This window comes from Lactiplantibacillus xiangfangensis, assembly GCF_001438845.1.
GTDB classification, from domain to species: Bacteria; Bacillota; Bacilli; order Lactobacillales; family Lactobacillaceae; genus Lactiplantibacillus; species Lactiplantibacillus xiangfangensis.
The window spans coordinates 8,092-65,762 of the sequence record NZ_JQCL01000089.1 but is presented as its reverse complement, the minus strand read 5'-3'; the positions used below and the strand labels follow the sequence as shown (position 1 = coordinate 65,762).

General features: G+C 46.7%; 59 protein-coding genes (1 of these 59 running past the window's edge). 28 read left to right on the top strand and 31 right to left on the bottom strand.

All coding sequences use genetic code 11. From position 1 onward, the window contains the following. The 12 genes from purN to IV64_RS11560 all read right to left on the bottom strand — a co-directional run. Positions 1 to 240, bottom strand: the 5' end (the start) of a protein-coding gene (gene purN, locus IV64_RS11615) for a phosphoribosylglycinamide formyltransferase (protein WP_057707411.1). Its footprint begins 339 nt before the window's first position; only the first 240 of its 579 coding nucleotides appear in the window; its start codon is at positions 238 to 240; its stop codon lies beyond the left edge, outside the window. Continuing rightward, complete coding sequence (gene purM / locus IV64_RS11610) at positions 233 to 1,258, bottom strand: phosphoribosylformylglycinamidine cyclo-ligase (protein WP_057707418.1); 1,026 nt, start codon at positions 1,256 to 1,258, stop codon at positions 233 to 235. The genes purN and purM overlap by 8 nt, the downstream gene beginning before the upstream one ends. Before the next feature lie 4 nt (positions 1,259 to 1,262). Further along, on the bottom strand, positions 1,263 to 2,705 hold the full coding sequence (gene purF / locus IV64_RS11605; RefSeq protein WP_057707417.1) for an amidophosphoribosyltransferase: 1,443 nt from the start codon (positions 2,703 to 2,705) through the stop codon (positions 1,263 to 1,265). Continuing rightward, positions 2,690 to 4,909: a phosphoribosylformylglycinamidine synthase subunit PurL gene (purL, locus tag IV64_RS11600; RefSeq protein WP_057707410.1), complete on the bottom strand. Its 2,220-nt coding sequence runs from the start codon at positions 4,907 to 4,909 to the stop codon at positions 2,690 to 2,692. The genes purF and purL overlap by 16 nt, the downstream gene beginning before the upstream one ends. After that, the gene (purQ, locus tag IV64_RS11595) at positions 4,902 to 5,579 is read right to left on the bottom strand and encodes a phosphoribosylformylglycinamidine synthase subunit PurQ (RefSeq protein WP_057707409.1); all 678 of its coding nucleotides are present in this window, start codon (positions 5,577 to 5,579) and stop codon (positions 4,902 to 4,904) included. The genes purL and purQ overlap by 8 nt, the downstream gene beginning before the upstream one ends. A 3-nt stretch (positions 5,580 to 5,582) precedes the next feature. Continuing rightward, a complete protein-coding gene (purS, locus tag IV64_RS11590; protein WP_057707408.1) occupies positions 5,583 to 5,837 on the bottom strand; it encodes a phosphoribosylformylglycinamidine synthase subunit PurS in 255 nt (84 codons plus the stop codon). Next, positions 5,837 to 6,574, bottom strand: coding sequence for a phosphoribosylaminoimidazolesuccinocarboxamide synthase (purC, locus tag IV64_RS11585; protein WP_057707407.1), 738 nt, complete (start codon positions 6,572 to 6,574; stop codon positions 5,837 to 5,839). The genes purS and purC overlap by 1 nt, the downstream gene beginning before the upstream one ends. Before the next feature lie 2 nt (positions 6,575 to 6,576). After that, a complete protein-coding gene (gene purK / locus IV64_RS11580; RefSeq protein WP_057707406.1) occupies positions 6,577 to 7,707 on the bottom strand; it encodes a 5-(carboxyamino)imidazole ribonucleotide synthase in 1,131 nt (376 codons plus the stop codon). After that, the gene (purE, locus tag IV64_RS11575) at positions 7,691 to 8,173 is read right to left on the bottom strand and encodes a 5-(carboxyamino)imidazole ribonucleotide mutase (protein ID WP_057707405.1); all 483 of its coding nucleotides are present in this window, start codon (positions 8,171 to 8,173) and stop codon (positions 7,691 to 7,693) included. Before purE ends, purK begins: the two co-directional genes overlap by 17 nt. Before the next feature lie 339 nt (positions 8,174 to 8,512). Further along, the gene (locus tag IV64_RS11570) at positions 8,513 to 9,787 is read right to left on the bottom strand and encodes an NAD(P)H-dependent oxidoreductase (protein WP_057707404.1); all 1,275 of its coding nucleotides are present in this window, start codon (positions 9,785 to 9,787) and stop codon (positions 8,513 to 8,515) included. A gap of 15 nt (positions 9,788 to 9,802) precedes the next feature. After that, a complete protein-coding gene (locus IV64_RS11565; protein WP_057707403.1) occupies positions 9,803 to 10,411 on the bottom strand; it encodes an NADPH-dependent FMN reductase in 609 nt (202 codons plus the stop codon). A gap of 199 nt (positions 10,412 to 10,610) precedes the next feature. After that, positions 10,611 to 11,402, bottom strand: a complete 792-nt coding sequence (locus tag IV64_RS11560) for a tyrosine-protein phosphatase (protein ID WP_057707402.1) — start codon at positions 11,400 to 11,402, stop codon at positions 10,611 to 10,613. Positions 11,403 to 11,579: 177 nt separating this feature from the next. On the opposite strand from IV64_RS11560, the gene IV64_RS11555 reads away from it, so the two are divergent. Continuing rightward, positions 11,580 to 12,215 (top strand): carbonic anhydrase family protein, encoded by a 636-nt coding sequence (locus IV64_RS11555; RefSeq protein WP_057707401.1) that lies wholly within the window; start codon positions 11,580 to 11,582, stop codon positions 12,213 to 12,215. A gap of 21 nt (positions 12,216 to 12,236) precedes the next feature. Next, the gene (locus tag IV64_RS11550) at positions 12,237 to 13,046 is read left to right on the top strand and encodes an alpha/beta hydrolase (protein WP_057707400.1); all 810 of its coding nucleotides are present in this window, start codon (positions 12,237 to 12,239) and stop codon (positions 13,044 to 13,046) included. Positions 13,047 to 13,603: 557 nt separating this feature from the next. Here the strand turns inward: IV64_RS11550 and IV64_RS11545 are convergent. After that, positions 13,604 to 14,578, bottom strand: a complete 975-nt coding sequence (locus tag IV64_RS11545; RefSeq protein ID WP_057707399.1) for an asparaginase — start codon at positions 14,576 to 14,578, stop codon at positions 13,604 to 13,606. Positions 14,579 to 14,867: 289 nt separating this feature from the next. Here IV64_RS11545 and IV64_RS11540 point away from each other — a divergent pair, with 289 nt between their 5' ends. From IV64_RS11540 to IV64_RS11515, 6 genes are read left to right on the top strand one after another with little or no spacing between them, the layout of a single operon-like run. Continuing rightward, on the top strand, positions 14,868 to 15,623 hold the full coding sequence (locus IV64_RS11540) for an ABC transporter ATP-binding protein (protein WP_057707398.1): 756 nt from the start codon (positions 14,868 to 14,870) through the stop codon (positions 15,621 to 15,623). Between the two features lie 30 nt (positions 15,624 to 15,653). Then, the gene (locus IV64_RS11535) at positions 15,654 to 17,444 is read left to right on the top strand and encodes an FtsX-like permease family protein (protein ID WP_057707397.1); all 1,791 of its coding nucleotides are present in this window, start codon (positions 15,654 to 15,656) and stop codon (positions 17,442 to 17,444) included. Positions 17,445 to 17,466: 22 nt separating this feature from the next. Further along, a complete protein-coding gene (locus tag IV64_RS11530) occupies positions 17,467 to 17,745 on the top strand; it encodes a hypothetical protein (RefSeq protein ID WP_057707396.1) in 279 nt (92 codons plus the stop codon). 31 nt (positions 17,746 to 17,776) lie between these two features. After that, the gene (locus tag IV64_RS11525) at positions 17,777 to 18,148 is read left to right on the top strand and encodes a GntR family transcriptional regulator (protein ID WP_057707395.1); all 372 of its coding nucleotides are present in this window, start codon (positions 17,777 to 17,779) and stop codon (positions 18,146 to 18,148) included. After that, positions 18,145 to 19,023 carry an ATP-binding cassette domain-containing protein gene (locus IV64_RS11520; RefSeq protein ID WP_057707394.1) on the top strand — a complete coding sequence of 293 codons (879 nt, stop codon included), beginning with the start codon at positions 18,145 to 18,147 and terminating at the stop codon, positions 19,021 to 19,023. Before IV64_RS11525 ends, IV64_RS11520 begins: the two co-directional genes overlap by 4 nt. Then, positions 19,013 to 19,822: a hypothetical protein gene (locus IV64_RS11515; RefSeq protein ID WP_057707393.1), complete on the top strand. Its 810-nt coding sequence runs from the start codon at positions 19,013 to 19,015 to the stop codon at positions 19,820 to 19,822. Before IV64_RS11520 ends, IV64_RS11515 begins: the two co-directional genes overlap by 11 nt. 117 nt (positions 19,823 to 19,939) lie before the next feature. Here the strand turns inward: IV64_RS11515 and IV64_RS11510 are convergent, their stop codons facing one another. Continuing rightward, on the bottom strand, positions 19,940 to 20,410 hold the full coding sequence (locus IV64_RS11510) for a universal stress protein (protein ID WP_057707392.1): 471 nt from the start codon (positions 20,408 to 20,410) through the stop codon (positions 19,940 to 19,942). 209 nt (positions 20,411 to 20,619) lie between these two features. Here IV64_RS11510 and IV64_RS11505 point away from each other — a divergent pair, with 209 nt between their 5' ends. From IV64_RS11505 to IV64_RS11490, 4 genes are all read left to right on the top strand, one after another. Beyond that, entirely contained in the window at positions 20,620 to 20,853 is a 234-nt protein-coding gene (locus IV64_RS11505) for a hypothetical protein (protein ID WP_057707391.1), read from the top strand. Between the two features lie 77 nt (positions 20,854 to 20,930). Beyond that, complete coding sequence (locus tag IV64_RS11500) at positions 20,931 to 21,347, top strand: GtrA family protein (protein ID WP_057707390.1); 417 nt, start codon at positions 20,931 to 20,933, stop codon at positions 21,345 to 21,347. A gap of 118 nt (positions 21,348 to 21,465) precedes the next feature. Then, entirely contained in the window at positions 21,466 to 21,792 is a 327-nt protein-coding gene (locus IV64_RS11495; RefSeq protein ID WP_057707389.1) for a hypothetical protein, read from the top strand. Between the two features lie 128 nt (positions 21,793 to 21,920). Continuing rightward, positions 21,921 to 22,103, top strand: coding sequence for a hypothetical protein (locus IV64_RS11490; protein WP_057707388.1), 183 nt, complete (start codon positions 21,921 to 21,923; stop codon positions 22,101 to 22,103). Positions 22,104 to 22,202: 99 nt separating this feature from the next. Here the strand turns inward: IV64_RS11490 and IV64_RS11485 are convergent, their stop codons facing one another. The 3 genes from IV64_RS11485 to IV64_RS11475 form a co-directional block, all read right to left on the bottom strand. Continuing rightward, the gene (locus IV64_RS11485) at positions 22,203 to 23,399 is read right to left on the bottom strand and encodes a MalY/PatB family protein (protein WP_057707387.1); all 1,197 of its coding nucleotides are present in this window, start codon (positions 23,397 to 23,399) and stop codon (positions 22,203 to 22,205) included. Between the two features lie 210 nt (positions 23,400 to 23,609). Next, positions 23,610 to 24,122: an NUDIX hydrolase gene (locus IV64_RS11480; RefSeq protein ID WP_057707386.1), complete on the bottom strand. Its 513-nt coding sequence runs from the start codon at positions 24,120 to 24,122 to the stop codon at positions 23,610 to 23,612. Positions 24,123 to 24,385: 263 nt separating this feature from the next. Continuing rightward, complete coding sequence (locus IV64_RS11475; protein ID WP_057707385.1) at positions 24,386 to 25,030, bottom strand: LVIS_2131 family protein; 645 nt, start codon at positions 25,028 to 25,030, stop codon at positions 24,386 to 24,388. A 198-nt stretch (positions 25,031 to 25,228) separates the two neighbouring features. On the opposite strand from IV64_RS11475, the gene IV64_RS11470 reads away from it, so the two are divergent. Both IV64_RS11470 and IV64_RS11465 read left to right on the top strand, forming a co-directional pair. Further along, a complete protein-coding gene (locus IV64_RS11470) occupies positions 25,229 to 25,546 on the top strand; it encodes a hypothetical protein (protein ID WP_057707384.1) in 318 nt (105 codons plus the stop codon). A gap of 203 nt (positions 25,547 to 25,749) precedes the next feature. Next, on the top strand, positions 25,750 to 26,895 hold the full coding sequence (locus IV64_RS11465) for an ArgE/DapE family deacylase (RefSeq protein ID WP_057707383.1): 1,146 nt from the start codon (positions 25,750 to 25,752) through the stop codon (positions 26,893 to 26,895). A gap of 468 nt (positions 26,896 to 27,363) precedes the next feature. On the opposite strand, the gene IV64_RS11460 is transcribed toward IV64_RS11465, so the two are convergent. Next, entirely contained in the window at positions 27,364 to 29,082 is a 1,719-nt protein-coding gene (locus IV64_RS11460) for a glycoside hydrolase family 13 protein (RefSeq protein ID WP_057707382.1), read from the bottom strand. A gap of 153 nt (positions 29,083 to 29,235) precedes the next feature. Between IV64_RS11460 and thrC the strand changes: the two genes are divergently transcribed. From thrC to IV64_RS11430, 6 genes are all read left to right on the top strand, one after another. Continuing rightward, entirely contained in the window at positions 29,236 to 30,729 is a 1,494-nt protein-coding gene (gene thrC, locus IV64_RS11455) for a threonine synthase (protein ID WP_057707381.1), read from the top strand. A 15-nt stretch (positions 30,730 to 30,744) separates the two neighbouring features. Continuing rightward, positions 30,745 to 31,545, top strand: a complete 801-nt coding sequence (locus tag IV64_RS11450) for a Cof-type HAD-IIB family hydrolase (protein ID WP_057707380.1) — start codon at positions 30,745 to 30,747, stop codon at positions 31,543 to 31,545. 264 nt (positions 31,546 to 31,809) lie between these two features. Then, positions 31,810 to 32,679, top strand: a complete 870-nt coding sequence (locus tag IV64_RS11445; protein ID WP_057707379.1) for a hypothetical protein — start codon at positions 31,810 to 31,812, stop codon at positions 32,677 to 32,679. A gap of 44 nt (positions 32,680 to 32,723) precedes the next feature. Next, positions 32,724 to 35,048, top strand: a complete 2,325-nt coding sequence (locus tag IV64_RS11440) for a bifunctional glycosyltransferase/CDP-glycerol:glycerophosphate glycerophosphotransferase (protein ID WP_057707378.1) — start codon at positions 32,724 to 32,726, stop codon at positions 35,046 to 35,048. Positions 35,049 to 35,141: 93 nt separating this feature from the next. Further along, positions 35,142 to 35,774, top strand: a complete 633-nt coding sequence (locus IV64_RS11435; protein ID WP_057707377.1) for a pentapeptide repeat-containing protein — start codon at positions 35,142 to 35,144, stop codon at positions 35,772 to 35,774. Between the two features lie 77 nt (positions 35,775 to 35,851). After that, on the top strand, positions 35,852 to 36,361 hold the full coding sequence (locus tag IV64_RS11430; protein WP_057707376.1) for a hypothetical protein: 510 nt from the start codon (positions 35,852 to 35,854) through the stop codon (positions 36,359 to 36,361). A gap of 199 nt (positions 36,362 to 36,560) precedes the next feature. On the opposite strand, the gene IV64_RS11425 is transcribed toward IV64_RS11430, so the two are convergent. The 4 genes from IV64_RS11425 to IV64_RS11410 are packed head-to-tail and all read right to left on the bottom strand — an operon-like array spanning position 36,561 to position 38,489. Further along, complete coding sequence (locus IV64_RS11425; protein ID WP_057707375.1) at positions 36,561 to 37,136, bottom strand: NUDIX hydrolase; 576 nt, start codon at positions 37,134 to 37,136, stop codon at positions 36,561 to 36,563. A 22-nt stretch (positions 37,137 to 37,158) separates the two neighbouring features. Beyond that, positions 37,159 to 37,518, bottom strand: a complete 360-nt coding sequence (locus tag IV64_RS11420; protein WP_057707374.1) for an HIT family protein — start codon at positions 37,516 to 37,518, stop codon at positions 37,159 to 37,161. A gap of 12 nt (positions 37,519 to 37,530) precedes the next feature. Beyond that, on the bottom strand, positions 37,531 to 38,268 hold the full coding sequence (locus IV64_RS11415) for a 3-oxoacyl-ACP reductase (RefSeq protein WP_057707373.1): 738 nt from the start codon (positions 38,266 to 38,268) through the stop codon (positions 37,531 to 37,533). Continuing rightward, positions 38,268 to 38,489 (bottom strand): DUF2829 domain-containing protein, encoded by a 222-nt coding sequence (locus IV64_RS11410; protein ID WP_057707372.1) that lies wholly within the window; start codon positions 38,487 to 38,489, stop codon positions 38,268 to 38,270. Before IV64_RS11410 ends, IV64_RS11415 begins: the two co-directional genes overlap by 1 nt. Positions 38,490 to 38,659: 170 nt before the next feature. On the opposite strand from IV64_RS11410, the gene IV64_RS11405 reads away from it, so the two are divergent. Together IV64_RS11405 and IV64_RS11400 are read left to right on the top strand one after the other, a co-directional pair. Then, positions 38,660 to 39,751 carry a DUF871 domain-containing protein gene (locus tag IV64_RS11405; RefSeq protein ID WP_057707371.1) on the top strand — a complete coding sequence of 364 codons (1,092 nt, stop codon included), beginning with the start codon at positions 38,660 to 38,662 and terminating at the stop codon, positions 39,749 to 39,751. Between the two features lie 22 nt (positions 39,752 to 39,773). Further along, positions 39,774 to 40,955: a GNAT family N-acetyltransferase gene (locus IV64_RS11400; protein ID WP_057707370.1), complete on the top strand. Its 1,182-nt coding sequence runs from the start codon at positions 39,774 to 39,776 to the stop codon at positions 40,953 to 40,955. 88 nt (positions 40,956 to 41,043) lie between these two features. Here the strand turns inward: IV64_RS11400 and IV64_RS11395 are convergent, their stop codons facing one another. Then, positions 41,044 to 41,553, bottom strand: a complete 510-nt coding sequence (locus IV64_RS11395) for a 3H domain-containing protein (RefSeq protein ID WP_057707369.1) — start codon at positions 41,551 to 41,553, stop codon at positions 41,044 to 41,046. Positions 41,554 to 41,708: 155 nt separating this feature from the next. Here IV64_RS11395 and IV64_RS11390 point away from each other — a divergent pair, with 155 nt between their 5' ends. Then, positions 41,709 to 43,139 carry a nicotinate phosphoribosyltransferase gene (locus tag IV64_RS11390; protein ID WP_057707368.1) on the top strand — a complete coding sequence of 477 codons (1,431 nt, stop codon included), beginning with the start codon at positions 41,709 to 41,711 and terminating at the stop codon, positions 43,137 to 43,139. A 76-nt stretch (positions 43,140 to 43,215) separates the two neighbouring features. On the opposite strand, the gene IV64_RS11385 is transcribed toward IV64_RS11390, so the two are convergent. From IV64_RS11385 to IV64_RS11365, 5 genes are all read right to left on the bottom strand, one after another. Then, a complete protein-coding gene (locus tag IV64_RS11385; protein ID WP_057707367.1) occupies positions 43,216 to 44,520 on the bottom strand; it encodes a D-serine ammonia-lyase in 1,305 nt (434 codons plus the stop codon). 481 nt (positions 44,521 to 45,001) lie between these two features. Then, positions 45,002 to 46,444 carry a 6-phospho-beta-glucosidase gene (locus tag IV64_RS11380; protein WP_057707366.1) on the bottom strand — a complete coding sequence of 481 codons (1,443 nt, stop codon included), beginning with the start codon at positions 46,442 to 46,444 and terminating at the stop codon, positions 45,002 to 45,004. A gap of 18 nt (positions 46,445 to 46,462) precedes the next feature. Further along, a complete protein-coding gene (locus IV64_RS11375; protein WP_057707365.1) occupies positions 46,463 to 47,902 on the bottom strand; it encodes a 6-phospho-beta-glucosidase in 1,440 nt (479 codons plus the stop codon). Between the two features lie 154 nt (positions 47,903 to 48,056). Continuing rightward, a complete protein-coding gene (locus IV64_RS11370; protein ID WP_057707364.1) occupies positions 48,057 to 48,410 on the bottom strand; it encodes a PTS lactose/cellobiose transporter subunit IIA in 354 nt (117 codons plus the stop codon). A gap of 105 nt (positions 48,411 to 48,515) precedes the next feature. After that, positions 48,516 to 48,833, bottom strand: a complete 318-nt coding sequence (locus IV64_RS11365; RefSeq protein ID WP_057707363.1) for a PTS sugar transporter subunit IIB — start codon at positions 48,831 to 48,833, stop codon at positions 48,516 to 48,518. A gap of 181 nt (positions 48,834 to 49,014) precedes the next feature. Here IV64_RS11365 and IV64_RS11360 point away from each other — a divergent pair, with 181 nt between their 5' ends. The 3 genes from IV64_RS11360 to IV64_RS11350 all read left to right on the top strand — a co-directional run bounded on the left by IV64_RS11360 (position 49,015) and on the right by IV64_RS11350 (position 52,220). Next, complete coding sequence (locus tag IV64_RS11360; RefSeq protein ID WP_057707362.1) at positions 49,015 to 49,722, top strand: GntR family transcriptional regulator; 708 nt, start codon at positions 49,015 to 49,017, stop codon at positions 49,720 to 49,722. A gap of 238 nt (positions 49,723 to 49,960) precedes the next feature. Next, entirely contained in the window at positions 49,961 to 50,695 is a 735-nt protein-coding gene (locus IV64_RS11355) for a glycosyltransferase family 2 protein (protein ID WP_057707361.1), read from the top strand. An 853-nt stretch (positions 50,696 to 51,548) separates the two neighbouring features. Beyond that, the gene (locus IV64_RS11350) at positions 51,549 to 52,220 is read left to right on the top strand and encodes a histidine phosphatase family protein (protein ID WP_057707360.1); all 672 of its coding nucleotides are present in this window, start codon (positions 51,549 to 51,551) and stop codon (positions 52,218 to 52,220) included. On the opposite strand, the gene IV64_RS11345 is transcribed toward IV64_RS11350, so the two are convergent. From IV64_RS11345 to IV64_RS11335, 3 genes are all read right to left on the bottom strand, one after another. Beyond that, positions 52,198 to 52,689, bottom strand: a complete 492-nt coding sequence (locus tag IV64_RS11345) for a hypothetical protein (protein WP_057707359.1) — start codon at positions 52,687 to 52,689, stop codon at positions 52,198 to 52,200. The genes IV64_RS11350 and IV64_RS11345 overlap by 23 nt on opposite strands. A 243-nt stretch (positions 52,690 to 52,932) precedes the next feature. Further along, entirely contained in the window at positions 52,933 to 53,316 is a 384-nt protein-coding gene (locus tag IV64_RS11340; protein ID WP_057707358.1) for a hypothetical protein, read from the bottom strand. A gap of 563 nt (positions 53,317 to 53,879) precedes the next feature. After that, on the bottom strand, positions 53,880 to 54,704 hold the full coding sequence (locus tag IV64_RS11335; protein WP_057707357.1) for an HAD family hydrolase: 825 nt from the start codon (positions 54,702 to 54,704) through the stop codon (positions 53,880 to 53,882). Positions 54,705 to 55,234: 530 nt separating this feature from the next. Here IV64_RS11335 and IV64_RS11330 point away from each other — a divergent pair. Both IV64_RS11330 and IV64_RS11325 read left to right on the top strand, forming a co-directional pair. Continuing rightward, positions 55,235 to 56,224 carry a ketopantoate reductase family protein gene (locus IV64_RS11330; protein WP_057707356.1) on the top strand — a complete coding sequence of 330 codons (990 nt, stop codon included), beginning with the start codon at positions 55,235 to 55,237 and terminating at the stop codon, positions 56,222 to 56,224. A gap of 84 nt (positions 56,225 to 56,308) precedes the next feature. Further along, positions 56,309 to 57,256, top strand: coding sequence for a DMT family transporter (locus tag IV64_RS11325; protein ID WP_057707355.1), 948 nt, complete (start codon positions 56,309 to 56,311; stop codon positions 57,254 to 57,256). The last annotated feature ends 415 nt before the right edge of the window (positions 57,257 to 57,671 follow it).

The window sequence follows — 57,671 nt, the reverse complement described above, 5'->3', positions numbered from 1 at the left end:
GTGCGCCTGCAGAGCAGTTAAAATAATGTCTTCCGCCGCCGCTTTATTCTGGTAGTCACGAAAATTCACAATCAAGACGGGTACGTTGACTGCCTGCGCTTTTTGGATGACCGGCGCATCGGGTTGATCACAGACTAGCAACGCTACCGTGACTGGTAATTGGCGAGTCGCAATGGCTTGGTGTAACGCGTCAAAGTTAGTTCCCGTCCCTGAAGCAAAAATCGCAATTCTTTTAGTCATGTGCCGCCCCCTGGAAAACTACGGGATCCGTCCCTGTTGCCACGGTCCCTACTTGGTAAGCGGGCTGATCATTCGCTGCAAGACTAGCGGTAACGGCGTCAACGTTTTCCGGATGAACGATCAAGACCATACCTAATCCCAAGTTAAACGTTGACCGAACGTCGCTTGCAGTCAATTGTCCGAGTCGGGCCAAAAGTGGCATGATTGGCGGTACTGGCCAACTACCCTCGTCAAACGTAGCACTTAAGCCTTGTGGTAAAGCCCGCGCCACGTTTTCAATCAAACCGCCGCCCGTAATATGGGCAATGCTAGCCACCGTTTGCCCTTTCAGAAGTGGCGCTACAGCGTCAACGTAAATTTTCGTTGGACGCAAGAGTTCCGTTTGTAAGTCGTGACCCAGTTCGTCAAAGACGTGATCCAAAGCAAACTGGTGTTGTTTGAATAAAATGTCTCGCACAAGACTGAAACCATTGGAATGCAGTCCGTTAGAAGGCAGGCCAATCAGTACGTCGCCCGCCTGCACATTTTCAGGTTTGAGGAGGGCTTTGCGATCAGCAATTCCAACCGCAAACCCAGCTAGGTCATAGTGTTCATCGCCATACATGTCGGGCATTTCTGCCGTTTCCCCACCAATCAATTGGGTATGAGCCTGCTGACACCCCGCAACCACACCCGCGAGGATATCCTTCACACGCGCTTGGTCCGTGTGCCCCAGCCCTAAATAGTCGAGGAAAAACTGCGGTAATGCGCCTTGTGCTAAGATGTCGTTCACGCACATGGCCACTAGGTCAATCCCAATCGTCGTATGTTGATTGGCCGCAATGGCAACCAGTAACTTCGTGCCAACGCCATCCGTTCCCGCAACTAAGACGGGATCGTTAGCCACACTGGCCGCACTAAGTGGAAACAAACCGCCAAAGGCACCCAGTTGTGCGTTACCGCTCATTTTCTTGACCGTTTTTAAAACTTCGTAGCCGGCATTGATGTCGACACCCGCTTTTTTATACGCATCACTCACTGGATCACCCCTTATTCGCTTGTAATTGTTTAATTTCTTCGTCGTATTCAGTTTGATAATCGTATAACGGGGTTGGGTAATCGCCGTTGAAATAAGCCATACATAGCCCGCCATACGGTGCATCTACCTTCAAACCGACCGCGTCGATCACCCCTTGTTCACTCAAGAATCCGAGTGAATCGGCGCCAAACGTCTGACACATCTCTGGTAACGTCTCCTGCGCCGCAATCAATTCCCTGGTCGTTTGAATATCGATACCATAAAAACAAGGGTAGCGAAGTGGTGGTGACGCAATCCGCAGGTGAACGGACTTGGCGCCCGCATCCTTCAAGAGTTTGACGATGCGCTTACTAGTCGTTCCCCGCACGATCGAATCATCGATCAGAACAACCCGTTTACCATCGACCACCCCTTTAACGGCGGAGAGCTTCATCCGCACCCCTTGCTCCCGCAAAGCTTGGGTCGGTTGAATAAACGTCCGTGACGAGTATTGATTTTTAATCAAGCCCATTTCATAAGGCAACCCGCTAGCTTCAGCGTAACCGGTCGCTGCGGATAATGATGAATTAGGCACACCGACCACGATGTCCGCGTCCACTGGCTGTTCTTTAGCGAGCTGGGCCCCCATCCGTTTACGGGCAGAATGCACGTTTACCCCGTGGATGTTGGAATCTGGACGAGCGAAGTAAATATACTCCATGGAACAAATTGCGAGTTGCGTATCCGTGGTGTAATGATCGATCGTTAGTCCATTGTCATCGATCGTCAGTAACTGTCCCGGTTGAACGTCTTGGATGAACGTTGCGCCAATGGCATCCAGCGCACACGTCTCACTAGAAACCACGTATCCGCCCGTAGGTAACTGTCCGACCACTAGCGGGCGTAAACCATTCGGATCAAGCGCCGCAAACAAGCGGTCGTTTGTCAGGAGTAAGTAGGCAAAGCCACCGTGAATCTGACGTAAGGCATCTTTGATTTGCTCCGTTAAAGTTGCCGCGGGACTCCGGCGAATCAAATGCATTAAGATCTCGCTGTCGGAACTAGCGTGAAAGATTGCGCCGTGCATTTCTAATCGCCGCCGTAACGTAATCGCATTTGTCAGGTTACCGTTATGTGCTAACGCAAACTGGCAATCACTAAAGTTGAACCCGAGTGGCTGAATGTTCTCAAGACCATGGTTTCCGGCCGTCGCGTACCGGACGTGCCCAACCGCAGCGGTCCCGTTCAACCGTTCTAACCGGCGGGGATCCCGGAAAACGTCAGCTAGCAATCCCAAACCACGTTCTGACTTCAGGGTTCCGTTGTCGTTAGCCGTGATTCCGGCGCCTTCCTGTCCACGATGTTGTAGGGCGTGAAGACCAAAATAAGTCAGCTGGGCTGCATCTGGTGACCCCCAAACGCCGAACACGCCACACTCTTCATTTAAACTCTTTACTTCAGTAGGCATGGTAAAGACCCTTCCCAAAGTTGTTTTGCAAAACTGACTGGCAAATCAAAGGTTTGATCACTCGTCTGAACAAATAGCCGGTCATCTGCCGTCGTTTGCCCCAAATAAGTGGCGTATGGTTCCATTAAACTTTCAAAGTCCGCACGGTGTTCCGGCGTGACCGAAATCACAAAGCGGGACTGCGTTTCAGAGAAGAAATCTGCGGCGGGAATCTCGCTGGTTAGCTTGACCCCAACGCCGTTACCAAAGCAAGATTCGGCAATCGTCGTAATCAGACCACCCTCAGAAACATCGTGAGCACTGGCGACTAAGCCTTTTTGAATGGCACGTAATAGTAAACGCTGGTTTTGATTTTCAGTGACGAGGTCAAAGTCGAATAATTCGCCGGCAATGTCACCCGTCAACATCTTCTGTAATTCACTACCGTTGAAGTCCGCACCAGTTTCACCGAGGACATAAACGGCGTCGCCAGCGTGTTTAAAGTCTTGCGTCGTAATGTCTTTTTGATGCTTAATCAGGCCGACCATCCCAATCATCGGTGTCGGATAAATTGGTTCACCGTTGGATTCATTATTCAACGAAACGTTTCCTGAAATAACGGGCGTATTGAACAACTGGCAAGCACGGGCAATTCCCATGGCCGATTCATCGAGGTCATAGAACTGGTCGGGCTTTTCTGGATTTCCATAATTCAAGCAATCAGTAATTCCTAATGGCAAACCGCCGGAAGCAACGATATTACGGGCCGCTTCCGCAACGGCGATTTCCCCACCGACCCGTGGGTTCAAGTAAAGGTAGCGCCCATTAACGTCGGTCGTCACGGCTAACGCCTTATCCGTGTGGCGAATACGAATGACCCCAGCATCCGATCCCGGTTTCACAACGGTATTCGTCTGTACCTGTGAGTCGTAAGTTTCGTATAAAGATTTTTTAGATGCAATCGTCGGTTGTTGTAACATCTTCTTCAGCGTCCCAGTGGCATCCACAATGCGTGGCATGAACTGGTGATGGCTCTGATGATTCAAGCGGACGGGGCGTTTTTTCTCCCGCTGGTATACGGGCGCCTTCGTTGCCAACGCATCGACTGGAACGTCCGCAACCAGCTTACCGTGATGGAACAACTGGTATTGATGCCCATCCGTCACTTTTCCAATCGTAACTGCGTCCAAGCCGTACTTTTCAAAGACTTGATAAATTTCAGCTTCGGCACCGGCTTTAACACATAACAGCATCCGTTCCTGTGACTCGGATAACATCAGTTCAAACGGTGTCATCCCTGCTTCTCGTTGCGGTACTAAATCAAGATTCAATTCCAAACCGCTACCAGCTTTAGAAGCCATTTCAGCGGATGACGATACTAGTCCGGCAGCACCCATGTCTTGAATCCCAACCAAGACATCCCGATGGTCATGGATTACTTCTAAGCAAGCTTCCATCAATAGTTTTTCCATAAACGGATCGCCAACTTGGACAGCGGAACGTTGCGTGTCCTTAGCATCATTAAATTCAGCGGAGGCAAACGACGCTCCGTTAATGCCGTCACGACCAGTCTTGGCACCGACATAGATAACGCTATTACCGAGGCCCGTTGCCTGCCCTTTTTGAATATCTTTTTGATTTAAAATTCCCACGCACATGGCGTTTACCAACGGATTTTTATCATAGCTTGCGTCAAAGACGGTATCGCCACCAATGGTTGGAATTCCGATACAGTTCCCGTAACCACCAATCCCAGCAACCACTTGTGAGATCAAATACTTGGTATGAGCATCGTCGGGTTCACCAAACCGTAAACTATCAAGTAATGCAATGGGACGCGCACCCATTGAGAAGATGTCGCGAATAATTCCACCAACCCCGGTTGCAGCCCCTTCATAAGGCTCCACGGCTGACGGATGATTATGACTTTCCGCTTTAAAAACGACGGCCTGGCCGTCACCGATATCAATAATTCCGGCACCTTCACCAGGGCCCTCTAAGACTTGTTCACCCTGCGTCCAAAACTTCTTCAAGACGGGCTTGGAATTCTTGTAGGAACAATGTTCGCTCCACATGCCAGAAAACAACCCGGCTTCCGTATAGTTTGGTAACCGGCCAAGAACGTCATCCGTTAATAACTGGTATTCCGCATCCGTTAAGCCCCAATCACGGTACGCCTTGGTATCACGTAGTTGCGTGGGCGTTAATTCAGTTTGCTTAAGCATGGGTGACCTCCTTGTTAGCGGCAATTAGTGATTGGAAAATACCTAGTCCATCAGTTGAACCCAGAATGGCTTCCACGGCCCGTTCTGGATGGGGCATCATGCCGAGTACGTTGCCAGCTTGGTTCATCACCCCCGCAATATTAGCGGTGCTGCCGTTCGGATTATCAACGTATTCAAAGACAATCTGCTGGTGTTCTTGTAACGTCGTCAACGTTTCATCGTCGCAATAATAGTTGCCTTCGCCGTGTGCAATTGGCAACTGAATATGGGCTTGTGAGGCGTAGGCACTAGAAAATTGGGTCTGGTTGTTTTTAACGATCAGTTCACTCGTTTTACAGATAAATTTCGAAGACCGATTCGCTTGGAGTGCGCCTGGCAATAGGCCCGCTTCAGTTAAGATTTGAAAGCCGTTGCAGATTCCCATCACGGGTTTTCCAGCAGCGGCAAACGCTTTAACCGCAGTCATGACCGGGGCAAAGCGCGCAATCGCACCGCTCCGTAAATAGTCACCGTACGAAAAACCACCGGGTAAAATAACTGCGTCGTAACCAGTCAAAGTCGTTGTATCAGCAGAAACTAGGTCCGCTTCCATCTTTAAAATATCCCGTAACGCGTTGACCATGTCGTAGTCGCAGTTGGAACCGGGAAATACAGGTACGGCAAATTTCATGGCTTATAATGCCTCCATCTCGGTAATTTCGTAGCGGTAAGTTTCCATATTAACGTTTGCTAACAACTGATCACACATTTCGTCAACTTCCGTGGCTACCGGCCGCTTGTCGGCGTGCATCTTAACTTCAAAGTACTTGCCTAATTCAACTTCATCCACATTGGTGTAGCCTAGCCGGTGCAAGGCATCGTGGACGGCTTCGCCCTTAGGATCAAGAATGGATTGCTTGTAGGTCACATAAATTTTTACTAAATACATTATTGTTGGCCCCCTTCAACGGTCGCTAAACGCTTCAAAACTTCTTGATAAACAGTCGTTAAATCACCCAAGTTTTTACGAAAGACATCTTTATCCAATGATTGGTGAGTCGTTTTATCAACTAACCGGCAACTGTCAGGTGAAATTTCATCAGCTAACAAGACGTGGCCGTCCGCCGTTAATCCAAACTCAATTTTAAAATCAACCAGTTGTACGTTCATTTCAGCAAAAATCGTTTGTAACCGCGTATTAACTAACAACGCTTGGCGCTTCATTTCAGCTACGGTCGATTCATCCGCCACTTGCAATGCGGCAACTTGTGAATCGTTGATAAACGGGTCATCCAAGGCATCACTCTTATAAAAGAATTCTAAGACTGGTTGATCGAAGGTCATTAAGTGAGAAACGCCAAACTTGCGTTCAAAGCTACCGGACGCAGCGTTACGCACAACGGTTTCCAACGGGATCATTTTGACCCGCCGTACTAGTTGGACGTGGTCGGAAAGTTGTTCGATGAAGTGATTTTTAATGCCGTGCTTGGCAAGGTCCGTAAAAATCAAACTAGAGATACGGTTATTCAATAACCCCTTCTCGTCCACGGCGACCTTCCGCTTACCATTCAACGCAGTGGCTTGATCCAAGTATTCCACCCATAAAACTTCTGGATCGTCAGTTGCGTACATTTCTTTTGCTTTCCCGGTATATAATAATTCGCCCTTTTTAAACGTCGTTGTCATGCCTATTGTTCTCCCTTCAAGAGATCCAAAGATGCTAGTGCCAAATCAATGTTTTGATTCAAAACGGTCACGTGTCCCATCTTACGTTGCGGTTTGATCTCCGCTTTCCCATAGTCGTGAAAATGCCACTCGGGATGGTCCACTAAGTGTTTGCGTGCCACCGTCAAGTCCATGCCTAATAAGTTTCGCATCACGGCCGGCGTCGTTTGCACAACGGCCGGAATTGGTAACCCACAAATGCTTCGAATGTGTGCCTCAAACTGTGAAATATTGCAGGCTTCAATCGTATAATGACCGGAATTATGTGGTCGGGGCGCTAATTCATTAACGAGTAACGTATCATCCGGTAGAACAAAGAATTCGATCCCCAAGACGCCGCGTAATTCGAGCGCCTCCGCAATTGATACGGCAATTTTGCGGGCCGCTGCGTGAACCTTTGGCCGAACGTTTGCTGGAGCAATCGTGGTGTGCAAAATATGATGTTGGTGCCGATTCTCAACTAAGGGGAACGTGGTTACGACACCACTAGCGCTACGAGTGACCATCATTGAAACTTCAAGTTGGAACTCCTGACGCGCTTCTAAAATACATGGATATTGTAAAAGTGTTATCGCTTCTGGCGTGACGACGGGTTGGTTTAGGTCCGTTTGACCATGACCATCATAGCCGCCCGTCACCGTTTTAAGAATGGCCGGTGTACCGACCCGGTTTAAAGCATAATTTAAGGATTGTTGATCGTAGACCGGGGCAAAAGCCGTGACCGGAATACCGTGATCGTGTAAGAATTGTTTTTCGTTTAACCGGTTTCCGGTTATATGTAATAACTCGGTCCCCTGAGGTAATTGCGCAAATTGTTGGGCGGCTTCTAACGCCGCCTCATCAACATTTTCAAACTCATAGGTCAAGACATCACTACGCTTTGCAAGTGCCATCAACGCGTCTTGATCCTGATAATCCGCTATGATTTGAAAATCTGAAACTTGAGCTGCCGGCGCTTGGGGCGTTGGGTCTAACACGCCAACGTGGTACCCCATCGCCTTAGCACTCAAAGCCATCATTTGACCGAGTTGACCACCGCCAACGATGCCAATCGTAGCTGGCGGTAAAATTGGTTGCCTAGAATTGGCGTTCACTTTGTTCAGCCTCCTGCCGTTGTTGGTCGCGAAAGTCGCTGACTGCACGTTGAATTCGTTGATCCTGCAAACCCAGAATTTGTGCGGCCATCAACGCCGCGTTCTTAGCACCAGCCTCACCGATTGCCATCGTCGCTACTGGAACGCCACCTGGCATCTGGACAATTGAAAGCAATGAATCAACACCATTAAGCGCCCGGGTCTTAATTGGCACACCAATGACGGGTAAAACCGTATTAGCTGCCAACATCCCTGGTAAATGGGCCGCACCCCCGGCGCCCGCGATAATGACTTGCAGGCCACTTTTAACCGCGTTTTCACCGTATTCCTGTAACGTTTGCGGCATCCGGTGTGCCGAAATAACATGTCGTTCGTACGTAATTTCCATTGCTTCCAGTTGCTTGGCCGCCACCTGCATGGTCGGCCAATCGGAAATCGAACCCATGATCAAACCAACTTTTGCCATCTCGATCCCTCTTTCCTTGTTTTCACCCATAGTTTAGCAACCATCGTTCGGCCTGTCAACGAATTTCTTAACTTTATCGATAAATTAACTTTTAATTGTTCGTGTTTTCTATCAAGAATATTAATCTTATTAACCAACAATCAAAGGCTAAACGGTTGACTGGCAAAGAAATATCGACTGATTGTTGTCTGCTAGCGGTTGAACAAATCAATTAGACTATAAATATATTTATGGCGTGAAATACGAACATTGTCCTAACACTGATTTACGAGCCTTCCAACCAGCAGCCACAAAAAAAGCCACCCGCAATTTTGCGAGTGACTGCTTTCATTATTAAATTTAATCGTTAGCTGATGCGCCTGAAACTTCATCAACTGCTGGTGCTTCGCTCTTTTCAACCGGTGCCTCATCGGTATCAGCTGAAGCGCCTGAAACTTCGTCAGGTTTAGGTGTCGTTGCTTTAGATGAAGCACCTGAAACGGCATCAGTCTTAGCATTCGGATCTTTAACTAACTTTTGGCCAGTTAAGCCAAGGTAGTACTTAACGATTGGTAAGATATCCAATACGAATTCGTTAACCCCTTGGAATTCGCCTTTATCATTGTGCATCGCTTGGTAATAGTGCATATCGCACTTATCACCGTTGCTTGGTACGGGAAGCTTAAATAAGTCCGTCTTGCCCGTCCGTAAAATGTGAATTGCTTGTTTAACGTGAGGAATCGCCCGCTTTGGATGGCAGTCAGCGAGTGGATTTCCAACTTGTGCTGGCTTCCGGGAAGCTGACATGTTCTTGGCGTCAGTCTGGTGGTTATAGTATAAGAACTGGTTATTCGCATCCACGAAGGTCAGTTCCATTGGCATTGAATTAAGGAAGTAATTCAACTGGTCGACCGTCAAAACCCCACAGTCCAACCGGACATAGGTGTTACCAGTGACCGCGTTCGTCTTTGCAGTGGCTTGGTCGACCCAGTCAGCGGCGTGCATGTTCAGGCCTTTAATAGTCGTCGGTACACTCCCCGTTGCATTAAGATCTTCACTCTGCCAGTCATCGTCATCAGCCTTCTTGTTCATCGAGTTAATCACTTTAACAAACTTGATAAACTTGCCTAAAGTTTCCTTTAAAAAGCTAATCGTCCGGTCATCTTTGAGGTTGTGTTGATCGTCAAACGCCTGTTTAACGTCGCCCAATAAGAATTCATTACCAGGCATCACAACGGCGTCGACCCCGGGTGATTCCAAAATCTGACGTAAATTCAACTGTGCCCGTGATGAACCTTGGTCATAGTATGAAGCTCCGACAATCATAACGGGTTTGCCGGACATTGGGTGAATCTTGAATGACAACCATTCAATCACACTTTTTAAAGCCGCCGTGATGGTGTGATTATGTTCTGGTGTGGCGATAATGACCCCGTCAGCACCTTCGATTTTGCGCTTTAAGTATTGAACGGCTTCCCCATCAGTTTGGTCATCACTCTGATTAAACATTGGGACATCTTGAATATCCAATATTTCAACGTCAACCATGTCACTAAAATGGTTTGCAATAAATTTTAATAAGGTCCGGTTGTAAGAATGATCTTCAACTGAGCCCGCAATTCCAACTAATTTCATGAGTTTAACTCCCTTCTATAACTTATCCCAGTCAAGATCCCGAACTTCTTGCTTGTTAGCGGCATTCGCATGCGTTAACTTTTGGGTAATTTCAACGAAAACTTGGAAATCTGCGAATAAGCCGTCAAGCTTAGCCACTTTTTGTTCGTCTACTAAGTTGCCCGCGTCATCAAACGCTTGTAAGGAATGTCCTAATAAGAATTCAGAACTTGGCATGATCCGCGCCCGTAGTTCAGGTGAATCTAAGATTTGACGCAAGTGCGCTTGGGCCCGTGATGTTCCTAAAGAACCGTACGAAGCCCCAATAATCATAACGGGTTTATCAACCAGCGGATGGATATAAAATGAAAGCCATTCGAGGGCGTTCATTAAAACGGCTGGTGCCGAATGGTCATATTCTGGCGTGCTAATAATGACCCCGTCAGCATCAGAAATCTTATCCGCCATGCTCTGCGCTAGCGCAGGAACCTTTTTGTCTTCAGGCTTATTAAAGATTGGCAAGTCCTTAATTTCCATTAATTCAATTTCAGCTTGGTCAGCAAAGTGACTTTGCATGTACTGCAATAATTTGCGGTTAGTTGATTCGGTCGAGTTGGTTCCGACCATCGCGATAAATTTATGCATTTAAAACAACTCCTTCATAAGAAATAGTCTAAAATTATATCATTTTCGAATCATTATCTATATTGTAAGTGATTTCACGATATAAATCAAAAAATATTTAAGCGGTTACAACTACATGTTAACGGGAAATCACCCGAAAGTCTACCGCTATTAAAGTTAAGTCTTAATTACCACTGCTCATTAAGTAACCACTAGAAAATCATTCCAAATACAACCGTTGTAAATCCGTAATTTCATTTTTAGTTAATTTTAATTCGGTCCGTAAGTAGTGGGACAAGTTCCCAGACTGACGCTTGATTTCGGTCATCGCAGCGTCTAGATAAGCCGGGTCAACTGACCAAAGTGCGCGTAAACTATCGACCGTTTCTTTCGAAGCACCCTTAGCTTGAGCCGCCTTCGTTGCACCTTCAATGCGATCCACTGACGCCACGTTGGTCAACAAGTAGTCCGACTTAATCGTTTCAAAGTCAACGCCTAACGCCGTCAATAAGAAAACGGCCCCCATCCCGGTACGGTCTTTACCCGCAGTACAGTGGAATAGTAAAACGTCGTCTGGCTTATCATTAGCTAGCAAATTATCAAAGAAACGACGGTATTCATTTTTGGCGTGCTGTTCCGTCACGATCATGCGGTAAACTTTCAACATGTGCCGGAAACCACTGTCGGGATGTTCTTCTAGGTTGGCCGTCATCTTATCACTGCCGTCCGAGTTCTTCGTCTCATCAACGTTAAACACTGGCGCGTAGACGTACTTAGCGTTACCAGGAACCCGGTCAGGCGCGTCCAGCACTTCTTGAGGTGAACGGAAATCGATGTCGTAGCGCACACCATACTGATCCAAAAAGCTTTGATCGGTCGCGGTCAAGTCGCTGAGGCTTCCCGTACGAATTACTTTGTGCCACTTCGTTTGTTTGCTATCTTTGGTCTGGTACCCACCCATTTCGCGAAAATTGATGCCCTTTTCCATGGTCAAAATACGGTTCTGTGTCATTATTACGGCCACCTTTTCTATTAAATGTCTTACTTCTATTCTAACATTGCTACCAAACAGGTCGAAGAAAGAAACACCATTAATTGACAAAGCTTTTGACCGTGAGAAAATAGAATTGGACGGTTTACATAGATGCATGTTTACGTGCAATCCACTAAATATTAAAGGAGTTTTTTTATGCCACTAGATTATTCAACTCAGGCCGACTGGGACTTCGTTGGTCAAACCCGACAGTCACCGATTGCCATTACAACCGCAGACGCCATCCCGTCACAGCTTTCCGCCATCAGCTGGCGCGGCCTTTACCAAGCTAACCACATTACGGGGGAAGCCACGACGCTCAAAGCTTCTGGAAACGGTATGGCCTACCTAAACGACCGGGACTTTAAGTTTCAACAGATCCATTTTCACACGCCCGCAGAACACACCCTCGATGGTACTAGTGCCCCCATTGAATGGCACCTCGTTCATCAAAGTGCTAGTGGCCAGCTTGCCGTCGTCGCTGTCTTTGGGCGTGTCGGTAAACCGAACACCAGCTTTCAGCAGTTACTAGATCAACTGACGCCCAATGCCAGCCACGACTTGACTGAGCCTATCGATTTAAGCGACTTATTGCCAACCACCGGAACGGTCTACCACTACTTAGGCTCTCTGACCACGCCGCCGTTGAGTGAAACCGTTGAATGGTACGTTTGTGCCGACACCGTCATGCTTGGTAAAGAGCAATTAGCCGCCTACCAACAATTATTTAAAGCTAATCACCGCGCGATTCAACCGTTAAACGACCGTGCCGTCTTAGCTGAACGATTCTAAACGACCTATCGAGGTGAGGGTATGCCTAAAAAAGTAATATGGGGATTGATTGCATGCGGGGCTTTCCTGCTGCTGATCATTGGCTTAGGGCTTGCCACCCAGCTCAAACGTGACCAAACGAGCCACGTCATAACCCAACAAAACCGGCCGCTGATTATGATTGCTGGTAGTAATAGCACACCTAATAATTTTGACGACATTATTAAGTCACTCAACGCCCAGCATCAGCATCCGGTCATTAACGTGACCGTGACGAACAGCCAAGCTATCAAAGTCAAACAAAACCGCGTTGAGGGAACTAATCTCAATGACGCTTTGATCGTTGTCTTCTTTGAAAATAGTACGGATACGAATGCCAACATCATGACTCAAACTAACGGACTGGCAAAAGTCATGCGTTATCTTCAAAAAAAATTTAAACTAAAAACGGCCAACGCCTTAGGCTACTCAAACGGCGGGCTAATTTGGAGCCGCTACATCGCGGGACTGACTAGTTCCAAGCCCCTGCCGATTCACGATCTCATGTTAGTGGGTACCCCATTTTTGGGGACGGATGAAGATCATCCCGACCACGAACTCTACGACCCGTTGCTTAAAGCTCAAGCGCACTTTAAATCATTGCACGCAGTCGTTAACGTTGCCGGCGATACGAGCAGCGGTAATGACAACGTTGTCCCGTTAACCAGCGTGACCGCCGGCGGTAAGTTATTCATGAACACTGCCGGTCGCTACACACAAATGACCGTTAACATCAAAGACATTAGCCACGGCAACCTCCTACAGGAAAGTTACGTGGCACGACTAGTTCGGCAAAACCTAGTCAACCAATAATCGTTTTATCAAAAAAAGCGGGTAACACCGACGACATTATTGTCATCAGTGTTACCCGCTATTGATTTAAGGTTGAATCACTGGAACTAATTTAAGCGCTGTCATGGCACCGCTTATCGTCAAAAAATCAGCAATTTTCAACGCTTCGCCGGCAGAATCAGTGGGCCATGGGGTCGGCTGCAGACAGAGAGCGGTCTGCCGGCTACGCTAAGATTATTTTAAAATAAACCGGTTAAATTTGTCAGCAACCTCAACATAGCTGGAAGTTGCCTATGATAAATGTGACGCTAATCGGATGCTCGGAGGTTGCCACTGATGACATCGGTCGTGAAAGTGGTCTTTGACCGGTGATTTTCCGGTCTTAGACCACGGACGGTCCGGAACAATTGTGTTTTTTTGCAAGTGTTCCGGGCGAGGGGCGAGACCGCTCTTTGGCTCGCCCCGGTCCCACGACTGCATGTCATCAGTGGCAGCCGGAATAACTACTCACAGGTAGCTAATTAAGATTAGTCTAGATATTGACACAACAGTAATCAATTTCTAAATTTAACGTTCAATTAAGAGTTTGCCGTAGCCACAAATCGCGCCAATTCATCGGCGGACATTCCAGCACTGACACCTACTAATAATTTAATGCGCGCCTTTTGCCCGTTTAATCCCTGACAGAAAATAACGCCCATCTGTTTCAGCTGAACGCCGCCACCCTCATAGGCGTAGACGTCCTGTGCAATCCCATTAAAGCACCGTGAAACTAAGGCCACTGGAATATTCATGTCCAACAATTTTTGAATTGCTGGCAACGTGGCCGGTGGCATATTCCCCGCACCTAACGCTTCAATGACAACGCCGTGCGTACTTGGTTGCGCGATGGCTTCAAACAACTCTGGTCCCATCCCAGCGTAAGCCTTAATCAAAAAGACGTTATCCGTCACCGTTTGAATTGGGCAAACCGTGGAACGCAATAAGGATTCAAAAAAGACTACGCCGTGATTGGCAACTAACCCAATCGGACCAAAAGTCGGTGTCCGGAACGTCGCCACGTTGGTGGTATGGGTCTTCGTTACGTACCGTGCCGAATGAATTTCATCATTCATCACAACTAAAACACCTTTATCAGCGGCATCCGGCGAACTAGCCGTCTGAATCGCCGTCTCCAAATTATGCAGGCCATCCGACCCAATCTCATTAGCTGAACGCATCGCACCGGTCACAACAACCGCCAACTCGTTAGGCAGCGTTAAGTCTAGAAAATACGCCGTTTCTTCCAATGTATCGGTTCCGTGGGTCACAACGACGCCGTCTACGCCTTCATGGGCCGCTTTATCAATGCGTTGCTTCAACGCTAGCATCCGTTCTGGCGTGATGTGTGGCGATGGTAAATTAAAGACGTCTTCCGTTTCAAGTTGAATATCCGCACCAAATGAACTTTGGTACTGATCTAACGGATTTTCAGCGCCCGGAACCACGTTCCCCGAAGCATCTGCGGACATCGCAATCGTCCCACCCGTATGTAGAACTAATATCTTTTTCAAGTTTCTTTTCCTCCTATTAACTGCCTTTTCGACCTAACTCAGTACTGGTAATTTTAGGCTAGCCCCAATCAGAATGCAATTAAAATCAGGTTAGTTTCCACATTGCGTCCATCCCTCATCGCACACCAATGGTGTAACAATTAAAAACATTGACCTATCAACGTTTAACCCACCAATTACCTCAACGCCCACCGAAAACAGTTGACAGTTTGGTCCGTTGCTTTTATAGTTAGTTACATAAGCAACTAACCAAGCAACAAACTAACAAGCAATTAAAGGAGTTTTAAAAATGACAACACCAATTATGACGGTCAGTGATTTACACAAAACCTATGGTAAAGCTGGCACCAAACAGTACGAGGCTTTAAAAGGCATCGACTTTTCAGTTCAACCAGGTGAATTCGTCGGCATCATGGGCGCTTCCGGTTCTGGTAAAACGACCTTGTTAAACATGTTAGCAACGTTAGACCAACCAACTAGTGGCGAAGTAACGATTCACCAGCAACCCATTACCCATTTGAAAGGGAACCAACTGGCCGACTTTCGAGCAAAAGAAATTGGCTTCATTTTCCAAGATTTCAACCTATTAGAAACAATGACGGCTTATGAAAATATCGCGTTGCCATTAACTTTACAAAAGGTTCCTGCTAAGAAGATTCGTCCCGCTGTGGAAAACGTTGCGACCCAACTTGGGATTCAAGACTTCCTGACGAACTATCCTAACGAACTATCAGGTGGTCAAAAGCAACGAGTCGCCGCCGCCCGGGCACTGATTAACGAACCCGCAATGCTCTTCGGCGACGAACCGACCGGGGCTTTAGATTCCAAGTCAGCCCGCGAGTTATTGGACCTCTTCACCAAGATCAATCACGACCAAAACGTCTCCATTCTGCTCGTTACCCACGATCCGTTTTCCGCAAGCTACTGCCAACGGATTCTCTTCATCAAAGACGGTCGGATCGGCCAAGAATTACGCCGTGGAGAAATGAACCGTAGTGATTTTTATCAACAGATTCTGGATAACCTCGGGACCTTTGAACAGTAAACCCGCCGCAAAAAAGGAGTACTTTCTACTATGTTAACTAAACTTGCATTGACCGGCTTCAAAAACCGCTGGCGTGACTACCTGGTCCTATTCTCCGGGTTAATCATGTCCAGCGCGATCTTCTACATGTTTGAAGCCCTCGCCACTAACCACGACTTTTTAAAACAAAACACGGGCATTAGCATGGTCGGGATCATTTTCCAATTTGGCTCCGTTCTGCTAACCATTATTACACTGGTCTACATCAGTTATGCCAACTCATTTTTACTCAGTATGCGTAAGCGCGACTACGGTTTGTTCATGTTAGTTGGGGCTCGTAAGAGTAAAATTGGTCAACTGATTTGGCTTGAAACGTTACTCGTCGGTGTCGTTGCGACCGTCATTGGAATCATCTTTGGGACTGCCCTAACCGCCGGCATTAGCCGCCTGTTGATCAGCAGTATGGATTTAACGTTACATCACCTCTCAGCTTGGTACCTGCCAGCTGCCGGCATTACCTTATTGCTCTACGTCGGCTTGTTCCTGCTTGCCGGTCTGTTTAACCTAGTAACCTTAACCAAAACCCCAGCCCTTAAGTTATTACACAGTAACGATCAGCCTAACCGGCCCCGCTTAAAACCAGCGCGTCAACTACTTGAAATTATCGTTGGCTTAATTGCCATCGCAATTGGCTACTGGTCCATGGCCCACCTGGACACGTTACAACTTGCCGGTATCGGCATTGCTTTGGTCACGATCGTATTAGGGACCTACTTCCTATTCAACGCCATCTTCGTTTGGTTGATGGTTGGGTTAAAACGCCTGCCATTTGCACAGCGCGGTTTGAACAGTTTTACGTTATCCCAACTCAGTTTTAGAATTCGTAACTATACAAAAATGTTATCAATCGTCGCCATGCTATTCGCCTTAGCGCTCGGTGCGATTACTGTCGGCATGGGCTTCCACGCCCAAACACCTAAACTGGCCGCGTCAAGCAACGCCTACGACATGGGAATCGTTAACGCGACGACGGCAGAAAAACAACAAGTTACCGCTTTAAAACCAACCACCAACGTGACGTACCACTTTAAAACGGACAAGAAAGCTGTTTATTACCAAGCAACCGAATTTGACCAGCACCCGTTTACTACGATTAATATGCAGGGGAAGAACCAACTGAACTTTAAACGAAAAACGAACGACGCAAAGCAACTCAGCAAGTCCCCAGCAAGCTACCAATTATCACAGTTACAAGCTAGTCAGAGCCAAAATAAGGCCAACGTATTCTTAAGTGCTAAGGATTACCAAAAACTGGCACAACCCGAACACAGCCTAACCGTCTTTGCGACTAACGACGTCACGCAACACCTCCCAGCCTTAAAACGACTTGCAAAAGTTCAAGGTCAGCGTGACCACGGCTTAGTTGACAACATGCTCGGTGGTCGTTACGGGAATTACGTGATGATTAACGGTATGTATTCCGGCCTAGAATTCATGGGACTCTTCTTAGGAATCGCATTTCTTGCCATGTTAGCAAGTTGTTTAATGTTCAAGATTCTCTCAGGCGCGGATGCTGACAAACATCGTTACGCCATGCTAGACAAGATTGGGACGACGCACCAACAATTGCGGGGAGCAATTAATAAGGAAATCGCCGTACTCTTCATCTTACCTGGCATTGTCGGTGTTATTCACGTGCTCTTCGGTTTACAAATGTTCAAGTTTTTGATGGTCGTTTCACCGTACACCGGCATTTGGTTACCATTCGTCATTTTTGCCGGCTTGTACCTGCTCTACTACTTACTGACCGTTACAATCTATCGCAGAATCGTTTTACAATAACCTTTTGGAGGAGGAATGAATCATGGTATACTTTGGATTAGTCGCTTTATTAATCGTTATTACACCGCTGCACCGTTACGTTCTCGCTAACCGCCAAGCATTTTGGTTAGGAACGCTGATGCCCCTACTTTGGGTGGGCACTAACGTGTTGTTGGCCAACTTAATGCCCTTGGAACACCAAGACATTTTGTTGGCGGTTCTCGGCAGCCTCCTCCTTCTATCGAGCTGGGTTGCGGCCCGCATCGACCGTACAGAACAACAATTGCAAGTGTCACGCCACCATAAGGTCGCCACGAAATAACGGTTAGTCACACTGCAATGAGGTGAAGAAAATGCAGTTCAACTTTAATAGTACGGAGCCGATCTACTTGCAAGTTGCGGATCAAATTGAAGAAGCAATTTTCACGCAGACCTTCGTTGAGGGCGAACAAATCCCTTCGACGACCGAAATCTCCAAAGAATTTCATATTAACCCGGCAACCGTGCTCAAAGGAATGAACATCCTCGTTGATGCCAACCTAATTGAGAAACGGCGTGGCGTTGGCATGTTCGTCATTGCCGGTGCCCAGGCCCGAATTGTCGAAAAACGACGTGACCAGTTTTATACCGATTACGTTAAAAAATTGGTGAGTGAAGCTAAAAAACTCCACATCACACAAGCAGAATTAGCCAAACTAATCGAACGGGGGTTTTCCGCATCATGAGCATTCAAGTTCAAGGCGTACAACAATCATTTCATGGCCATACGATTTTAGAGGACCTAAACTTAACCCTAGAACCTAATAAGATTTACGGGTTACTTGGTCGTAACGGTGCCGGTAAAAGTACACTTTTAAACATCATTAGTAATCGCATTCGACCAACCCACGGTACCGTCACGCTGGATGGCGAATCGATGCACGATAACGACCACACGCTAGGCAAAATTTACCTCATGAGTGAGGTAAACATGTACCCCGAGCGAAGCCGGGTCAAGAACTTGTTCAAAACGACCCGCTTATTGTACGGTGGTTTCAATGATGCCTACGCGGCAAAGTTAGTGCACGCCTTTGGACTCGACATTAACGCTCGTTTCGGAAAGCTTTCAACCGGTTACCGGTCAATTTTCAAGTTGATTATTGCGTTGTGTGTGCCCGTCGACTATGTCTTCCTAGACGAACCAGTCTTAGGATTAGATGCTAATCACCGTGAACTCTTCTACCAAGAACTGATTGAAACTTACAGTGACCAGCCGCGGACGTTCGTGATTTCAACTCATTTGATCGAAGAAATCGCTAATTTAATCGAACACGTCTTTGTCCTTAACGACCATCACATCATCGTTAACGGCGAAGTGCCCGATATTTTAGCCAAGTCCTACACGATTTCCGGACCACAAACGGACGTGGAAGCCTACACCGCTAATCTGAACATCGTCGGCGAAGACCATTTGGGTGGTATCACCGCTCACTACGTCTACGGGGCACTAGAAAACGACCGGCCAATTCCCGATACCGTTAAAGTCGATCACCTTGATTTACAAAAATTGTTCGTCATTTTAACGAACACCAAGGAGGAAGCCACCGCATATGTCAACTAAATTACGCGTAACGACCCGCTACCTACTGATGAATCAGCTTAAAGCGCTTGGTGAAGCATTTTTGGCCGTAATTGCCATTTTCATAATCATCCCGTTCATACTAGCAGTTGTCTCGGGTAACCTTAGCGATTTTTCACTGCCCAATACGATTGCAAACTTCAGCTGGGGCTTCTTGATTGGTGCTTTTATCTTTCTCTATGATTCGTTAACTTACGACAACTTCAAACTATTCATCCAAAACGGGCTTTCACGGAAAACCTTTTGGGCGGCAAAGATTGTCACCACCGCCATCATTGCCGTGATTGGTGAACTGTTTGCTGCCTTTTACCGTTACGCCATTTCCGCGCCAATTTGGGGCATCAGTGCCCACGCAGCGTTAATGAAGACGCCTTACAGTCTGTACGGCAATTTTTTCGGGAGTAATGTTTGGATCAACATTTTGGTTAGTCTCCTATTTACCATTATTTTCTTCATTGCTACTGGGATAACCGGCATGGCCATCGGTGGCGGACTGGCCCTCCTGAGTAAGTGGGGCCAACGTATCGTAATCGTTGTCGTCCCCGTTGTTGCCATCTTTCTGATTGGTTTCGTTGGCAATAGCAGCGCCGACAAACAGGTTCATTATGACTTCACGTGGCTAGCCAACTTACTCAAGTTCTTAATTGGATACCCGCAACACGAGCCTGCCATTGCAGGTTCCTTCAGCCCGGCCGTTCCAATGATCACTATGCTGATTGGCGGTGCCATCATGGCCGCCATCGCATACGGTTTTAACCAACTACTAAAAGTTAAAAATTAATCAAATCAAAAACGTCTTCTACCAAGTCATTTCATGACTGATAGAAGACGTTTTTATTTGACTATTTCGGAATTGCTATCCCTATAAATACTAGGGCATCGCAATTATCCGTTTAAATTACTTTGTCACTTGGGTGTTCATCAAATCGGTCTTAACCACGATAACATCCGTCAACGCATTGCGTTGTACGTAAGTCGTTACAGACCCTTCTAAGACCCGCTCCATCGCATTTAGGCCGGTCGAGCCCATCATGATTAAATCATTGTGGTGATCAGCAACGAAGTCCTGCGAAATAATTGGCTTCGGACTGCCCATGCGAATATGAAAATCGATATCTTCAAACCCGTCTTTTTTGATTTTAGCAACGGTCTCTTTTAAGTAGGCTTCGGAATCCTGAACTAGCTGGTAAGTAATGTCGCCATCGGCTAAACCGGCTAAGTTATACCCAAACTGGCCAGGGTCGACGACGGCTAGGACATCAACGTGTGCTTCGTTACGCTTAGCAACCGCAACCGCCTTGTTGAGAGCAACCTCCGCCTGTTTGGAACCATCCAAGGGAACTAAAATATTCGTATATTCTTGTAACATTTACGCCACACCCTTTCCATCTACTACCTTTATTTTACCATTTATCGCGCCTGAATGCGTTGTCATTTCCATCCCCAAGATGTTTGGGAACGTTAAGTAACGAACCCGGTCACCACTGCTGATCAGTTTTACACAACATTTACACAAACGGCGCCGATTATTTACACGTAGCACCTACAATGTAACTAATCTATGGGGGAGGCGGTTCTGTGTTAGCTTTAAACATTCAACCGGGCATCATTACCAGTCAAACCATCACCGTTAATGAGGAACTTAGCTACCGCGTGACACTAGTAGCCAATCGACATCAGCGGCACTTCACGTTAAAGGTCACTGCCCTGACGTTGCTAGGCGCAACCGTCATTGAGGTGACACACTTTACTGATCTTAGTCAGGCCCGCCATCAATTCACATCAACCGTCACACATCTCGCAAAACCGTAATCTAATTATTTCTTCACGCACTTTTATGGTAGGATAAAACTTATCAAACAAGCCGTGAGTGAGGGTTAATTTTAAACATGGGACAACAATTGCAGCATCTCTGGCACCGTTACAAAAGCGTGCTAGCTTACTTATTTTTTGGCGGTTTAACGACCGTCGTCAACTATCTCGTTTTTTGGATTTTTAACATGTTCTGCTCATACTTAATCGCCAACACGTTCGCTTGGTTCTTATCGGTACTCTTTGCCTATGTGACCAATAAGTTATGGGTTTTCGACGCTAAGACCCCGACCGTCCGCGCACGCCTAAAGGAAGCCACATCTTTCTTTGGGTTCCGCTTATTAAGCTATTTTGTGGACCAGGGTATCATGATTGTCGGGATTTCTTTCTTACACGGCAACGACTTGATCGTCAAATTGATTGATCAAGTTTTAATCGTCGTTTTGAACTGGTTTTTCAGTAAATTGTTTATTTTCAAAGATCGCGATGTTTAAATTAAACGCAGGCTCAAAATGGCAAAACTGTCATTTTGAGCCTGCGTTTAGTTTTAAGCATTCTCTTAAGGTCAGTTTCAGTTTACAATAGAAAAAAACGTTCTAGGAGGAATTGAAAATGACCCTTACCGCTCCAGAGAGTGACTACCTCGTCACCGTTTTAACCAATCAATTATTCAGCTTATTAAGCCGTGTCAACCGCTGGCAAACGCACAGCCTCACCCAACACCAATATGATCAGCAAGTTGAAGAAACGCTAGCCCCCGAACTTAAACTACTGACCCAACTCGCTTTAAAGCTCCAACCAACTGTCGCAGATCAAGATCAGCTAGGCGCGCTCAACGCCGGCATTGCCAAGTTAACGGCGGCCACGACCTACCAGTTGACCGCGACCCAATTAGATCAAGCCAACGAACGGCGCATGAATCGCCACTACCGCCATTAAATCGTCACCGTCAACCATGGGGCGCATATTTAACAGAAAATTCAAATTTCGATCACGGGATAGCTATTTTTAGTCGCTACAATAGAGTTATAAATTAATTAACGTGTATCGAAAGAAGGAGGGCCCCCATGTTTTTAATTGTTTATTGTACACTCGCAATCGCAGTTTTCTTTTGGCTGTTTGGTTTTATTAAAGCCGCCGTTATCACTGCGTTATTAACCCTGGCCATGGTTGCTTACTCCTTCATCCGGCGCCAGATCAACCGGCGCCGGCTTCTGAAGCAACGCACCGCAACCAACAAATCTCGTTAACTATGCGTTCTTGAAATTTAACAACAAAAACCGTCGCCGTGTGAAGTTTTCATACGGCGACGGTTTTTTGTTGTTAAACTTGGATCCGCATTCAAGTCACTAACGACTGGCTTGCGCGATACAAGTTACGATGTTATCCACGGCTTTGTGCACATATTTAGGATCCGTGGCCAAGTTCAGCCGAACAAAGCCCTGATCCGCAGCACTAAACCACTCACCATAGTCCACGGCCAATCCACACTGGTCCTGAATAAATTGACGCGTTGCTTCGGGCTGAACGTATGCTCGGAGATCTAACCAGGTCAAGTACGTCCCTTGAAGATCAGCAATCGTGATCTTAGGCGCATGTTCAGCTAATTGAGACTTCAGATAATGATAATTATCCCGCACAATGGCTAAAATATGGTCCAACCATTCCGCGCCGTACTCGTAAGCTGCCTGCCCTGCCGTTTGGCCCAACACGTTAACTTCTGTCTGGCTCAAACGGTTAATTTTGGCATCATATTGCGCCCGTAACATTTCGTTTGGAATAATGACGTGGGAATTCAGCAAGCAAGCTAAATTAAACGTTTTGGACGGCGCGTTGAGCACGATCACCCGGTCAGCAAAACGACCGTTTGCAATACTTAACGCTGAAACAAACGGGTGTTGCTCCCGGTCAATTTCGATGTCCTGATGAATTTCATCCGAAACCACTAACACGTCGTACTGCTCACATAACGCCAATAACTTGGTTTCCTCTTCCGGCGTCCAGATGCGACCCACTGGATTATGGGGTGAACATTGAATAAATAGCCGGACTTCATTGGCCTTAATCTTTGCTTCCACGTCCTCAAAGTCAATCGTGTAGTGTCCCTGATCATTGTGGAGTTCAGAGGTCACTAATTGCCGATGATTGTCCTGAATGGCGTTAAAGAATGGGTAGTAGACTGGCGTTAAAATCAGCACACCGTCCCCTGGCTGAGTGTACGTATTCACTAAGGCGTACAGCGAATTGACGACTCCCGAACCAAACCGAATCCAGTCCTTTTGCAACGTCAAGCCGTGACGCGCTTGCTCCCAATTCATGAAGGCTTGGTAATAACTGTCCGGCGTATACGAATACCCATAAATTCCATGGGCAACCCGTTGTGTTAGGGCGGCCGTCACTTGTTCGGGCACCTTAAACTCCATATCGGCGACCCACATTGCAATGAGGTTTGGATTACCATAACGTTCGTCCAGCGCATCCCACTTCAAAGAATTCGTGTTGGCACGGTTAGTCGCATATTGTTCAATAAACGTCGCTTGATCCATTAAAAATCTTCCTTTCACGAGGAGAGACCCAAAGCAGTGCATCACCGACTTCTAACAGGTTCCAAAGGACTAAAGAAAGCCTGGGACTCGTCCCGGGCTTTCATAGCGACCGTGACCTAAGTCGTACCACTGTTTTTCTCATCATCATCTCATTTTAAGCTGTTTTTAACGTACACCGGCCACCAGCAATTGTCAACCAACTCAGAAACGTCAGCGGACCTCGTTATCCCAAGGTGCCTGTTTTGACAACGTGTAAGCCGTTACTAACTGATCCGCGACCGGAAACGCCCCAGTCATTAAAAAACGCTTAGCCTGCATCACAGCCGGTGAACTGTTGCGCCAGTTAAGCTGAGTCAGTGGCACCCGGACGGCCCCAGCTGATAAAGCCGTTGTATAAGCCGGACGCTCAGTCAATAGTTGCCCGCCCACCGGTTCTAATAAATAAAAAATATTAACCATCATGATTGGCAGACCAAGTGACACTAACGTGGGTAACTCAAACTGAACCGTACCGAGTTGCTGCGCAATCACAGTCGTTAAGCCAGTCTGTAGTTTGGTAATATGACTTACTGTCATACTTAGTGCAACCCCTGGTGTCAGTGGTGCGGTTGCCAAATCATAACGGTTTTTAAATGGTCCCGTTAAACATTTATTTACGATCATCGTTTGCTGATCACCGATAATGCCACAAACGAATAGCGGTGTGCCTTGTTCGCTAATCATTGGTTCGCTTCCTTCTATCGCTCATCATTAAGATTAAACAGATAAACTAATCATTCTATAAAAATATAACACATTCATTTTACCTCATTATAAAAATAACCATAGTAAAAAAGCGTCGTATAATAAATATTTTCTATTTTTAACATTGAACCCCGGTCTATACTGATCTAACTGAGCCGTATTTTAAGAACAATCAACCGCCTGCCCGTCTCTACTGTCAAAAAAACGGCTACGGGATAATTTCCCGTAGTCGTTTTAACGTCTTATTGAGTTTGAATATCCGTTGTATTGATAAATGATTGTGCAGGCACGCGAATTAACCACCGGGTCATCGCCTGATGGCCAACGTGGATCCCTAGGCCGTTCCAAAAATTAGGCTTGTACGTTGCAGTCATTTTGACCACGTACGCCTGCTCGTGATGCCGATCCATCTTAGTTAAAGCTTTTTGTGACCACGGAATTCCCGCGTCCGCCACTTTAACCTGTTTCAAATCGCTAACCACCGTTGCCTTATTACTAGAAACGGTGTACTTGGCCCCGTTGATCCAGTAATGATAAATATGCACCGGCTTGTCCTTCGTTCCACGGTCCACCGCAACGTAATAAGAAGCCGAACCATTATTGCCGACCCTTAAGACTAACGGCTCGTACTTATAAGTGACCTTAACCCCTTTAGCATCGGTCAAATCGACTTGATGATTAAACGTTGCGTAGCCCATACCAGCTAGCAAACCGATACTAATGATCAGCTCACCAATCGTAATGAATAAACTGTTCCATTCAAACGTGTGCTTGCGTTCAACAATCATTTTAATCCGGCGAACACGGATATTATGAAATACCCACACAACCAGTACCAAGACAATTATCCAAGCAATGATTCCAATCCAGTTCCACGCAGAAGTCATTGATAGGCCAACCCTTTCCCTGTTACATTATTATTATGACCTAATTGTAAATAATTCACCCCTAAATAACAAGTCATCCTCTCAAAATATCGTCAGTTTAAAACGCCTCTGATTGTGAAAAAAATCACTGAAGTCTCACAAATGTAATCGAATTCATGGTAAAATAATGTTATTAACTTGTAGAAAGAAGGATTACCAATGATCGCATCACTTATTTATTGGGTTGTTGTGGTTGGCTTAATCGTCTGGGGTGTTTGGATGGCGATTTTGTCCGCTTACTGGGCAGGCCAAAAACAAAACGGCAATATTTTCTTTATTGCAATTATGAATACCTTAGGTTTAATTGCCGGCTTACTCGTTTGGTGGGTCTTTAATAACCAGAACTGGCAATACTACTGGTTATCAAGTACGGTTCAAACGACCAACCTCTTAGGGATCATCTTGATCTGCTACGTTGTCTTGATCGTTATCGAATTTATTCAAGGTCGCGCTATCAAACCAGCCGCAGCTAAATAATGATTCAACCACAAAAGTCTGGGACAAGTTCCTAGACTTTTTTTGTGGCTTCAAATGCTTTTTAATCGTAACGTTCCTCACAAGGCCGTTCATCCACCTTGTCTTAGTCAGATAGCGATTCTGTTCAGTAAAAACAAACGACCCTTTTCAACTCATAAACTGATAACGTGAGTTAAACTTGTCTTATCTAAGGAGGAATCGTAATGGCAGTATTTACAGACGTAGAAAAAATCAAGATTTTTAGTGACCTCGTTAAGATCAAATCGGTCAACGACAACGAAGCAGAAGTGGCAAAGTACTTACAACAATTATTAGCTGACCACGGGATTCAATCAAGTTTGATGCCTATCAGTGAAGGGCGTGCTAACCTGGTTGCGGAAATTGGCACCACCGGCCCCGTCTTAGGAATTTCTGGACACATGGATGTCGTAGCACCGGGTGACCTAGATGCTTGGGATAGTGATCCCTTCACCTTAACTGAACGTGACGGTCGCCTCTATGGTCGCGGTGCGACGGACATGAAATCCGGTCTGGCTGCCATGGTCATTGCCATGATTGAAATCAACGCCGCTCATACCTTGACGCACGGCAAAATTCGTTTGATGGCAACAATTGCTGAAGAAGTCGGCGAGACCGGCTCCCAGAACTTTTACGAAGCGGGCACGATGAACGACGTCGACGCCCTGTTGATTGGCGAACCATCCGGCTATAACGTCGCTTTTGCTCACAAGGGGTCAATTGATATTAAACTCACGTCAACCGGGAAAGCCGCCCACAGCTCAATGCCAGAACAAGGTTACAACGCCTTGGACCCGCTGCTCGAAGTGCTTTATCACGCCAACCACACTTTCCGGGAATCCACGTTAACCAACGCTTTGATGGGCCCATTAGTGTTTAACGCCACCGTGGTCAATGGCGGTGACCAGGTGAATTCGATTCCTGCCAGCGCCGAGGCTGATATCAATATTCGCTCAATTCCTGAATTCGATAACGACGTCGCGATTGCAACCCTTCAAAAACTTGTCGACCAACAAAATGAACAAGGTGCAAACCTCGCCATGGACGTCTTCATGTCGCAGCCTTCCGTTGAATCACCCAAGGATACCAAACTCAGTGATTTAGCCGTTCAATTGGGAGAACCCTACGCCGGCCAACCAATTCCTAAACTCGCCATTCCCGCTGTGACCGATGCATCCAACTTATTAAAGGACAAGGGCCCTGATTTTCCATTTATCATGTTTGGCCCCGGTAACCAAACACCCCATCAGGTCAACGAAAATATCGACAAACAGATGTACCTTGATTTCATCCACTTATACGAAGAACTGTTCGTCACCTATTTGAAGTAATTACGTGGTTCTCAAAAAGTGTCATGCTAAACAAATCGTGCGGTAAGCCCACTTTAGGTTTACCGCACGATTTGTTTATTTTTAACTAAAGGTTGAAAGTTAAATTTAGAGATTGATTACTGTTGTATCAGTGTTTAGACTAATACAAATTAACTACCTGGAAGTTAGTCCGGTTGCCACTGATGACCTCCGATTATCCAAATCAAAACAGTAAATCTGTTTTTAGCGCAGTCGGGTAGCCTTGGTGTGCTGTGTCGGCAAGATTGGCAGGCGTTTCTTATCTGCCAATCTTGCAGGGCGATGCAAAGACGCGGGTTATCGGCTTTGCACCGAGGTTGCAGACCGCACTATGGCTGCGACCGTCCCCCATAGCACACTAGGGCTACCCGATGGAGCGGATAATTTAGGAATGACTATCACTACCGTTACGGCGTCAATCGCAATTTTAGACTTTTCAACCTTTAGTTTTTAATTGATACTAACCTCAAAACCACCAGCCAACAATTGATGCTCATGGACGCCCACACTCAGTACAGCCGGTGTGGCACTAGCTGCAACTGCGGTGGTTCCTAAATTAAACCGACCGCTGATCAACTGAGTTGCGCTTTGACGGTTTAAGGTTAAGCACTGCCCCTCAATCTTCCAGCTCAACTCGTCACTCGCCAGCGCCGACGCATGTGCCCGTCGAAATCCAACAAGTTGCTTGACAAACGCCTTTAACGCTAGTTCATCAGCATTCGGCTGCCAATTCATACACCGCCGGTTGTCCGGATCAGCCCCACCGGCGACCCCGACTTCGGTCCCGTAATACAAACAAGGACTCCCGGGTAACAACATCAGTAAGGTTAACGCAGCCTGCAACTTGGTGACATCCCCATTCAAAGTCGTCAATAACCGTGGCGTGTCATGAGTATCGATCGCGTTAAACATCGCTTGCTGGTTAGGCAATCGGTATTGCGTCAATTGCAAGTTAGTCTTACCAACGTATTCCTTTAGACTGAGCTCGTGGTTAAACAGGGCCGGAATCGGCTGTGTCAACGGATAATTCATCACCGCGTTGAACTGGCCATTATTGACCAACGCTTGACTGCTGTGCCAAGCCTCACCTAATAAATAGATATCTGGTTTGACTGCCCGTAACGCCCCGCAGAGTTTCCGCCAAAAGCCATGGTCGACTTCATCGGCAACGTCAAAACGCCAAGCGTCAATGCCGAATTGCTCGACCCAGTATTTCGTGACGCTGATCAAGTAATCTTGCACCGCTGGATTTTGCGTGTTCACTTTTGGCATGGCCGCCCCGGTTGCAAACGTTTCATAATTTAATTGGTGCGTCTGCGGATCACGTCCAACTGGCCACCCATGAATGTGGAACCAGTCCGCAAATCGGGATTGTTGACCGTTTTTAATAACGTCTTGCCACTGTGGCGACTGTTCCCCAAAGTGATTAAACACGGCATCCAGCATAACTTTAATGCCCCGTTCATGTGCACCATCGACTAAGGCCTGAAAATCAGCCTTGGTGCCAAAGTGAGGGTCAATTTCAAAGTGATCGATCGTATCATACTTGTGGTTAGACGGCGAAGTAAAGATGGGACAGAGGTACAACCCGTTGATCCCTAAATCGGCCAAGTCGTCTAAATGATCGATCACGCCCTTTAAATCACCACCATAAAACGACTCACGGCGAACGGGGCCTTGCCCCCACGCCGTCACGTTAGCGGGATCGTTGGTTACGTCACCGTTGGCAAACCGTTCGGGGAATATCTGATACCAAACCGTATTCTTGACCCATTCCGGTGGTAACTCCGCGTCACTAACGTGTAAGTAGGGTAAATGGAAGTAATGTCCAGCCACGGCCCAATTAGTCGCCTGGTCATCAAAGAAGCCGTCGTCGCCATAGCCAATCGTCTGCCCCGACTTGTCAGTAATCCGAAATCCATAGATCAGTCGATTCGTTGGAATCGTCACTGCCAATGTCCAGTACTGATTACTTTGCGTGGCTAGACCACGGTGCATTTCAGTTGTTTGCATCGGGGTTCCTTCCTGCCATAAATACATATCTGCATAAATCATTTCAATTTTAGCAACGTCGTCTAACGCCGTTTTTAAACGAATTGTGACGCAATGATCAGCCAAAATGGCCGTATCTTCACTTTCTGGTCGGTGTAAAATTCCTGCCAATAACATATTAAAAACTCCTTTGTATAGAAAACGGTTACATTTATTGCTAGTCGTAATCGCCATTCTCCGGTAAGTCCCCGGAGATTTGTGGAAAAGGCCCCCATTCCAACATAATTTAGTGTATGATTTAGACAAAATCAATTGAAAGGACGTTCATCCATGGAAACACTTTATCGCAGTACCCGTGAAACTGCAAGCCACACCATGACTAGCTCACAAGCTGTCTTACAAGGGTTAACCCCCGACGGCGGCCTATTTGTGCCGGTCGAATTACCACGGGCCGACTTTGACTTTGATCAACTCGCAACCATGTCTTACCAAGAAGTAGCTTACGAGGTCTTAAAGCTGTTCTTCACCGACTACACGCCAGCCGAGTTGCACGCTTGTATCGATGCCGCTTACGGTGACCAGTTCGACGACCCAGCCATTGCGCCGGTTAAAAAACACGGCGAACCCTACTACCTTGAACTATTTCACGGTCCCACAATCGCGTTTAAGGATTTAGCCCTTCAGATTCTGCCCCACTTAATGACGACCGCCGCCAAGAAAAATCAGCTGACGTCGGAAGTGGTTATTTTGACCGCAACCTCTGGTGATACTGGTAAAGCAGCCATGGCTGGGTTTGCTGACGTTCCTCAGACTAAAATTATCGTTTTCTACCCTAAAGATGGCGTCAGCGCCATTCAAAAACAACAAATGATTACCCAGGCGGGGGCTAACACCTACGTCGTCGCCATCAACGGTAACTTTGACGAAGCCCAAACAAAGGTCAAGGAACTACTTAACGATCCTGATTTACACGCCCAACTGGCAGCTAACCAGTTCCAATTCTCCAGCGCTAATTCCATCAACATTGGCCGGCTCTTCCCACAAGTCGCCTACTACGTTTACGCGTATGCGCAACTGATCAAGCAAGGACAGATTCACAACGGTGACGAAGTCAATTTCAGCGTGCCAACGGGGAACTTCGGCGATATTTTAGCCGGTTACTACGCTAAGCAGTTAGGGACACCCATCCAAAAACTGGTTTGCGCCTCTAACCGTAACAACGTCTTAACCGACTTCTTCAATACGGGAACCTACAATAAGAACCGCGAATTTTTCTTAACCAGTTCGCCTTCGATGGACATTCTCGTATCTAGCAACTTGGAACGGCTCGTCTTTTACCTCACGGGTAGCGACCCCGTTGCAACGGCTAAATTAATGTCTGATCTTAAATCCACTGGTCACTACACACTGACACCAACAATGCGTGCCATGGTTAAAGACTTCTGGGCTGGGTTCGTTACTGAAAATCAGGACCAGAAAGCCATCCAACACGTTTACAAGGCTCACCATTATACGATTGATCCCCATACGGCGGTGGCCACTGCCGTTGCGACCCAGTACCGGGAAGCAACTAAGGATAAACGTCCGATGGTGATCGTTTCTACGGCGAGTCCCTATAAGTTCCCACAGGCCGTTTTACGCGCCATTACTGGCCATCCCGTGGACGTGGATGGCCTAGCCGCGGTCGACCAACTCCACGACCTCATTCAAACGCCAATCCCGGCTACGGTCGAAAATTTACGGCAAGCAACCGTCAAACATGACCAAGTCACCGATCCGGCTACAATGGGTACCACGATCAAGACCATTTTAAAACTTAGGTAGAAAGTGTGACAGGATATGATTACGACCATTGCTTTAGATTTAGATAATACGCTGCTGACGTCTGATAAGACGATTGCGCCCCGAACCGAGCACATCTTAAAAAAACTTCACGCTGATGGCAAACGAATTGTTTTGTGTACGGGACGCCCCATCAAGGCCATCCAACCATTTTTAAAACAGTTAGGGTTAACCCAACCGGACGACTACGCCATTACTTTTAACGGCGGACTGGTTCAACAAACTACGACCGGTAAAATTCTTGCGCGGACCAGTGTCACTAAGGCAGACTTACAACCACTATTTGAAAACGCTCAAAAAAATGGCTTCCATTTAGACGTAATCGACTTGCAACAAGTTTATTCCATCATGGACCTTGGCAAATCGCCGTACGAGGATTTCATTAACGGGCTAATGCCATTTCAAAATGTCAACTTTGCCGACCTCCCTGCGGATACTCAGTTCGGGAAAGTCGTCAGTGCCGGTAAGGACGCCAAAGCGATTCAGGCTAGCCTGCCTACTAGTATTACTAATTTCTTTCACGTGGTCCCGTCACGGCGCACCTTGCTGGAATTCTTGCCACCACACACTGATAAATCCAGCGGCTTAAAGTCCCTACTCGGACACTTCGATGAAGGCTTTGACCAACTGATGGCCTTCGGTGACGAGGAAAATGACCTCGGCATGTTAACCGCCGCTAAAGTGGGCGTCGCAATGGCCAACGCCATTCCTGCCGTTAAAGCGGCAACGACGCACGCGACACTTAGTAACGACGAAGATGGCGTTGCCGTCTTCTTGGAAAAGTATTTCAAATTGTAATCCGGATCAAGAGGTCTTCCGTATGAAAAATTTCATGCGGGAGACCTCTTTGACTAACCAGTTTAAAACGAAAATCCACTCGAAATTGTCCCTCTCGGAAGTTAGTCAATTAATCCAAACGTGCCAAATACCTTCTGAGGCTGGTCCATCAACCAAAATTCAGGTTGTTCCCACCCCTTTACAAGGTTTATAGTATATGAGTTAATTAAACGTAATGTTACTTAACTTAAATTCATAACAAAATTTATTCGGGAGCCGAAAAAAATGCAATTACTTATTAATATCGTCCCCAATGAAACCATTTCTTGGGACCGATTATTTCAACTAGGTGCTGCCATTGAGGCCCAACGATTTGCGGGTGTCACAACGAACCTACAATTAACCGCAGATCAAGAATTGACGGCCGACCACCAGTCAAAATTAGCCGCTTTAGCTATCACCGTTCAAGATAAACCACAGTTACCAACTGCTAAGCACAGCTATGTCTTGAATTTACGTGAAAACAACGTGTTATTACCCGGCGCCCTAGCCCAGTGGCAGAGCGTCACGACCAAACACGCGCATACGCCAATCAGCTTAGCGACCTTCGATAACCAGTCATCTTTAGATGAACAGATCTCTGACTATTTAATGATTCACGCTAATAATTCCCTACTAACGACGTACCACCAGCTTTCAAAGTCCGACAGCGTTTGGCCACAACTATGGGGCCTTCAAAATTACTCCGTCAGAAGTAACCTCAAAAACTTCCGACTTTTTTCACAGCGCTTACGGCCAACCGGGGTCCTTTTGCCCGCAGACCAAATTAGCTCGGATTACCCACTGGCGTCGATCGCACAAAATCTCCAATTACTTAGTCAGCACACGGAAATTGTTCGGTTACACGTTCCAACCATTCAAAATGGTCAGTGGAACCGTGACACACCGTTCATCTGGTTCAATCAGCTTCAGGCAGCTACTAAGGTGCCATTGCCCATTGATTGGGAACCAGCTTTTGCCCGCTACTGTCGTTCACAATTACGAAAATTACTAAATAACACTGAAGAAAACCACTTGACTCAAGATCAGCAGACCGTCATCAGCGAACAGCTCGACCAATTTTCTGCTCCAGACGATCAAGACGTCGAAGACTAAGCATCGTTGGTTTTAGATATTATGATTTTTAGAAAGGATCATTTATGTTTTATAGTTTAATTACCCCCTGTCTGCCAAATGAACTTGAGCAGTTACTGGTTTTAAAAAACAATCTAACGCGTCAGACGATGACCGATTTTGAATGGCTGATTGCTTGCAACCAACCCATCGACCTGACCCAGCCAAAATGGCAGGCGCCGTTCCCAATTCGCCAAATCACGTTTACGCCCGCTACTGTTGGGGCCGCACGTAACCAGGCCATGCAAGCGGCCAATGGTGACTGGCTCGTCTTCGTTGATAGCGATGACTATCTCTTACCTAACGCCTTGGCAGATGCCGCTGCCATCATTAGCACTCGTTCAACGGACGTCTTATACGACTTGAACCAGTACCCAACTTACGAACCACACAGTGCCTTTGCCACCAGCCACGAAGCTGACGGCACGCGCGATGACTTGCCAAAATGGGGCGGACGGAAACGTAACCGGCCTAAGCGCCACACGGTTAATTTGCCTGCTGACGCCCTCTTACCAGCCGACCTATCCGTGGATCCACTTGTCATGAACTGGCTTCAACACCGTTACCTTGAACATACCGGGGAACAGCGTTGGGCTGGGCTTAACCGCCAGTTAAAAGTTGCTGGTAAGATTGTGGCCCGCCAATTAGTCGAAGCTCAAGCGTTGAAATTCAACGAGGACAACCCGTTGTACCCCGACGCACCATTCATGTTGCCGTTAATTGCCGCAACGACTAGTACGATTCGGCTGAGCCAACATACTTACGTCCGGGTTAAACATAACGACCCCATTAACCACCCATCGGTTCATCAACTAGATGACCCCACTCGTTGGACTAAACGGGTTCAGGATTGGCAGACGGCACTAGCCACCCAGACACCAGATTCAGAAGGCTTTAACAAGTACGCGGTTCGGGCGCTACACCGTCTCCACCGTTACTTATACGCTGCATTGGCAACTCGAACCGGAACGGTTGCAGAGGAACAACGTGCTGAGCTCTTACCGACTTTACAGCGTTTCTTAAATGACATTCCAGAGACATTGATCAAGGAAACGTTACGTGGTCAGAGTCGTCGGGTCTTACTCACGATTCGCCGCAATGGTAGCTTGCCACAACGTTCAGTTAACCGAATTGTTCGGTTACGTGAGCTTAACCGCGTGCTCCATCGTCGCGGCCGCGGTATCACTAAACTAGCTTACAACTGGTGGTTTACCAAGTTACCAATCAAGCCTAAAACGATTTTTTACGAATCCTTCTTGGGTCGTAACTATTCAGATAGTCCTAAGGCAATCTATGAATACCTGCAACGGACGTATCCCGGCAAGTTCCACCACGTCTGGATCATGAACAAAGGGGTTGAACCTAATCCTGGACATAATCCTAATACGACCGTTGTTAAACGGTTCGGATGGCGATACATGTACTACTTGGCAACGTCGAAGTTCCAAGTGATCAACATGCGTCAACCTAAATGGTTTATCAAACGTCCAGGCACGAAATTCCTATCTACTTGGCATGGGACGCCTCTGAAGCACTTAGTCTTTGATATGGACAACGTGGCCAGTGCCAACCCACTGTACAAAGAGATTTTTTACCATCAGTCCCGGCAATGGGATAATCTGATTGCGGCCAACCAATTCTCAGTTGACGTCTTTGAACACGCCTTTATGTACCCAACTGACCGTATGCTCAAGTCTGGTTACCCACGTAACGATATTCTAAACGCCCCTGACAAAGCGGAACGAACCCGGGCCATTAAAGAAAAGCTGGGGATTCCGTTAGACAAAAAGATCATTCTCTACGCCCCAACTTGGCGTGACGATGATTACTACGGTGTCGGGGACTACAAGTTTACGTTGAAATTGGACATTGCCCGGCTCCGGCGTGAACTTGGTGACGATTACGTGCTGGTCTTACGGACCCACTACTTCATCACTGAACATTTGGACACCACCGACTTCGGCGACTTCGTTTACAATGAATCCAGCTACAGTGACATTTCTGAACTGTACTTGATTTCAGACGTTTTAATCACCGATTATTCGAGTGTCTTCTTCGACTACGCCATTTTAAAACGACCAATTCTCTACTTCGTTTACGATTACGAAAAGTACGGCAGCGTGTTACGGGGCTTCTATCTCAACATGGAGAAAGACTTACCCGGTCCACTGCTTAAAACGAACGATGACGTCTTGGCTGCCTTACACGACCTTCCTGCACTCAATCGTGAATACGCGGACGCTTATCGCAAGTTCAGCGAACGCTTTAACGCTTGGGAAGATGGCCATGCCAGTGAACGCGTCGTTAACGATTTCTTCGGCGATGCCTTACCAGCACCGCGCACTAAATAATTGCATTTCTTGTAAAACAGCGGATTATAAAGTTTGGGGTTAATGCCCCAAACTTTTTTTCTTACTTAATAGTCAAACAATGAGGGATTACTAATGGAAACACCACGGATCTTGCCATCGACCTTAACGGATGGCACTTTTACAACTATTTTTGATGATGAAGACCACTTACTCAGTCAGTGCCGAATCAGCGATACGACGCTTCCTGCAATCAACTTCGCACACCCGATGCTCGATCATGTCATTTTTGAAAACGTCGTGTTCACTAACCAGACCATTGAGCGGTTAGAAATCACGGACGCTATTTTTAACAAATGCGATTTTTCCAACTGTCACTTTGAAAAAGCCAATATGCTGCGTACTCAATTTACGAATTGTAAAATGGTTGGGCTCGATTTGACCGGCGCAATTTTAAATAACGTTTCTTTTGACTACTGTCGACTTGACCTGGCACTCCTCTGTGAAATGCAGCTAAAAACGACCCACTTTAACGATTGCCAACTGATTGATGCGAGTATCATGGCTGATCGACTCACGAAGGTTCAATTCAACCGTTGTGACCTCGATAAGGCGTCTTTCAGCGAAACGCGGCTCAAAAACGTTGACCTCAGCAGTTGCCAATTTGACCAACTTGAACTGGACCCTGAGTTAGTCCGGGGCATGCAGGTTAACTTATACCAAGCTGCTAGTTTGGCCGCAAGTCTTAACGGTATTCATGTCAAATAGGGCTATCCGCTTCGTCACTAATCGTGCAAATACTTTTAGGCCCCACTTTCAGCATTTAACCAAACGAGGTAACGCAAATGACTCACTATCAATTTTATTATTCCAGGTGGCATTTTTTAGGCACACTACTAACTGGATTTGGCCTCATCATGGTCGGTTTAGCCTTAGTCCTCATGAAGCGCTGGTGGTTTCTTACTCTAGGCGTTGCACTAATTTTGCTTGGACTGTTTGCCCAACTAATCATCCTTCACCGCCTATTGACTAACCCCGTGGTTTTAGACGTTGGCCCAAAAGGCATTGCTTACCGCTACGGGACCTTCAGTAATAAAAAATTGATTTGGCTCCCCTGGGCTAATGTTCAGGATATCAAGTTGGGGGACATCACCTATGAACGCTACGGTGCCGACGTTCCCCTTCCCGTGAAGCTTGAATACATTACCATCATCGTAACGGACGGCTTTTTAAAGGATTACAGCATGTTTAAAGACAACATTTTCATTACTGGCAACGAGTTGCGAATTACTACGAGTAACCTTCGCAAGTTCAATGCGAAGGATTTATTAGCCGGTCTTAAGGCCAATCGTTAACTCATTAAAAATAAACTAACGCCCACTGAAATCTTGATGAACATCATCAAAGCTTCAGCAGGCGTTAGTTTTACTCTGACAACAAAAACTTGCCACTCTTTTATGATTAATCTAATTTAAACAAAATCCGATCACTCGTCAGCGATGAACCGCACGCCCCGCAACGGATTTCCAGCCGCAACTAGATCAAGATCTAAGTTCATCTTTTTTCTCCCGGACGAATAAAGTTCAAATACCAAGTCAACGCACAAATACCTTGCGCTGAACGGATCTTGCCATCCTTGATTAGCGCAATGACCTTCGTTAATGGGACCAGTTGCGTATTAACATATTCGTCATGGTCAAAATGCTTGGCGGCGTGTTCACTTGGGTCAATATGCGTCAAAATCAAACTGACGGTTTCATTCGTGAACCCTTCTGAAGAGCTGATTGCGGTCATCACTTGTGGGTCATGCGCAACGTACCCCGTCTCTTCTTGAAGCTCCCGTTTTGCTGCCGTTAACGGATCTTCACCTTCATTGATTAGTCCCGCTGGTAACCCAATTGTCTCGGCATTGCGACCAACCCGGTATTCTGACCCGAGGACGACTTGGTCATCGTCGGTCATGGCGAGAATCGTTACCGCGTTACCATGATCAATGAGGTCTCGTTCAACCTTTAGACCATCCGGTGTTTCAATTTCTTGTTTGACTAAGTTAAAAATGGGGCCTTGATAGACCGGCGTCTGCTTTAAGATTTTGCCCGTCCGTCCGACCTTTTCAAAAATATCTGACATTGTTGCTTACCTCTTATCTATATTAATCAGCTGCCGGTGGTAACATCTTGCGAATTCCACCGCGCGGGTCGGAAACGTCACCGCGATACCTCGGAATCAAATGAATATGACAATGCATGACCGTTTGGCCCGCATCCGGCCCGACGTTAATGCCAAGGTTATACCCATCCGGGTGATAACGCTCGTCCAAATAAGCCTTGGCTTGCGTCACCAAATCAAACATGGCGTCCCTCACAACTGGGGGGACCTCGAAAAAGGTGGCGTAGTGCTGCTTTGGAATAATCAACAAGTGCCCTCGCCTAACCGGATGAATATCATAAAAAGCCGCCGCCAACTCATTTTCTAATACGTATGGTTGCGGTTGACAAAAAAGACACTGCAAGCCTTCATCCCCTTACTTTTCTAACCAGCCACCATCCACGGGCGTTACCGTGCCGTGAATATAATCGGCGTGCCGACTCGCCAAAAATAACGTTAGGTCAGCCACTTCTTCTGGCTGGGCCCAGCGCTTAGCTGGCGTTTCACTAGCAACCCATTTGGCCATCTTACCGTCACCCGCAAAGTCTGCTGCGTTCATCGGGGTATCAATCGCACCGGGCGCAATACAATTAGCGCGAATCCCTTGCGCCGCGTAATCCAGATCCAGCTGCTTCGTATAACCAATAATGGCGTGCTTAGCTGCAGTATAAGCCGCACCACCGCCACCACCAACGAGACCGGCAATCGATGCCATGTTCACGAAGACGCCGTGTTGACGCTTGAGCATCGCTGGTAAAATCGCATTGGTAACCAGAAACTGACTTGTCAGGTCGGTCGCCAAGATATCTTGCCAAATAGCTAAGTCAATGGCCAGTGTCGGCTGATAGCCGTCTAGCTTACCAGCCGTATTGCAGACGATTTGGGGGGCGCCTAAAGCCGTGATTCCCGCTTGAATCGCGTGGCTCAACGCGGCTGCATCCCGCACATCCGCCACTTGAATACTCAGTCCATTACCTTCTAAATCAACGGGGTGTTGGTCAATCGCAATAACGGCCGCACCCTGTGCCAAAAAAGCTTGAACTTGTGCCCGTCCAATCCCTGACGCCGCCCCGGTGACTAGGACCGTTTGGCCTTCAAATTCCGTGAATTTCATTAGTCAACGAGTTGCCAGTCAGTGGCCAAAATATCACAATCCGTCGGTGACCACATGCTGTACGCTTCATCCGCCGTTTTAATTAAGAAATACGGGTTCAACGGGTCCCCTTCAAACGTGGTCTTAGCTTGCAGGATCACGAAGAGTTCAGTCCCTTCCCAGCCGGTCCGAACCGCCTTTTTACCAGCTTTTAATTCGGGTAAGATTGCTTCAAATGTCATATTGATTTCCTCCATTTTCTAATTACCCAAATCGTATCATATTCGCACTTTCAGGAACAGGTTTAAAATTTGTACCAACAAATTATGCTTTATGGCTGGTATGGACCAATTAAATATGCGATAATGAAAGCGAATACAGAAAGCTAACTAATTTTTGGAGGGATTTATTTATGAGTAAACTTGGTGTCTCCGTCTATCCAGAACGGTCAACATTCAAAAAGGACGCTGCCTACTTAGATTTAGCAGCTAAATATGGTTACAAGCGGGTCTTCACGTCACTACTTGAAATCAAGGGTAATCAGGATGAAGTTGTCAGCAACTTCAAGAAAGTCATCACTTACGCCAACAAATTAGGCTTACAAGTGATGGTCGACGTTAACCCCGGCTTATTTAAACAACTCGGCGTTTCCTACGACGACCTGTCATTTTTCCACGACTTAGGTGCCTGGGGCGTTCGTTTAGACCTCGGGTTCACCGGTCAAGAAGAAGCCCGGATGACTCACAACGAATACGGCTTGAAAATCGAAGTAAACATGTCTAAGGGGACCCATTACGTGGATACCATCATGGACTATTCCCCCGAAAAAGATAACTTACTCGGATCACACAACTTCTACCCACAACAATACACCGGACTAGGTCACGACTACTTTGTTCAGACTTCTGAACAATACCGTCAATATGGGATCAACACGGCCGCCTTCATTTCTTCTAACGATGCGACTTACGGTCCTTGGCCAATGCAAGACGGGCTGTGCACCCTTGAAGAACACCGGGGCTTAGCCATTGCAGCACAAGCACAACATCTTAAAATGACTGGTTTGATTGACGACGTCTTGATTGGCAACGCGTATGCCAGCGAAGCCGAATTGAAAGCCGTTAGCGACGTCTTCTTCAGTCCTTACCCACTCTTACACGTGGACACCGTTGATGACTTGACGGCCGTTGAAGACAAAATCCTCTTTGCCCAGCCCCAAACTTACCGGGGTGACTTCTCTGATTACGTCATCCGGTCCTCACAGACCCGGGTGATTTATAAGGATGAAGCTTTCCCTGCACACCATACCGACGACGTTAAAGCCGGCGATGTCTTAATCGATAACGATGGCTACGGTCAATACAAAGGCGAATTACAAATCGCCCGCCGTGATTTCAAGAACACCGGTCGGATCAACGTGGTTGGTCACGTCGTCACTAGCGATGCGCTATGCTTAGACTTATTACAACCATGGGCAGATTTCAAATTCGTCGCAGCTAAATAATAACGTCAAGGGGGGCACCTTAATGACTGCAGATTACCGGTTAACAACCGACGCCGACCGAGAGAAATTCTATCAGCTTTACCAATACGCTTTTAATAATCAGGACTCGCCGACTCGCCGGGCTTTCTTTATGGATCGCTACCAACACGGCTGGATCTATGGTCTCCATGACCAGGACCGACTCGTCAGCGGCCTATACAGTCTCCCCTTAGAAGTGAATTTTCACGGCGTCAAGTACGCCATGCACGGCATCGGTGACGTCATGAGCGCACCGGAATACGCTGGCAAAGGTGGCGCTGGTAAATTACTGACCACGGCCTTAGAAGCTATGGCAGCTAACCACGTGCCGTTATCCTACTTGGCGCCATTTTCCTATGGGTACTACCGTCGCTTCGGTTACGAGCACGTCTTTGACCACTGCCACTACGTGATGGCGGCCAAAGACCTGCCACGAATCAAGCCACACGATTTAACGGGCACGGTTACCCGCTATGGAAACGAAGGCCTTGAACTGATTAATGCCTTTTATGAACAGCAGCCCGCAAATCAGCGTGGCGGTGTTGTTCGGCCGGCTTGGTGGCGTCATTACCTAACCTTGAAGCACAACTGGTCCGTGGCCATTTATCGTAATTCGGCCAACGTTATTGAAGGCTACCTGATTTACGATCGTGAACCAACTAATTTTGCTATTCAGGAATGGTCAACCAGTACTTCGTCCGCATTTGAGCGGTTGGCAAACTTTGTCACTAAGCACGGGACAACTTTTGAAACGTTCAGTTATGAAGCCCCGAGCGCTGACAACCAGCTCGACCTCCTAGCTGATCCGTACACGACCACGGCCACGACAACGCCGTACATGATGGCTCGAATCGTCTTATTGCACGACTTTATCGCCAAGTATCCGTTCACCGCTGACGTTGCGCCGATTCGGCTTGCCGTTAGTGACGACACCCTTGCGCTTAATCAAGGCATCTGGGAGTTATCCCGGCATCAGCAGGTCGTCACGTTCAACCGGGTCAGTCCCGCAACGACCGGCCAGTCCGACTTACAACTATCTATTCAACAACTGACCAAGGCGCTCTTTGGCACCCGCACACTGCTTAGTGCCTTAGAACACGGTCAAATTACTGGTGATACCAACGCTGCCGCTCGCTTAGACACTAGTTTAGTCCACACCCGTCCAGCGTTGATCGATTACTTCTAATTGAAATTACAGTAACAAATTAATTACCTAACAAAAAACGGTATTTCAGAAAAATTTCTGGAATACCGTTTTTCACTCCAATCACTGCTTAGTTTTCATACAAATAACCGCCCTCACGCAGCGTCGCTTGAATCGCAACTAACTGCTCTGGCGTCCGGTAGCCTACCGTGTGCGTGTGGATACCGTCCGTGAGTTCGGATAACAGGTGACCCTGCTGTTTTTGAAGCCGTCCCATGAAGAGATTAATATCGCCTACCGTCCGCAATTCTAGTTCACCACGTAAGCGGCCGTACAGCGGGTGTTCAACGGTCACGTCCTTAATCACGCCACCCGCCTGCACGATTCGCGTCATCTCATCGGCGGCCTCATTCGGAAAATGCCGACAAACCAAGATTGCCGTCGGTTGCACTTCATCTTCCAACTCATAGCCGTGTAACGTCGCAATAATTTTCAACCCGTTAGCCCGCAACAATGAAATGTCACCGACCACCGTTTGGCGACTGACACCCAATTGCTGGGCTAACGTCGTCGCACTAACCGCTAGCGTACTAGTCGATAGCGTTGCTCGTATTTGATCGCGTCGTTCTGATCCTGTCATGACCTCATCTTCTTTACTCATCAATTAGTCCTATTTTACCAGAAAGTCCGTCAACTAAGTGTAACGAATCTTTTCATAACTGAAAAACTATGCTACACTGTTTTCAATTATAAGGGTGTCAAGACACCTAACTAAAGTTGAAAGAGGTTTACCTTATGCGTAATTTGTCGTTACTGACGGACCTGTATGAATTTTCCATGGCGAACGGTTTTCAGCATGACTTACCCGACACGCAAGCCACGTTTGACGTCTTTTATCGTCGCGTTCCCGATGCCGGCAGCTTTGTCATTGCCGCTGGATTGCAACAAGTCGTCGAAGCGTTACAGCAATTTCATTTTAGTTCTGAAGATCTCGCCTACTTCAAGCAGCTTGGTCTCTGGGATGCCGACTTTTTGGCCTACTTGGCCGATTTTCAACTCGACTGTCAAATTCAAGCCGTTGCTGAAGGAACCCCGGTCTTTCCACGCGAACCGTTACTAACGGTGACGGGCCCCATCGCCCAGACGCAATTACTAGAGACCCTCATTTTAAACATCCTAAACCACCAGTCACTGATTGCCACCAAAGCTCGCCGGTTAACTTTTGCCGCTGAAGAACGTCCCATTATGGAATTCGGTGCCCGGCGCGCACAGGGACCTGACAGTGCCATCTACGGTACCCGGGCCGCTGTGATTGGTGGCGCCAAGAGTACCTCCAACGTCTTGGCCGCTAAAGCGTTCAATATTCCTGCCGCTGGTACCATGGCCCACAGTTGGATTGAAGCTTTTCCCGATGAACTGACCGCCTTTCGCAAGTGGGCGGAACGTTATCCGGACAACAGTGCGCTCCTCGTAGATACGTACGACGTTCTCAATTCCGGCATTCCTAACGCCATCACCGTTTTCCAAGAATTACGTGACCGTGGTCATCAACCAGTCGGGATTCGCATTGATTCTGGAGACGTCGCAATTCTTGCCCAGCAGGCGCGTAAAATGTTGAACGCCGCGGGCTTCCCTGAAGCTAAAATCACTATTTCAAACGCGTTGGATGAGACCATCATTACGTCGCTCTTACAACAAGGCGCCCCCATCGACAACTTCGGAATTGGTGAAAAGCTCATCACCAGCGCTTCCGCCCCCGTTTTAAGCGGTGTCTATAAATTAGCTGCTATCGAACGTGACGGTCGCGTCGAGCCTAAGATCAAAGTCAGCGCCAGTCGTGAAAAGCTCACCATTCCTGGTAAAAAGCAGGTTTATCGCTTATACAATGTCGGTACGAAGCAGGCCTTTGCCGACTTGATTGCCCTGACTAACGAAACGATCGTTGGCGCAACGAACTTGGCCGTCTTCAACAGTAACCCACTGAGTGTGGACCATCACCACGTCTTGACGAACTTTGATGCACGACCACTACTAGTACCGGTTACCTTAGAACCCGCGACCCAGCTCAGCGTCCAAGTCATTCAATCAACTAGTCAGGACCAGTTAGCGGAGTTGCCGCGTGCCACGCAACGGCTAGTTAACCCTGACGTTTATCCGGTTTACATGACCGCGGCCCTGGGCCAGTTACAAACGGAACTCCTACACCAAGCGACGGTGTCGGAATAAAATAAGCCAACATAATAAAAGGTGTTTCCCAGGATTCTGAGAAACACCTTTATTGTGGTCAATTATTTTTGGGTTATCACAAACGCTCAGCCAACAAGTCGACACCACGTTGATAGTCCAGCTGACGTTCACTAGTGGGCATCATCTCGCCACCAGTCGCCCAGACAATGTGGGTCACGTTGGGCCCGGCAAACTGTGGAAATACGGTCATCAGGGGCTTAATCGCGGTAAAACCCGCCGCGGCCGACGGTTCTACCGTTAGTTTTTGCGTGTCAATCAGTTCACTGACGTAGGTAAACAAATCGTCATCGTTAAAGGTGACGCTGCCTAACAGTAAGGTCCGCATGATCTTGCCAGCAATCCGTGACGGCCGGCTGACGGCTAACCCGTCCGCGGCCGTTAACCCGTCGAGTCCGATGTCTTGAACCGAAATCCGATGATTCAATTTGGTCATCATCCCCAACGTCACGGACGGCACGTGGACGGGTTCGCAAAAGACGGGATGGATGTTCGCACCCATAATCATCTTGAGGCCAAAGGCGACGCCACTCGGGCTGCCACCAACACCAGCCGGCAAGTACACGACGACGGGGTGATCCGCATCGAGCTTGATTTCTTGCTGTTTTAGCTGGGCTTGCAGCCGGACTGCCGCCACGGCGTACCCGAGAAACAAGTCCGTCGACCCCTCATCATCGACAAAGTGGCAGTGTGGATCGGCCTTGGCCGCTTCCCGTGCCAATGGAATCACACTTGAGAAATCCATGGCAAACTCCTTCACCGTCACGCCGCCAGCCCGTAAACGCGCCTTTTTCCACTCGCGGGCATCATGTGACATGTAGACCGTCGTTTTAAAGCCAAAGCTTGCCGCTGCAATCCCAACACTGAGCGCCAAGTTTCCAGTCGACGCCACGATGACACTGTACTGCGAAAATAGATTATGGTATCGAGGCGTTGCCAAAATACCGTAGTCGTCCATGTACGTTAAGTCCGTCCGTTCCATGGCCACGGTCTCTGCAAACTTGAGCACTTCATAGATACCGCCCCGTGATTTGATTGAACCGGAGACCGGTAACTCACTATCAGCCTTCAGGTACATCTGCCCCATCAATGATTGCCGGTTTAGCATCTCCCACGCCGCCTGCATGCGATCAATATGAACCAATGGGGATTCAATAACTCCGTGGGTCGCCACCGTTTCAGGAAACGCCTTTTCAAGGTACGGCGCAAACCTTTCCCAACGGGCAACGGCATCAAAAATTTGAGCCTGCGATAACGGAAGCTTGGCGGTCTTCCCATAGTCTGGATTTCGCCAAACAATTGGTCGTTTTGCCATTAAATCTTTGATTTGCGGATATTGTTTGATTAACATTTGCTTATCCATTACGCTCAAGTCCTTTACGTCAGATTGACTTACCAGTACCCATTACTTTGACTCGCATTTAACCACAAAGTTTCATGGGATACAAGCTGACACGGCTATGGTACAAAGTACAATTAATGCCCGTCTGAAGCCACTTAACAATCAAATTCAGCCCGTTAGCTTCTGAAAATTATAGCTGATTCTTTCAGTTTCCTAATACTGTTTAACCGAAAAACTAAAGGTAGAAAAGACTAAAGCCGTTATTACTGTCAGATAATCGGAGGTTGCTCCTGATGATATCGGTCGTGAAGGTGGCTTTTGACCGGTGAATTTCCGGTCTTAGGCCACGGACAGTCCGGGACAATTGCGTCTTTTGCAAGTGTTCCAGGCTCGACCCGGTCCCACGACCGCATGTCATCAGGGACAACCGGACTAACTCACAAATATTGAAAAAGCCTCCCAGAAATCAAAACTTCTGAGAGGCTTTTAACTTAATCAGGTGTTATTTTAAATCCGCACCATTAGTCTTGATAACTTTTTGATACCAGTAGAACGAATCCTTCTTAGAACGGTCTAACGTCCCATTGCCTTCATCGTCTTTATCAACGTAGATAAAGCCGTAACGCTTAGACATCTGACCAGTTCCTGCAGAAACTAAGTCAATGCAGCCCCATGGGGTATAGCCAATTAAGTCCACACCGTCTTCGTTGACCGCTTTGATCATCTCGCTAATGTGGGCCCGCAAATAATCGATCCGGTATGGATCATGGATTGAGCCATCAGCTTCAACCTTATCACGCGCACCCAAACCATTTTCAACGATCATCATTGGCTTGTTATAACGGTCCTGTAGCCAGTTCAAAGAATAACGCAAGCCTTCAGGGTCAATTGGCCAATCCCATTCACTCGTCTTGAGGTATGGGTTGTCAACGGCTTCAGTCCCAACAAAGTGGTAACTTGGGTTGTCAGCTTTGCCTTCAACGGTGTTGGAGTTGTAATAACTAAACCCGATGTAGTCAACGGTCCCTTCCTTTAAGACTTGCCGGTCTTCTGCCGTAATATCTGGGCGGAAACCAGTCTGCTTGAAGAAGGCTTCCATGTTCCGTGGGTAGTAACCCCATGATTGAACATCGGCAAACCAGTAACGCCGTTGCATGGCTTTTTCAGCTTGCATGATATCTTGTGGCTTTGCCGTTAGTGGGTAAATTGGGGTCATATTGATCATGTTCCCAATCTTGAAGTCAGGGTTGATTTCGTGACCAATCTTAACGGCTAACGCACTCGCAACCACTTCATAGTGGGCTGCTTGATACATTAAGGCTTCGGCATCGGGATCGTCTGGTTTCAAGACTAACCCAGAGTCAGTCGCCATCAAGAACTGGTTCGTATACGTCGTTTGGTTGTTGATTTCGTTAAAAGTCATCCAGTACTTAACTTTGTTCTTGTAACGTTTGAAGACCGTAGTCGCGTAATGAACAAAGAAGTCGATGACTTTCCGACTCCGCCAACCACCGTATTCTTTAACTAAGTGGTAAGGCATTTCAAAGTGCGCTAGCGTAATTACGGGTTCAATTCCGTATTGATGACAAGTATCGAACATGTCATCGTAAAACTTCAGCCCAGCTTCATTTGGTTCAGTTTCATCACCGTTAGGGAAAATCCGAGTCCAGGCGATTGACGTCCGAAAGCACTTGAAGCCCATTTCAGCAAATAACTTAATATCTTCTTTGTAATGGCCGTAAAAATCAATGCCATCATGGTTCGGGTAGTTTTTCCCAGCAATCACACCATCGGTAATTTCACGGGGAACACCGTTGGCACCAGCCGTCATCACGTCGGCCATGCTGACGCCTTTACCGCCTTCTTGCCAGCCGCCTTCGAGTTGATGGGCAGCAACCGCGCCACCCCATAAAAAGTCTGATCGTAAACCGCTCTTAGTTGTCATCAAAAAATCGTCCTCTCTCTATAAATCTTCACCGTTACTTGCAATGACCTTTTTATACCAGTCAAAGGAATCCTTCTTAGAACGGTCAAAGCTTCCTTGGCCGTTGTCGTCAGCATCCACGTAGATGAAGCCGTAACGTTTGGCCATTTCACCAGTGCTGGCAGAAACTAAGTCAATGCAGCCCCACGGCGTATAACCAATCAAGTCGACCCCGTCTAAGGCAACGGCTTCTTCCATCGCTTTAATGTGATCATGGAAGTAACTGATCCGGTAATCGTCATGCACGCTACCGTCCGCTTCCTTTTTATCGTAGGCACCGAAGCCATTTTCAACGATAAATTGTGGTAAGTGCCACCGGTCTTGCATCCAGTTCATGGCATAGCGCAGACCAGTTGGGTCAATTTGCCAACCCCAGTCAGATTTTTCGACGTATGGGTTTTCAACGAAATCATCCGGCTCTTTGAAATCGTAGTCGGTATCGCCATCCTTGCCCTTGGTAACAAAGGACATGTAATAACTAAAACCAACGTAATCAACCGTACCAGCCTTTAGAGTAGCTAAATCGGCTGCCGTAATATCCATATCAAAGCCCTTACGTTCGAAGTACTTTGGTAACCACTTCGGGTATTCGCCTTGGCAGTGGACGTCGCCAAACCAGTAACGCTTTTGCATCGCCCGTTCCGCCATCATGACGTCACTTGGCTTTGCAGTTAACGGATAAATTGGGCACATGGCGATCATGCAACCAATCTGGAAGTCAGGGTTAATGGCGTGACCAGCCTGAACCGTCAACGCACTAGCGACTAATTCATAATGGGCCGCCTGATACATGGCTTGTTCCCAGTTGTCATCCTTGCCGAGTTCCAATCCAGAGTTTTGAAGTAACGGGTGGGGATCACTCCACGCCGTTTGGTTATTAATTTCGTTAAAGGTCATCCAGTACTTAACCTTGTTCTTGTAACGCTTGAAGACCGTTTTAGCAAAGTGGACGAAGAAATCGATCATCTTACGGTTACCGAAACCACCGTATTCCTTAACTAAATGGTATGGAATTTCAAAGTGGGATAACGTAATGACGGGCTGAATATGGTGCGCTAACAAGTCGTCAAATAAGTCGTCGTAAAATTTCAATCCGGCTTCGTTAGGTTCTTCTTCATCGCCGTTAGGGAAAATCCGGGTCCAGGCGATTGACGTCCGGAAACACTTAAAGCCCATTTCTTCAAATAATTGATCATCTTCAGGATAACGGTGGTAAAAATCATTGCCCCAATGGTTCGGGTAAATTTCACCAGGTTTGACCCCGTCAGTGACTTTACGAGGAACCCCATTACGCCCAGCAGTCATCACGTCAGCGATACTAACGCCCTTACCGCCTTCTTGCCAGCCCCCTTCTAATTGATGGGCAGCGACCGCGCCGCCCCATAGAAATCCTTTGGGCATTTTATATCCAGTTGCCATAAATCGATTACCTCCAAATAAGTTAGCTTACTTTTTGTTTAGAAATTGACCAAATTAGCTTTAAACCGCTAAGCGCCGTGGCCATTATGAGAAAAAGGGGCCTCCACCCAACACCAGTTATGGTATTTGTGTGGAACCCCCAATTAATTAACGATTATTTAGCTTCGTCAGCAGCTAAACGCCGATAAACATCCACAACTTCACCAGCTAAATCGCGGAAGGTAATGGCATTCATGATATGGTCTTGTGAATGAACCAAGAGTAAGGAAACGTGTGTATGTTCCCCTTGTGCTTCCGCCGTTAACATTGAAGTTTGTGAGTTATGTGCTTCAGTTAAGAAGTTATCAGCTTCCTTCAACTTAGCATCCGCCGTGTCAAAGTCGCCTTCTTTAGCAGCCCTGATAGCTTCGAAAGCGGAACTCTTAGCGTTACCGCCATTGACGATCAGACCCATGATTGTTTCGAGACTTGCTTCAGTTTCCTTTGGTGCTTGCGTTTCTTCTGCCATTAACCCTCATCCTTTTAGCCTAAATTTATTAGTTACTTATACAATCAAAATGCCACCGGACCAATAGTGATTAACTACCATGGTCTGGCAGCATCTAAAAATCATTTAGTTAGCTTTTGCAATTGAAGCTTCAGCTTCGCGTAATACCTTTTCACCGTTCATCATGCCGTAATCTTGCATGTTGATAACTTCAACAGGAATTTCAACCCGTTTTTGGAAGTCGCTTAACATGTAACGAACCTGTGGTCCAAGCATTAAGATGTCTGGATTCTTTTCTTCTAACTTAGCATCGGCGTCACTGGCAGCGGTTGCAAAAATTTCTGCATCAATACCGTCTGCTTCAGCAGCCTTCTGCATCTTTGAAACTAATAGTGAAGTTGACATCCCAGCAGCACATACCAACATAATTGTTCTTTCAGCCATAATAAACACGCTCCTAGATAGATTTAAATTAATTTATTTTAGCGGTTGCTTTAGTAAACCGCTTTCATTACAATTAGAATTATAAGTCATGGGTACAAATTTGACAAGCCTTATTAATCAAGTTTACGCAATTTATTTAATTGGTACCCACAAATTATTCTACCGGAAGAAGTGAACCATTATGTATCGTGAGATTGCGACCAAACTCGTCAATGCCATTCAAGATGGCCAATTTGAAACAAAATTACCGACCGAAGCCCAGTTGATGGAACGATTTCATGCCAGCCGTAACACGATTCGTAAAGCAATTGATTTAGTCTATCAACAAGGACTCTTACGACGTGTGCAAGGCAGTGGTTATTTTATTACCAATATTCAGTTAAAACATAAAACGGTCGTGAACCTGTCCGCTCGGTCCATGTTAAATAGTAACTTACATCCCCGTGATCTCGAATCAAAAGTCCTCACCTTTGATACCATTCACGGTGATACCGCGCTCAGTCGTCAACTCGGCATTCCCGTTGACGAAGAACTTTACCGGGTCATTCGGTTACGCTACTGGCATAACCAACTTTACTGTTTAGAAAAGGCCTACTACCTCCGTTCAGTTGTACCTTACTTATCCACTGAAGCCGTAAATTCTTCAATTTGGGACTTTTTAAGTGAGGCGTACGGCATCGGTATCGCTAACAGTGATGACTACCTTTCCCTAACGAATCTATCAGTGGAAGAATCACAATTAATGGGACTCGGCCACGGGGACACCTACATGACCTTAGATTCCTGCAATTATTATAAAAACAACGGCCTCTTAGACTTTTCGCACACCGTCTTTGTCTATCCCGACTTGGCCCTGTATTTTCACACGACCAACTTAGCCAATAATTAAACTGGCTCGACTGTTTTGATATTTGGCCGTTTTTATTAGTCAGTCGGACTGAAACCGTCGCCAATCCTAACATTTAAGCAATTACAATGAACACGCAGCTCCATTAAGCCGTTTTTCTTACACATTACCATTAAGAAAATAATTAAAACATCGATAAAAAAGGGGATTTCACTATAATTTTGTCACAATTTATGACTATAATGGTAAAAGTAACCAAATTTACGATGGAGGAATTAGCGTGTCAGCACCCCTTTTTTCAGTGGTTGTACCTGCGTACAATCAACATAAATTTATGAATAGTTGCTTGGCGAGCTTGCAACGGCAGACCGTTACCGATTTCGAAGTAATTGTCGTCAACGACTGCTCGACCGACGATACTGGTGACCAAATTGCTACCTTCGTTGCACACGACGATCGCTTTCACGTGGTCACCCACCAGCGTAATCGCGGTGTTTCTGCAGCTCGGAACTCCGGTATGGCGGTCGCCAAGGGTAAATACCTCTGTTTCGTTGATGGCGATGACTGGGTTGAGCCGGACTTTTTGGCGAGCTTTCAAGCTGCCTACCAAGCCAACCCCAAGAGTCAATTAGTGGTCTGTGGGCATTTCGGCTACCTTGCCGTTCCAAGTCCCGCTAAAACGTATACTCAGAAAGAATTAATTGCGAATATTAACTTTGGAACGGTTGGTGGTTTTTCGTGGAATAAATGCTTTATTCGTAGCATTATTGCGACCCACCAACTTAAATTTAACGAAGACATTGCCTTTCTCGAAGACCAACTCTTTGCGTTCCGTTACGCTAATTATGTCACTAGTGCGCCATACGTTCCCGCCAAAACTTACCATTACCGTTGGCGCTTCCGTAGTAACCTAGCGCATATTGGTATTCCATTTTTTGCCGCTCGACGCAAGATGATTAAAATTCTCAAACAAGAAAATAAGCAGTTGCTTAGTGAAGATTTGAATAACCAGTAACTTAGGGACACACTGCTCAGTATTTAGGAACCGTGATTAAATTATCATGGTTCCTTTTTGGTATACAACGACTGACTATCTTTAAGTTAGCCGCTCCGTCAATCAGAAGATTAGTATTTTTCGGCGCTTCGCCGGCAGAATCAGTGGGCCATGGGGTCGGCTGCAGACAAAGGACGGTCTTCCGCCTCGCTTGAAAGCCTCAAAGAACGAGTCTTTCAAGTCGCCCCGCACTGTAACCTGGCAAAAAACGCCAGCAAACAGTGCCGACACGGCCCGCTGACTCTGCCGGCTACGCTAAGATTATTTTAAAATAAACCGGTTAAATTTGTCAGCACCCTCAATATAGTTGGAAGTTGCTATGATAAATGTTGCTTTAATCGGACGCTCGGAGGTTGCCACTGATGTCATCAGTCGTGATGGTGGCGTTGGCGCGGCGTTTTTTTGCCGGGCTTACACCACGGACGGTTCGGGACAATTGCGTCTTTTGCAATCGTTCCGGGCGAGGGACTAGACCGCTCCCCAGGCTATCCCCGGTCCCACGACCGCATGTCATCAGTCATGATGATAGTTTTTAATCAATTATTTTTCGCCTTTTTCACCATGAACGGGGCTGGGACAACTATCATTTAAAGCCTATGCCGAGATTGGAGCCAACCGGAATAGCTCATATTTAGTTCAACCTAAATAGTGAGCCAGCAACATTTAATTTCCAATTTCGCCTTTCCAACTTTAGTTAATCATTCTAATGATTTATTCATCCCAAAATAAACGGTTTATTAACAATTAAACACTTGTTCAAATATGTGCTCGGCCTTACAATTGAGCTATATCAATTAACGAAAGGGGTATGCGCATGGCAACGATTCATTTGTACTTAGTTCGACACGGACAAACTGAACTGAACGCCGCGGGTCGGTTACAAGGCATTTACGACTCCAAATTAACCCGCAACGGTATCCGCTCAGCCCAACGACTGTCCCGCATGTTAGCCGACGTTCACTTTGACGCTGCCTATACTAGTGACCTTGGTCGCGCACAACAGACCACCCGCATCATCACCGCACTACACCCCGAAATAAAAAAACCGACAATTGATGTCGGTTTACGTGAATTTAACTTTGGCGGTTTGGAAGGCACTAAAAACCTCTGGATCGTGGGTCAAGTTCGCAAGCAGCTCGGTATGGGAACGTTCGTTAAGCTTGTTTTGAGCAAAGAACGCTTTGCCACCCTGCTTTGGATGTTCAACGCTTTAGATAAGACCCGTGCAGCTGAAACCCTCGTGGGGGTCACCGACCGGATTAGTCGCACCCTTCGCCGTATTTGTCTATTCGAATCACAAGATGGACAAGATAAGAACGTCTTAATCGTTTCTCACGGCTTAGTTTTAAGCGCTTTCCTATATCAAATCAGCCCCAGTGAACTGCCAACCCGATTACTGAAAAATACGAGTGTCAGTCGGGTCGACTACGACGATCGTCAATTTAACTTGATTGACATTAACATTACGCCAACTCGTCGGTCTTAGTAGTTTCCAAACTTTGCGTTTCTTGGTTGCACGTCCGGAATTGAAGCCGGGCCTGAATGCCAAAGAACGCTTTTATTTTGCGTTGCAATTCCTGACCAGTCGCATGAACGACTTCGGAACCCGCACCCGGTGACCCAATGACGATTAGGACCCGACTACTTTTTGCATTTAAATTGGGCGCCACCGTTGATTCCATCGGTGTCACCAACGTCACGGCTTTTTCATTGACTCGGACCTGCGCACACGGAACGTTTAACGCCGTCATATCCCAAGCCTGAATACCCACTGGGTGCCGGTGATCAATCAGTTGAATTAGATCAGCCAGGGCACTTTGTGGATTGGCCACGGCAACGTTTTGTGTCACTAATTGTTTTTCAATTGCCGGGTTAAGCTCACGATTATCCAAATGCTGTAACGAGAGAATAGCTAGCGCCGTCGATTGCGCTGCCGGTAAAATTTCAATTTTCACAGTTATCACTTCCTAAAGACACTTCCACAGTCAAAACCAAACTTTGACCATCAAAATCAGGATTTTCCAAATAATTCTTGGCATTTCCATCCTAAATTTCTTCCCCTTTAAGTGTGCCAAATTTGACGTAAAAGTCAATCACCTGACCCTTAAATGGGGCAAAACTTAACAACTGAAGATTGAAAGATTTAAAATTGTCATCAACAATACAATAACAACAATAGTCACGAGAACATTCTTTTCTTACTGTTCTTCAATCCTTCTAATCCCCCAGTCGTACTTTCCTGTGCGAGTAATTTGGATATTTACATTTTTCCCATCAATTTCAGTGGTGTAACTTGGCATGCTATCTTCTTTCCCCTGATAGCCAGATGTATTCTCAGCTTTAGTTGACTTTGATGTTTGCTTCAGCAAATTATATGTTTTGGCGTCGCTTGCTAATTGTTTCATTTCACTTAAGTCATGCTTACTCAAAATATTATTCGTCTTTTTTGTTACAACACTTGAGATATGGTCATCAGAATTAAGATATACTTCACGCCCCCACAAAGTTACCTTAACAGCAAAAAATAAAATCAATAAAATGGAAATAGCTCCAATAATGATTTTATTGGTTTTCTTAGTCATCATCTTTCCCCCTGTCTTTTTATGATTATCACATAAGTATTCACTGGTAAAAAAAAACAGTTTATTCATGAAAATAGCCCAGTACCTTATTGTCAAAACGACACAAAGATACCGGACTATTTTGAATCTAGAATAAAATGAGTATACTTTTTAGCCTTTAAATTACTATCTAAAGCTAAAAGTTGAAAAGCAAAAATGATTGCTAATTAACTCATATAGTACCATTAAATTTATTAAGCTTGTTTAGTTTATTTTAAAACAATCTTAGCGTAGCCGGCAGAACCAGCTGGCCGTGTCGACACTGTTAGCTGGCGTTTTTGCCAGGTTACAGTGCGGGGCGACTTGAAAGACTCGTCCTTTGAGGATTTCAAGCGAGGCGGAAGACCGTTGTTTGGCCGTAGCCGACCCCACGGCCCACTGATTCTGCCGACGAAGCGCCGAAATATGCTAATTTTCTGATGCTAAGTAGTGCCATAGCAACAATGAACTAGTTCTAGCACTTTCAATCTTTAGATCTAAAGATTAAAAATCACCTGCAAGCTTAGGCTTCTAACTGATACCAACTAGTTTAACGGCTGTTTTTTAAAGTAATTCTCTAAGAACAACGCTAAACCGTCATTATAGTTCGTATCGGTCACGAAGTTCGCCGCCGTCTTAACTTGTGGCAACGCGTTTCCCATGGCAACTGACAAATCAGCCGCTGCCATCATCCCAACATCGTTGAGACCGTCGCCAAAGACAAAGGTATGCGCAGCGTCAACGTTTTGTTCCCGCTGAATCTGCTTAACCGCCGTTCCCTTGTCAGTATTTAAAGGAATCATTTCAATATTATTTGGATTGGATGAAGATAACCGTAATAACTTACTACTGGTTAACTTCTCACGGGCTGAATCTAAGCGCGACATATCTTCACGACTTAAAATCACACCGTTCGTAATTTGGTCTTCAATTTTGGATAACTGCGTAAAGCTCTTCACTTCAGCGTAACCAATCGAAGTCTCACCGGCATCAAAGTTAGCCGCGTTCCGGGCCACAAAGCGTGGAATCTGTTCCGTGTAATAGGCCATTTCTGGTGTAAATAACATCATTGGCAAATTATCACGCCGGGCAATTAGATAAGCCAGTTCAACGGCTGCTCCTCCAAGTTTTGTGATTTCGCGCCCCTGTGCACCGTCAAACACGGCACCGTTGGAAGTCACCAACCGGACTTCCGGATTAATTTTATTCCGTACAATCTTTGCAAGCTCATACATCCGCCCAGTTGCAATGTAGAACATGACGTCGTGCTTTTGTAACCGTTCGATAGTCGCTTTCGTTCGCTCTGAAACGTACTGATGGTCCGTTAGTAAAGTCCCATCAATGTCCATAAAGACTAGATATTTTGGCATGTCTAACCCTCCCACATTTTTACAATTACAATTGTACGCCATTATCGGCCAGAATGGAAATCGCTTTCAAAAACGACCCGCGTAACGCATTCTGAAGATTATTAAGTTTAGTCCCCGCCATTCTCCCCGTACACCCGTTCATTCTTTCGATTTAAAACCATTCAAGAAATTACATTGACATTTAACCGGCAAAAGATTAGATTAGAAAACAATTAATATTTGATGATAAAAGCTATGAACAGTCCAGTAGTGTCCCCGGTAGCGGTTCAAGCGAGTCTGAAATGGTGTGAGCAGACCCCGTGGTGGTGACATGAATATCAGCTGTGAACGGGACCCGTGAATAGAAGTAACGGGCCATGGTTTGCACCCATTAACGTGCGTCGGATCAGTTATGATTCGCACGAGGTCAAGTCCGAAATGGCTTGACGAATGACCGGTGGTAACACGCAACTGCGCCCGGCAGACTTTTGTCTGCTGGGCTTTTTTCATCTTAAATTAATAAAATATCATTTTAAAGGATGGTCATACATATGCATTTTACAGTTCTTGGCGCAGGCGCCATGGGGCTACGCTACGGCGTCCTCTTACAAGAAGCAGGCAATCAGGTTGATTTCGTCGATACATGGTTACCGAACGTTAACAAAATTCATAAGCAAGGCGGCGTTTACGTCTCTCGCGATCATCAAGACCGCCATTTAGTTCCCGTTAAAGTGGTCACTCCAGAAAATTATCACGATGATCCGGACGTCTGGGTCGTTTTCACTAAACAAATGCAATTGGCCGATTTCTTGACCCGCACCGCTCACGCGTTTAACGATCATCAATACGTCCTCACTTGTATGAATGGCATGGGCCACGTGGAAAAACTGCTTCAATACTTCCAGCCACAAAAGGTCTTAGCCGGGACTGCCTTAGTCGCAACGGTTTTAAATGGCCCGGGCGACGTTGACTTCATCGGGGCCCGCGGTGCTGGGACGATGAACTTGGCAAATTACACCGAACAGCCCGATGAGATGACACATCGTATCGTGACTGAACTTGAAAAATGTCAGTTTAACCCTAACTTAACCACTAACTTCCGCGGCACCTTGTTAGCTAAAGTGGTCTTTAACTCGGTCGTCAACACCTTGTGTACCCTATTTGAAATCACGATGGGTGAATACGCGGCCTATCCCGGAGCCGATGAGCTCAGTCGCCAGTTGATCAACGAAGCCTACGACGTCTGCGAACGCGATGGCGTGACGATGCTCAATACCAGGGCAGAGGAACTCGCTTCCGTGAATTACGTCAGCAAAGTCGCTAACCCACTACACTACCCGTCGATGTATCAGGATATGTCGCATAACCGACCAACCGAGGTCGACTACATCAACGGCTACCTGGTTAAATTGGGTGCTAAGTACAATTACAATGCTAAGACCCACGCCTTTTTGACCCACTTAGTTCATTTAGCCGAAACGACTCGGCAGGCGGCCGCTAACGACGTGACATCCGAAGTTCAAAACCAGGCCGTTCTTTAGTTTATTTAAGCCTAAGTCCCGTTTTTCTAAGTAAAATCAGTTACAATGAATGGAAAGTGATTTTACTTAGGGAGGCGTTCGTCGATGCAAGCTAGTCGGGAATTTAAAGGGATTTTCTTAGCAAGTATCAGTGCAACTTTTTGGGGGATCTCTGGGGCCATTGCCCAGACCCTCTTTGATACGACCGATATTAATTCAATTTGGTTAACTGGGATTCGGATGCTCGGCGCAGGAATCGGGCTGCTTCTGATTAGCTTACTGACCCACGTTGATCTGTGGTCAATCTGGCGACATCCCCGGGATCTCTGGCAGATTGTCGGCTACACGCTGTTAGGCTTAATGCCGGTTCAGTTCACCTACTTCTTAGCGGTAGAGGCCAGCAACGCCGCAACGGCCACCATCTTACAATTCATGGGGCCCGTCTTCATCGCCCTCTGGATGGTGGTAGCGCACCGGCAATTTCCAACCCGTGCGGAAGGTATTGCCATCTTATTTGCCTTACTGGGATCGTTTCTACTCGTCACGCACGGCAATCCCGGCACCTTGGTCATCTCGGTGTGGGCCCTTATATGGGGCTTACTATCTGGCGTTTCATCGGCAACGAACACATTAATGCCGACACAATTGCTGACTAAATATAGTCCGATGACCGTCAACACGTGGTCCATGTTACTTGGAGGAATCTTATTTAACTTTGTTCAACCGGTCTGGAGTATTCACATTCCGCTGACAGTGTTAAACATTAGCAAACTGAGTTTTGTCGTTATTTTTGGGACCTTGCTGGCGTTCTTGTTTTTCCTCCAAAGTCTCCAATATATTCGACCGACCGTTGTAAGTTTGTTGGACGCCTTCGAGCCCCTATCTGCGACCGTCATTGCCGTTGTACTCCTAGGTGTCAGTTTCGGTTGGCTCGATATCGTCGGCAGTTTACTTATCATCAGTACCGTCTTTATTCTCGCAATTGGTCAGGCACCGAATGACCGAAGCGCAGAAAACTTTAAAGCGGACGATCCTGCTGATCAACACGATTAATTTTTACCATTAAAAAGGCGAACGGTTCATCATCATTTAAGATGGTGAGCCGTTCGCTTTTGGTTTACTAAGGGTTGAAAGTCATAAAAACTGATACTAGCAACATACCAACACTAACAAAGTCGGTAAACTTGTCGCTTCCGGCCGCCCATGATGAATCTGTCGCGGCGACCGGACTAAGCCTGAGAAACGGTCTTAGTCCTCGTTTGCAAGCCGTAACCCCACGTCTTGCAAGACGTCGGTGGTGTAAACCGGAAGTCCACCGGTCAACGCCACTTTCGCGGCAGATTCATCATGGGTGACCTCCAGCTAAGGTAATCTTTCTATGAAAATTGATCTAGCTTGTTTTTAACCAATCCTAGCGCAGCCGGCAGAACTAGTGGGCAGTGTAGGCACTGTTAGCTGGCGTCTTTTG

Bases quoted from the DNA above. Each gene is read 5' to 3' on its own strand.
- purF (WP_057707417.1), bottom strand. From the start codon at position 2,705: ATGCCTACTGAAGTAAAGAGTTTAAATGAAGAGTGTGGCGTGTTCGGC.
- purL (WP_057707410.1), bottom strand. From the start codon at position 4,909: ATGCTTAAGCAAACTGAATTAACGCCCACGCAACTACGTGATACCAAG.
- purQ (WP_057707409.1), bottom strand. From the start codon at position 5,579: ATGAAATTTGCCGTACCTGTATTTCCCGGTTCCAACTGCGACTACGAC.
- purS (WP_057707408.1), bottom strand. From the start codon at position 5,837: ATGTATTTAGTAAAAATTTATGTGACCTACAAGCAATCCATTCTTGAT.
- purC (WP_057707407.1), bottom strand. From the start codon at position 6,574: ATGACAACGACGTTTAAAAAGGGCGAATTATTATATACCGGGAAAGCA.
- purE (WP_057707405.1), bottom strand. From the start codon at position 8,173: ATGGCAAAAGTTGGTTTGATCATGGGTTCGATTTCCGATTGGCCGACC.
- IV64_RS11570 (WP_057707404.1), bottom strand. From the start codon at position 9,787: ATGAAATTAGTTGGAATTGCGGGCTCAGTTGAAGATCATTCTTACAAC.
- IV64_RS11565 (WP_057707403.1), bottom strand. From the start codon at position 10,411: ATGCATAAATTTATCGCGATGGTCGGAACCAACTCGACCGAATCAACT.
- IV64_RS11560 (WP_057707402.1), bottom strand. From the start codon at position 11,402: ATGACACAGAACCGTATTTTGACCATGGAAAAGGGCATCAATTTTCGC.
- IV64_RS11555 (WP_057707401.1), top strand. From the start codon at position 11,580: ATGCCACTAGATTATTCAACTCAGGCCGACTGGGACTTCGTTGGTCAA.
- IV64_RS11550 (WP_057707400.1), top strand. From the start codon at position 12,237: ATGCCTAAAAAAGTAATATGGGGATTGATTGCATGCGGGGCTTTCCTG.
- IV64_RS11540 (WP_057707398.1), top strand. From the start codon at position 14,868: ATGACAACACCAATTATGACGGTCAGTGATTTACACAAAACCTATGGT.
- IV64_RS11535 (WP_057707397.1), top strand. From the start codon at position 15,654: ATGTTAACTAAACTTGCATTGACCGGCTTCAAAAACCGCTGGCGTGAC.
- IV64_RS11530 (WP_057707396.1), top strand. From the start codon at position 17,467: ATGGTATACTTTGGATTAGTCGCTTTATTAATCGTTATTACACCGCTG.
- IV64_RS11525 (WP_057707395.1), top strand. From the start codon at position 17,777: ATGCAGTTCAACTTTAATAGTACGGAGCCGATCTACTTGCAAGTTGCG.
- IV64_RS11520 (WP_057707394.1), top strand. From the start codon at position 18,145: ATGAGCATTCAAGTTCAAGGCGTACAACAATCATTTCATGGCCATACG.
- IV64_RS11515 (WP_057707393.1), top strand. From the start codon at position 19,013: ATGTCAACTAAATTACGCGTAACGACCCGCTACCTACTGATGAATCAG.
- IV64_RS11510 (WP_057707392.1), bottom strand. From the start codon at position 20,410: ATGTTACAAGAATATACGAATATTTTAGTTCCCTTGGATGGTTCCAAA.
- IV64_RS11500 (WP_057707390.1), top strand. From the start codon at position 20,931: ATGGGACAACAATTGCAGCATCTCTGGCACCGTTACAAAAGCGTGCTA.
- IV64_RS11495 (WP_057707389.1), top strand. From the start codon at position 21,466: ATGACCCTTACCGCTCCAGAGAGTGACTACCTCGTCACCGTTTTAACC.
- IV64_RS11490 (WP_057707388.1), top strand. From the start codon at position 21,921: ATGTTTTTAATTGTTTATTGTACACTCGCAATCGCAGTTTTCTTTTGG.
- IV64_RS11485 (WP_057707387.1), bottom strand. From the start codon at position 23,399: ATGGATCAAGCGACGTTTATTGAACAATATGCGACTAACCGTGCCAAC.
- IV64_RS11480 (WP_057707386.1), bottom strand. From the start codon at position 24,122: ATGATTAGCGAACAAGGCACACCGCTATTCGTTTGTGGCATTATCGGT.
- IV64_RS11475 (WP_057707385.1), bottom strand. From the start codon at position 25,030: ATGACTTCTGCGTGGAACTGGATTGGAATCATTGCTTGGATAATTGTC.
- IV64_RS11470 (WP_057707384.1), top strand. From the start codon at position 25,229: ATGATCGCATCACTTATTTATTGGGTTGTTGTGGTTGGCTTAATCGTC.
- IV64_RS11465 (WP_057707383.1), top strand. From the start codon at position 25,750: ATGGCAGTATTTACAGACGTAGAAAAAATCAAGATTTTTAGTGACCTC.
- IV64_RS11460 (WP_057707382.1), bottom strand. From the start codon at position 29,082: ATGTTATTGGCAGGAATTTTACACCGACCAGAAAGTGAAGATACGGCC.
- thrC (WP_057707381.1), top strand. From the start codon at position 29,236: ATGGAAACACTTTATCGCAGTACCCGTGAAACTGCAAGCCACACCATG.
- IV64_RS11450 (WP_057707380.1), top strand. From the start codon at position 30,745: ATGATTACGACCATTGCTTTAGATTTAGATAATACGCTGCTGACGTCT.
- IV64_RS11445 (WP_057707379.1), top strand. From the start codon at position 31,810: ATGCAATTACTTATTAATATCGTCCCCAATGAAACCATTTCTTGGGAC.
- IV64_RS11440 (WP_057707378.1), top strand. From the start codon at position 32,724: ATGTTTTATAGTTTAATTACCCCCTGTCTGCCAAATGAACTTGAGCAG.
- IV64_RS11435 (WP_057707377.1), top strand. From the start codon at position 35,142: ATGGAAACACCACGGATCTTGCCATCGACCTTAACGGATGGCACTTTT.
- IV64_RS11430 (WP_057707376.1), top strand. From the start codon at position 35,852: ATGACTCACTATCAATTTTATTATTCCAGGTGGCATTTTTTAGGCACA.
- IV64_RS11425 (WP_057707375.1), bottom strand. From the start codon at position 37,136: ATGTCAGATATTTTTGAAAAGGTCGGACGGACGGGCAAAATCTTAAAG.
- IV64_RS11415 (WP_057707373.1), bottom strand. From the start codon at position 38,268: ATGAAATTCACGGAATTTGAAGGCCAAACGGTCCTAGTCACCGGGGCG.
- IV64_RS11410 (WP_057707372.1), bottom strand. From the start codon at position 38,489: ATGACATTTGAAGCAATCTTACCCGAATTAAAAGCTGGTAAAAAGGCG.
- IV64_RS11405 (WP_057707371.1), top strand. From the start codon at position 38,660: ATGAGTAAACTTGGTGTCTCCGTCTATCCAGAACGGTCAACATTCAAA.
- IV64_RS11400 (WP_057707370.1), top strand. From the start codon at position 39,774: ATGACTGCAGATTACCGGTTAACAACCGACGCCGACCGAGAGAAATTC.
- IV64_RS11395 (WP_057707369.1), bottom strand. From the start codon at position 41,553: ATGACAGGATCAGAACGACGCGATCAAATACGAGCAACGCTATCGACT.
- IV64_RS11390 (WP_057707368.1), top strand. From the start codon at position 41,709: ATGCGTAATTTGTCGTTACTGACGGACCTGTATGAATTTTCCATGGCG.
- IV64_RS11385 (WP_057707367.1), bottom strand. From the start codon at position 44,520: ATGGATAAGCAAATGTTAATCAAACAATATCCGCAAATCAAAGATTTA.
- IV64_RS11380 (WP_057707366.1), bottom strand. From the start codon at position 46,444: ATGACAACTAAGAGCGGTTTACGATCAGACTTTTTATGGGGTGGCGCG.
- IV64_RS11375 (WP_057707365.1), bottom strand. From the start codon at position 47,902: ATGGCAACTGGATATAAAATGCCCAAAGGATTTCTATGGGGCGGCGCG.
- IV64_RS11370 (WP_057707364.1), bottom strand. From the start codon at position 48,410: ATGGCAGAAGAAACGCAAGCACCAAAGGAAACTGAAGCAAGTCTCGAA.
- IV64_RS11365 (WP_057707363.1), bottom strand. From the start codon at position 48,833: ATGGCTGAAAGAACAATTATGTTGGTATGTGCTGCTGGGATGTCAACT.
- IV64_RS11360 (WP_057707362.1), top strand. From the start codon at position 49,015: ATGTATCGTGAGATTGCGACCAAACTCGTCAATGCCATTCAAGATGGC.
- IV64_RS11350 (WP_057707360.1), top strand. From the start codon at position 51,549: ATGGCAACGATTCATTTGTACTTAGTTCGACACGGACAAACTGAACTG.
- IV64_RS11340 (WP_057707358.1), bottom strand. From the start codon at position 53,316: ATGACTAAGAAAACCAATAAAATCATTATTGGAGCTATTTCCATTTTA.
- IV64_RS11335 (WP_057707357.1), bottom strand. From the start codon at position 54,704: ATGCCAAAATATCTAGTCTTTATGGACATTGATGGGACTTTACTAACG.
- IV64_RS11330 (WP_057707356.1), top strand. From the start codon at position 55,235: ATGCATTTTACAGTTCTTGGCGCAGGCGCCATGGGGCTACGCTACGGC.
- IV64_RS11325 (WP_057707355.1), top strand. From the start codon at position 56,309: ATGCAAGCTAGTCGGGAATTTAAAGGGATTTTCTTAGCAAGTATCAGT.